The sequence below is a fragment of the Pseudomonas sp. 18173 genome (assembly GCF_050432945.1).
Taxonomy (GTDB): Bacteria; Pseudomonadota; Gammaproteobacteria; order Pseudomonadales; family Pseudomonadaceae; genus Aquipseudomonas.
The window spans coordinates 1-44648 of sequence record NZ_JBKFTN010000035.1 but is presented as its reverse complement, the minus strand read 5'-3'; the positions used below and the strand labels follow the sequence as shown (position 1 = coordinate 44648).

The following is a 44648-nucleotide window of genomic DNA, read 5'->3' as shown; positions in this document are numbered from 1 at the left end:
TTTCGGCAAATCGTCGACGATGTTCACATCCAGTGAACCGGTCGCGGTGGTGCCGTTGTCATCCACCAGGGTCACGGCGAACTGTTCAGGCAGGGTGTTGGCGCCGTTGGCGGTCGGGTGCGCTTCGTTGTCGTTAAGGGTGTAGCTGTAACTCACCACGCCGGTCGCCGCGTTGAAACCGGTGATGGTCAGCGTGCTGCCCAGCGGCGTGGTGACCGATTGCGGGAAGCCCGCCGCCACGCCTGCGGTGACCACGGCAATGCCGCCGACGGTCAGGCTGGTCACGCCATCCAGCGCAGTGACGGTGAAGGTGCCATTCTGGGTCAGCGCGGAGGCATCCGGTGCGCTGCCGTCGCCGAGGTTTTTCTCGAAGACGGTCAGCTCGCCGCCCGCAATGTTCAATCCGCCAATCGTGTCCGGGTCGTCGTTGTTGTGGATCTGCAGCACGAGGTTCGCCGTGCTGCTGTCGCCGTCGGCATCCGTCAGCGTATAGGTGAAGGTCTCCGTCGCACTGCCACCGCCGTGCAGCGCCTTGAAATCCGCATCGCTGGTGTTCAGCGTGTAGGTGTAGGTGCCATTGGCATTGAGCACCAGGGTGCCGTAGGTGCCGGTGAAGGTGCCAGCGGTGATCGGCCCGCTGTTTTCACCCACCGGCACCCGGTCGGCGCCTTGCACGTCATTGGTCAGCACGTTGCCGTTGAGGGTCAGCAGGGTTTCCGAGGCGGTGCCATTACCGTCGTCGATTGCCTTGGGCACGTCGTCGGTGATGTTGATATCCAGCGAACCGGTGACGGTGTCGCCATTGCTGTCGTTGGCCACCACGGTGAAGTGTTCGCCAAGACTATTGGCACCCTCGCCGCTTGCATGGGTTTCGGCGCCGTTGAGGGTGTAGCTGTAACTGACCACACCGGTGGCCGGGTTGTAGCCGGTGACGGTCAAGGTGCTGCCCAGCGGGGTGGTGATCGATTGCGGGAAACCCGCCGCCACGCCGCCGCTGATCACATTGATGCCGCCGATGCTGAGGCTGCTCAGCCCGTCGGCGGCATTGACGGTAAAGGTGCCGCTTTGAGTCAGCGCACCCGGGTTGCTCGCCGATCCGTCGGCCAGGTTGGCTTCATTGACGGTCAGCTCACCGTTCTGCACCGACAGGCCATCGAGGGTGACCGGATTGTTCGGCACCTGCGGAACCTCTGGCGTCACCACAGGGGCAGCGGCGGCTACAACGTTGTTGTCCGGATTGGCGTTCAGGCGTTCTTCGGGAAGTTCGGGAATGCCATTGAAACCGGCAGTGGGGAATCCAATGGTTGGCTCGACTCGCCCGCCCACTTCTTCGAGCAAGACGAAACTATGACCACTGCCCTGGATGCCACCCGGCACACCGGTAGTCGTGGCGGGTCCCGCAGCGGTGGCTTCTGCGGATTGGGTCGGGTCGTCACCCGCCGCAATGGCTTTTTGCAGCTGTTCGACATCCGTCAGCTGCGCTTCGCTCGGCGTCGCCGTTTCAGGTGAGTCCACGTGCGGAATCTGATTGGCGAGCAGTTGCGGTGTCATCTGCATGCTGCTGTCGCGCCCGAGGGTCAGCTCCTGGCCATTTTGCAGATGCACCGCCACCGCGCCTTCAGCGCCGGTGCTCAATTGGTCGCCGGCAAACAGCCGGTCCCCCTCGACCAAAGCACGCCGGGTGCCGTCGCTCGCAACCGCGAACACCTGACCGATGACCTTACTGACGATACCGATGAGCGTAGCCATGTGCACTTCCTCCGCTGCCAACCGCTGTCGGCACCTTGATTGTGCGAAGAACGTGCTCATGGCTCGAGCGGGTTGTCTGGCGGATCGTGTTCCAGGTACCGGTTTACTTGAGTAAGCCGTGGCCCTGGCAACGATCTCGCCCAGCCAGTCGCTCACGGCGCTGTTTACGGTTTTGGGAAAAACCCTCTGCAATCAACGGCATCGGATCCCTGTGCGCAACAACACTGCCAGTGAGCGATGCGTAACGATCCTGAATCACTCAAGTGACAAAAAACCGTCACCTTCGAATCGTTCGCGGCCCTCCCTTCCTGCACTTCTCCGCTCTATGTCGATAAGTGGATTGGAACTTTCCTCAAACCCCGACAAGCGCCCTAGAGCTCGAAAAACAAGGGTTTTCGCATTGAACAATGTGCTGGATTTGGCAGAGCGCATAAGTTTTTTTTGGCATAACCGTTATGAAAAAAATTTCTTAGCTACGCTCCAGAATGTTCTTAGCTCTTTTGTTAAAGATATGAAACAACTTTACCTATAAATGTCGTCAAATAATTGGCGACTGATAAGCACCATCAGGAATCAGGGAGATGTACATGCGCCTATTAACCCCCCTCTGCAGCGCGGTGCTTTTAGCCATGGCCTGCTCATCCCAGGCTCAGGCAATGACGCTGACCGAAGCGATCCAGAGCACCATCGCGACCCACCCGGAGCTGGCATCGCGGGTGGACAGCCGGCTGTCGGCGGATGAGGACGTGAAGGTCGCCAAAGGGGGCTTTTATCCATCGGTTGATCTGAACGCCGCCTACGGGCGCGGGTACAGCGATAACACCAATACCCGGGCGTTCGGCAATCACCACACCGAAACCCTCAACTACACCCAGTCGGAATTGCGCCTGCGGCAAATGCTCTTTGATGGCTTCAACACCGCCAATGAAGTCCAGCGCACCCAGGGCGTGGTCAATTCGCGAGCTTATTATGCTCAGGGTACGGCTCAGGACCTGGCCTTGCGCACCACCGAGGTTTACCTCGAAGTACTCAAGCGCCGTGAACTGGTGACACTGGCCACCAACAACCTGCAAGCGCACTTGCGGGTCAACGACCAGATCGGCCTGCGCACCCAGCGCGGTGTAGGCAGCAACGCCGATGCCGACCAGTCCACGGCTCGCCGGGCACTGGCGGAAAACAACCTCGACACCGCCCAGGTCGATCTGGCTGACGCCGAGTCGAACTTTTACGCCGTGGTGGGGCGTTTGCCCGATGAACTCGAAACCCCACCGTCGATTCGTGGCGAAGTCCCTGCCTCACTGCCCGAAGCCCAGCAGAGCATGGTGGAAAACAACCCTTATCTGAAATCCGCCCAGGCCGATGTGCAATCAGCCGAGAGCCAGTACGAAGTCGCCAAGTCGCCGTTTTACCCACGCCTGGACGCCGAGGCCGCCGTGGGTGCGAACAACAACGTGCAGGGTGATGAAGGCCACGACAACGAATGGCGGGTCGGTGTGGTGATGAACTACAACCTGTTCCGCGGCGGCAGCGACAAGGCGCGCCTGGCCTCCGATGCGCACAAGATCAACCAGGCCATGGACATCCGCAACAATGCCCTGCGCCAGCTCAACGAGAACATTCACCTGGCCTGGAACGCCATGGTCAATGCCAAGAAACAAACCCCGACCGCCCGTGAATACGCCGACACCAGCAAGCGCGTACGCATGGCCTACCAGGATCAGTTCGGCCTCGGCCAACGGACCCTGCTGGACCTGCTCGACAGTGAAAACGAACTCTACAACGCCAACCGTCGCTATACCGAAGTGCGCTACACCGAAGAGTTTTCGATGTACCGCGTGCTGGCGAACATGGGTCAGTTGTTGAGCAAACAACGCGTCGTACTGCCCGCCGACGCGATCGCCCAGTCCGAAGTGAAAAACGAAGCTCGTCTGCCTGAAATGAAGTAGCGCACGGGAGCGTTCAATGACCAGCATGGAACCCGGCAACACCGGTGTCGATCCGCGTCTGAGCTTCGATGACCCGCTTCTGGACGGTCTGTTGATCCTCTGCAAACTCCACGGCGCGACGGTCAGTCGCGCCAGCCTGAGTGCCGGGCTGCCCATGGCACACCAACGCCTGAGCCTGGACCTGCTGCCCCGTGCAGCGGCCCGGGCCGGTTTGCAGGCGCGCTTGCTGCGCCGCGAACTCAAAGACATCTCCGCGCTCAACCTGCCCGTGCTGTTGTTGCTCGACAACGGCCGCACGGCCGTCCTGCGCCGTTATGGCGAGGACGGCAAGGTGCTGATCCTGCCCAGCGAAGCGGACGGCGGCGAACAATGGCTCAGCCCTGAGGAGCTGGCCGAACACTACAGTGGCCAGGCGCTGTTCGCCCGTCCACGCCACGAACTCGAAGACTTGCGCTCGCCGCTGGTGCCTCGGGTGCAAGCCTGGTTTCGCGATACGCTGAAGCTGTCGAAATGGCTGTATAGCGACGCGATCCTGGCGAGCTTCCTGATCAACCTGCTGGGCCTGATGGTGCCGCTGTTCGTGATGCAGACCTACGACCGCGTGGTGCCGAACCAGGCTACTTCGACCCTGTGGGTGCTGGCGATCGGTCTATTGATCGGCACGGCTTTCGAACTGGTGCTGCGGGTCGTGCGCGCGCACTTGCTGGATACCGCCGGCAAGAAAACCGATGTGATCCTGTCGGCCACCCTGTTTGAACGTATCACCGGCATGGCAATGAAAGCGCGACCGGCGACCATCGGGGGATTCGCCCAAAGCATTCATGACTTCCAGGGCTTGCGGGAATTTCTCACCGCCGTGACCCTCACCAGCCTGATCGACCTGCCCTTCTGCCTGCTGATGCTGCTGGTGATCGGCCTGCTCGGAGGCTGGCTGGTGGTGATCCCGATCCTGGCGTTCCCCATCACCATCATCTTCGCCATGGTGATCCAGGTACGCCTGCGCGACACCGTCCAGAAAAGCCTCAGCCTGGGTGCCGAACGCCAGGCGTTGCTGATCGAAACCCTCAGCGGCCTGGAGACCCTCAAGGCCTGCAGCGCCGAAAGCGAGCGCCAGCACAAATGGGAGAGCACCCACGGCGCCCTCACCCGCCTCGACAGCCATGCGCGTAACCTCTCGGCCCTGGCCACCAACGGTACCTTGTTCATCCAGCAACTGTCCGGTATGGCAACCATCGTCGCCGGGGTCTACAGCATCATCGCCGGCAACCTCAGCGTCGGCGCCCTGGTGGCCAGCTACATGCTCGGCAGCCGGGTACTGGCGCCGCTGGGGCAAATCGCCGGCCTGATTACCCGCTACCAGCAAGCGCAACTGACCATGAAAAGCACCGACGCGCTGATGGGCCTGCCCCAGGAGCGCGACGCCAAACAGCGGCCGCTGGAGCGCACCCAACTGCAAGGCGCGCTGGATGTTGTCGGCGTGACCTTCCACTACAACGGCCAGAGCTCTCCCGCCCTGGCCAATGTCAGCTTCAGTGTGAAACCCGGTGAACGCATCGGCATCATTGGCCGCAGCGGCTCGGGCAAAAGCACCCTGGCGCGGCTGGTGATGGGGTTCTATGAACCGGATGAAGGCCAGTTGCTGCTCGATGGCCTGGACCTGCGGCAACTCGACGTCGCCGACCTGCGCCATCAAATCGGTTACGTCGCCCACGACCTGCCGCTGCTGGCCGGCAGCCTGCGCGACAACCTGACCCTTGGCGCACGCTATATCAGCGACTCACGCATGCTCGAAGTGGCGGAAATGACCGGTGTCACCGAACTGGCCCGGCAACACCCGCAAGGCTTCGACCGGCCTGTGGGTGAGCGTGGGCAACTGCTGTCCGGCGGCCAACGCCAGGCGGTATTGATGGCCCGGGCCATGCTGCTCGATCCGCCGATCATGCTGCTCGACGAGCCCACCAGCGCCATGGACAACAGCAGCGAAGACGTCCTGAGGCAAAAACTTCACGGCTGGGTCCAGGGCAAAACCATCCTGCTGGTGACCCACCGCACCTCGATGCTGAGCCTGGTGGATCGCCTGGTGGTGCTGGACAACGGACGGATCGTCGCCGACGGCCCGAAAGAAGCGGTCATCGATGCACTGCGCAAGGGCCGTGTCGGCTCTGCGGCCGTCTAGGAGTCGTCCATGTCTGCCGATCAAGGATCCCGTGGTTACTTCGACAGTTTCAACAAAAGTGCCGAAACCGAGTTCATGCCGGAAACCGCCGGCGCCTCGTTGCAGGACTCACCGCGCTGGTCGCGAATCACCGTGTGGCTGGCCGCTGCGCTGCTGATCAGCGCACTGGTCTGGGCCAGGTTCGCCGTATTGCAGGAAGTGACCATGGGCGAAGGCAAGGCGATTCCGTCGAGCAAGGTCCAGGTGATCCAGAACCTGGAGGGCGGCATCGTCACTGAAATTTTCGTTCGTGAAGGACAAATGGTGAACAAGGGCGACACCTTGTTGCGCCTGGATGACACGCGCTACCTGTCGAACAAGGGCGAAAGCGAAGCCGATCGTTATGCCTTGACCGCGCAGGTCGAACGGCTTTCCGCCGAAGCCGAAGGCCGGCCGTTCCAGCTGTCAGAAGAGGTGATCGCCAAGGCCCCGCAAGTGGCTGAAGACGAGCGCTCCCTGTACGAACAGCGGCAACGTCGACTGGCCAGCGAACAGCGCACCCTGAGCGAGCAACTTCGGCAAAAAACCCAGGAACTTGCAGAATTTCGCTCGAAACAGGGGCAGTTCAGTTCAAGCCTGGCGTTGTTGCAACAAGAGATGAACATGTCCACGCCACTGGTGGGCACCGGTGCAGTGTCACCAGTGGAAATCCTGCGCCTCAAACGCAGCGCGGTGGAGATTCGCGGCTCATTGAACGCTACCACCCTGGCGATTCCCCGGGCGGAATCGGCGATCAACGAGATCAAGAGCAAGATCGACGAGTCGGAACAGACCTTCCGTTCGGAAGCCGCCAAGGAGCTGAACGAGAAACGCACCGACCTGTCGAAAATCACAGCATCGAGTATCGCCATCGACGACCGTGTGACCCGCACCACCGTGGTCTCCCCGGTTCACGGCATCATCAAGGTGTTGAAGGTCAACACCATCGGCGGCGTGGTCCAGCCCGGCAGCGACATGGTGGAAATCGTACCGCTGGAAGACAACCTGTTGATCGAAGCCAAGGTACGGCCGCAGGACGTTGCATTCCTGCATCCGGGCCAGAAAGCCATGGTCAAGTTCAGTGCCTACGACTACACGATCTACGGCGGCCTGAGCGCCAAGCTTGAACTGATTGGTGCCGACACCATCACCGACGACAAGGGCAATAGCTTCTATCTGATTCAGGTGCGCACAGACAAAAACCATTTGGGCGGGGACGTGAAACCGCTGCTGATCATCCCGGGGATGGTGGCGACGGTGGACATTATTACCGGGGAGAAAACAGTGCTCGATTACTTGCTCAAGCCGGTACTTAAAGCCCGGACCGAGGCGATGCGGGAGCGGTAGAACTGGTTGAAAGTTTCTGTGACTGTTCTGCCGTCTTCGCGGGCAAGCCCGCTCCCACATTGATCACGCTGAACCTGTGGGAGCGGGCTTGCTCGCGAAGGGGCCGTCATTGACGACTCCTACTTCGGCCCATGGTTACGCTGAAAAACCTCCTCCCCCATCGCCGCAATCTGCCCCTCGATCAACGCCTCGAACGGCCTGAGCAGTGGCGCAAACGAAGTCGGAGCCTCAAGGGTTTCAAGCGCCTGCACAATCGCCTCTACCGTCGACAATGCGCCAGGCCCCGGTGCCTTGCGCAACCGATAACGGGATACACCGCCTTCAGCCAGCGTCACCCTCGGCAACGCCGCCAGCAGCGGGTTGAGGTGCAGCATCTTGCGCGCCTTGCGCCAGGTGCCGTCCGGGACGACCAGCAACAGCGGTTCGTCTGCCGCGGCACAGGCCTGCATCGGTTGCGCCTCTTCGCCGGGAAACAACAGGCGCGCCCGATACCCCGGCCGGCTCAACAAGGTCGGTAGATCATCGAACACTTCTCCCACGATCAACTCGGCATTGTTCAGGCCCAACGCCGCCAGCCGCGCCGTATTCAGTGCATGGTTCACTTCGCTCGGATGCTGCAGCAGCAACACCCGGGTGCGGCTGTCGAGGCTCGGGATCAATGGGCACAGGCAGTGGCTTTGCGGACGCAAACAGCGTGGGCATTGGATTCTGGACATCTTCTCAGGCCTGATTCAGTTGGGCTTTAAGCAAGTCGCGGAACGTCTGGATCAACGGCTCGCGACTACGGCCCCGACGCACGATCATCGAGAATGGCGCCTGATAACCGAAGGTCGCCGGCAGCAACACCCGCAAGTCCCCCTTGTCGGCCCAGGCCTGGGCGTAGTGCTCCGGCAGATAGCCGATGTAGGCGCCGGACAGCACCAGAATCAGCTGGGCCTCCATACTTTCCACCGTCGCGGCGCTGTGCTTGAAACCGTGACGCGCCAGCTCGGCCTGGCTCCAGTAGCCGCGACCGACCATGCGCTGCTGGGTGATGACCTGTTCGGGAATGCGCCGCTCGTTGAACAGCGGATGCCGCGTGCTGCAATACAACCAGTGCTGTTCACGGTACAGCGGCATGTACACCAGGCCGCTCATGCGTGTGGAAAACGCACCGATGGCCAGATCGAGACGGTTGTCTTGCACGCCGAGCTGCAATTCGTAGGGACTCATCACCGACAGGTGCAAGTGCACGGCCGGGTGTTCCTGGCTGTAGGCACCGATGGCTTCGGCAAACGGCAGGGCCTTGTCGCTGACGGTGGAGTCGATGACCCCAAGGTTCAAGGTCCCGCGCAACTCGCCCTTGAGGGCGGCGGCGTATTGCTCGAAGCCTTCGAGCTCGCCCAACAGGCGCAGGGTTTCCTGATGGAACAGTTCGCCCTTGCTGGTCAGGCTGAACCCGCCACGTCCGCGATGGCAGAGCACCAGGCCCAGGGCCGCTTCGAGCTGGCTCATGTAGGTGCTGATGGCCGACGTCGAGAGATTGAGTTCCTGCTGGGCGTTGGCGAAGCCCTGGTGTCGCACCACGCTGACGAAGATGCGCAATAGTTTCAGGTCGGGTAAAGCGTTGGCCATGGGAACTCCGATCGAAAGGAAGCGCAAAGCACTACCGTGGAAACACAATCCCTGTGGGAGCGGGCTTGCTCGCGAAAGCGGTGTATCCGTAGATACTGAGGCCGACTGACACTCCGCCTTCGCGAGCAAGCCCGCTCCCACAATGGTTGCAGTGCTCACCCCTTCGACTGCCAGGCATCAGGGGGTAGGCGAATAGAGTGAAGTCTATCGCTGTCCCAGCCATTAGTTTAGAAAAATCTGAACTAAGTATTTGCCCGTAGCGATTCTTCCCGGCCACTACATTTCGCAGAATCGGCGCTACAAGGTGCGCCCGTACTTCCGTGAACGGCGCAACCCAATAAATAAAACAACGACGATGAGGCCCTACCCGTGGACAAGATTCTTCACCAACCACTGGGCGGTAACGAAATGCCGCGCTTCGGCGGCATCGCCACCATGATGCGACTCCCCCACCTGGAAACTGCTGCCGGCCTGGACGCTGCCTTTGTAGGCGTGCCGCTGGACATCGGTACCTCCCTGCGCCCTGGCACCCGTTTCGGGCCTCGCGACATCCGCACCGAATCGGTGATGATCCGCCCTTACAACATGGCTACCGGCGCTGCACCGTTCGACTCGCTGTCGGTTGCCGACATCGGCGACGTGGCGATCAACACCTTCAACCTGCTGGACGCCGTTCGCATCATCGAAGAAGCCTACGACGACATCCTCGAGCACAACGTGATCCCCATGACCCTGGGCGGCGACCACACCATCACCCTGCCGATCCTGCGTGCCATCCATAAAAAGCACGGCAAGGTCGGCCTGGTGCACATCGACGCCCACGCCGATGTGAACGATCACATGTTCGGCGAGAAAATCGCCCACGGCACCACCTTCCGTCGCGCCGTTGAAGAAGGCCTTCTGGATCCGGACCGCGTCGTGCAGATTGGCCTGCGCGCCCAGGGCTACACCGCTGACGACTTCAACTGGAGCCGTAACCAGGGCTTCCGTGTGGTTCAGGCCGAAGAGTGCTGGCACAAATCGCTGGAGCCATTGATGGCTGAAGTCCGCGAGAAGGTCGGCGGCGGTCCTGTCTACCTGAGCTTCGACATCGACGGCATCGACCCGGCCTGGGCCCCTGGCACCGGCACCCCGGAAATCGGCGGCCTGACGACCATTCAGGCGATCGAGATCGTTCGTGGCTGCCAAGGCCTCGACCTGGTCGGCTGCGATCTGGTAGAAGTCTCGCCCGCTTACGACACCACCGGTAACACCTCGCTGCTGGCCGCCAACCTGCTGTACGAAATGCTCTGCGTACTGCCTGGCGTAGTCCACCGCTGAGGATGGACCATGAACGAACGTGATCAGGTATTGAAAGCCGCCGCCGATCTGGTGGCCGCCTTTGCCCGTAACGATCGCGAAGCCTACTTCGGCGCGTTCAGCGCCGATGCCAGCTTCGTCTTCTACACCCTCGAACAGCCCCTGCTGTCGCGCGACGCCTACCAGGCGATGTGGGACAGCTGGCGCGCCGAGGATGGCTTCGAGGTGCTCTCGTGCACCTCAAGCAACGCTTTCGTCAGCCTGCAGGGCGACGTGGCGATTTTCATCCATGACGTAGCCACCGAGCTGCGCATGCAAGGGGAGCAGCACTTTAGCCAGGAGCGCGAGACGATTGTTTTCAAGAAACAAGCGTCTGGCCCAGAACAACAAGGCCTATGGCTGGCCTGCCACGAACATTTGTCCGCGATGCCGGAAGGGCTGCCAACCCCTTAGCCAACACAGGTGACGCTCACGCACGATGAGCGCGCCTTTATGATCGGAGCTGATCATGAATAACAACAACAAAGACCAAAGCCTTACGCAAATTGAAACCCACGGGGTCGAACAGATCCCGGACAACGAACGCACCGCAGGCCCGACGGACTTGTTCCGGATGATCTTCGGTGGTTCCAACACCTTTGCAACCGCCGTGCTCGGCAGTTTCCCGGTGCTGTTCGGCCTGTCTTTCCAGGCGGGCGTCTGGGCGATTGTGCTGGGCGTGTTGCTGGGTTCGCTGATCCTCGCGCCAATGGGTCTGTTCGGCCCGATCAACGGCACGAACAACGCCGTGTCTTCCGGTGCGCACTTCGGCGTGCACGGTCGGATCGTCGGCTCGTTCCTGTCGCTGTTGACCGCCATCGCCTTCTTCTCGCTCTCGGTGTGGAGTTCGGGTGATGCACTGATCGGTGGCGCCAAGCGCCTGGTCGGCCTGCCGGAAACCGACCTGACCCTGGGCCTGGCCTACGGTCTGTTCGCGATCCTGGTGCTGACCGTGTGCATCTATGGCTTCCGCTTCCTGCTGTGGGTCAACAAGATCGCGGTGTGGAGTGCCAGCCTGCTGTTCCTGCTGGGCGTCTTCGCCTTCGCCGGTCCTTTCGATGCGAACTACGCCGGCACCGTCAACATGGGCCAACCCGGTTTCTGGGCGGCCTTCATCGGTGCCGCACTGGTGGCCATGAGCAACCCGATTTCCTTCGGTGCGTTCCTCGGCGACTGGTCGCGCTACATTCCGCGTGATACGTCCAAGCGTCGCATCATGGCGGCGGTGGTGCTTTCGCAGATCGCAACGTTCATCCCGTTCCTGTTCGGCCTGATCACCGCGACCATCGTGGCGGTCAAGGCACCGGACTACATCGCGGCCAACAACTATGTGGGCGGCCTGCTGGCGGTATCGCCGACCTGGTTCTTCCTGCCGGTTTGCCTGATCGCCGTGATCGGCGGCATGTCCACTGGCACCACTTCGCTCTACGGCACCGGCCTGGACATGTCCAGCGTGTTCCCACGGGTGCTGTCGCGGGTCAAGGCCACGCTGCTGATCGGTGTGATGTCGATTGCCTTCATCTTCATCGGACGTTTCGCGGCCAACCTGGTGCAGAGCGTGTCGACCTTCGCCGTGCTGATCATCACCTGCACCACCCCCTGGATGGTGATCATGATCATCGGCCTGCTGGCCCGTCGCGGCTTCTACTGCCCGGATGACCTGCAAGTGTTCACCCGTGGCGAAAAAGGTGGCCGCTACTGGTTCACCCACGGCTGGAACTGGCGTGGCATGGGGGCCTGGATCCCGAGTGCGGCGGTCGGCCTGTGCTTTGTGAACCTGCCGGGGCAGTTTGTCGGCCCCCTGGGCAACCTGGCCGATGGCATCGACATCAGCCTGCCAGTGACCCTGGGCCTGGCCTCGGTGGTGTACCTGGTCCTGCTCAAGATGTTCCCGGAAACCAGCGCGGTGTACGGCCCGAACCACCTTCGCAACAAGAGCACGGATTCGCTCGCCAAACCGGCGATGCGACAAGTCGCCTGATAAACGCACTACCCCTGTGGGAGCGGGCTTGCTCGCGAAAGCGATCGGTCAGTCACATTAACTTTGAATGTGCCGCCGTCTTCGCGAGCAAGCCCGCTCCCACAGGGACTGATTTTCAGCCTCACATAAAAAAGACAATCGGAGACACGCCATAATGGCTTTGGATTTATTCGTTGTACTCATCTATGCCGCCGCGATGCTGCTTCTCGGCTACTACGGCATGCGCAAGGCCAAGACCAACGAAGACTTTTTGGTCGCCGGTCGTAACCTCGGGCCAACCCTCTACATGGGCACCATGGCGGCCACCGTTCTCGGCGGCGCGTCCACCGTGGGCACCGTACGCTTGGGCTACGTGCACGGCATCTCCGGTTTCTGGCTGTGCGCCGCACTGGGCTGCGGGATCGTCGCGCTGAACCTGTTCCTCGCCAAGCCGCTGTTGAAACTGAAGATCTACACCGTTACCCAGGTGCTGGAAAAGCGCTACAACCCGATGGCCCGCTCCGCGAGCGCGGTGATCATGCTGGCCTACGCCTTGATGATCGGCGTGGTTTCGATCCTGGCGATCGGCACCGTGCTGCAAGTGCTGTTCGGCTTGCCATTCTGGATTTCGGTAGTGCTCGGCGGTGGCGTCGTGGTGATCTACTCGGCCATCGGTGGCATGTGGTCGCTGACCCTGACCGACATCGTCCAGTTCGTGATCAAGACCGTTGGCCTGATGTTCATCCTGTTGCCAATCTGCATGTACCGTGTCGGCGGCTGGGATCAGTTGGTGGCCAAACTGCCGGAGGCGAGCTTCAGTTTCACCACCATCGGCTGGGACACAATCATCACCTACTTCGTGATCTACTTCTTCGGCATCCTGATCGGTCAGGACATCTGGCAACGGGTGTTCACCGTCAAGACTGCCAAAGTGGCTCAGGTCGCAGGTACCGCCGCAGGCATCTACTGCATCATCTACGGTCTGGCCTGCGCCCTGATCGGCATGGCCGCTCACGTACTGATCCCGGATCTGGACAACGTCAACAACGCGTTCGCCGCCATCGTGAAACTGTCCCTGCCGGACGGTATCCGTGGCCTGGTGATCGCTGCCGCACTGGCGGCCATGATGTCCACCGCCAGCGCCGGCCTGTTGGCTGCCGCCACCACCCTGAGCGAAGACCTGCTGCCGAAACTGCGTGGCGGTAAAGAATCGAGCCTGGGCCTCAACCGCCTGGTGACCCTGTTGACCGGTCTGGTCGTACTGGGTATCGCATTGGTGGTGAACGACGTGATCAGCGCCCTGACCCTGGCCTACAACCTGTTGGTCGGCGGCATGCTGATCCCGTTGATGGGCGCGATCTTCTGGAAACGCGCCACCACCGCCGGCGCCATCGCCAGCATGGGCCTGGGCTTCGCCACTGCCCTGCTGTTCATGGTCAAGGACGGTCTGGACGCCAACACCCCGATCTACTACAGCCTGATTGCAAGTCTGGTGAGCTTCATTGTGGTGAGCCTGATGTCTCGCCGCCCGGTAGCAGTGGCCAGCGCGGCCTAAGCTGAACATAACGACTTGATGCTTTCTTCGACGGGTGTGGCGTCGGTTGCCACACCCGTTTTTTTTCGTCTGGAGAAAACTGCTTATGAAGATCGTCAGCCGCGATCAGTGGTTTGAAGTCAAACATCTCAGCGACGGCATCCGCTTGATCCACGAGCCGTACATCCGACCCTTCTACCGTTGCAACCTCTGGCACATCCAGGGCCGCGACAAGGACCTGCTGCTGGACAGCGGCTCGGGCCTGGTCAGCCTGCGCGAGCAACTGCCGTGGATCACCGAACGGCCGCTGGTGGCGGTGGCCAGCCACTGCCATTTCGATCACATTGCCGGCCATCACGAATTCGCTGAACGACTGGTGCACCCGGCCGAGGCGGACATTCTGGCCGCGCCGGACGGCGACAACGACTTGAGCAAGGCCTTTGTCGGCGACGACATGTTCGAAGCGCACCCGGATTGCCCGCTGTGCTACGCCGAATACCGGGTCAAGGCTGCACCGGCCACGGGTTTTGTCGAAGATGGAGATGTGCTGGACCTGGGCAACCGGGTGCTGCAGGTCGTGCACACGCCGGGGCACTCGCCAGGGGGCATCTGCCTGTACGAAGCCGCCACCGAAACCCTGTTCAGCGGCGACATCATCTACGACGGTCCGCTGATCGAAGACGCCTACCACTCCAACCTCGATGACTACGCCCGCAGCCTGCAACGCTTGCGCACGCTGGCGATCCGCACGGTGCATGGCGGACATTTCGGCAGTTTTTCCGGGGCGCACTTGCACAACATGATTGACGAATGGCAGCGCTCACACGGCTGAAGCCTGCTGTACTCAACGGCAGGAACTGCACCGGCACGGAGAGCAAGATCGATCTCCTCCTGGAAGTACGCTCATGAAAAAGGCTGCCGTTCGTGCTGTCGTGCATCGCTACATCAGCCGCCTGCTGGAAGGTCGGGATGACTTCGACGACAACGCCAGCCTGGCGCAGTTGGGATTGGACAAGGAAGATATCGAAGAACTGATCTTCCATCTGGAAGATGAGCTGGGTGTATCGGCCTTTACCGCCGAGGAAGACCGGATGCTGAAATCCGCCAGGACGGCGAATGACTTGAGCCGGTTTTTATTGGAGATCGGGCGGCATTGAGATGGGTTGCCAACGTATTTCCCAGTCAGCCAGGAAACTACTGCAAACAGGCTCTCCTGTGGCGAGGGGGCTTGCCCCCGCTGGGCCGCGAAGCAGCCCCAAATCCTTCAACCGGGTTGAATCAGGAACAGCACGCTTGCTGGCTTTACGACTGCTTCGCAGCCGAACGGGGGCAAGCCCCCTCGCCACAACAAGCCCCTCTCACCAGTATCCCGGTGCCGTTACCGGCGACGCGGCTGGCGTCGGCGTTGTTCGTCATCGGTACGAATAGGCACGGGTTGCAGAGGCGGCTCGATCAAACCGAGAGCGACGCCCAGGTCATGCAGCCAGCTTTGGATTTTCTCTTTCATGGTGCCCCCTTCAGGGTAGTGCCGAGCGGCCAAAATTCTGAAGCTCGTTCGCACTGATAATAGTCCGAAGTCCTACGCAATGCTCGTGCAAAGTCGCAATGAACTGTTACTGAATCCATCACAATCAGCCTGTGTTCAGGCAATTTCCTGCGCCTGCACCGGTGTCGGCGGAAAAACCACCTGTTGCTGCTCGATCCAGGCATTCAGGTTGGCCCCGACCATGCCCTTGCGCCACATCAGCCAGGTGGTTGCGCTCGCGAACGGCTCGGCCAGCGGATGCACCGCCACACTCTCACGGCCCGGCAAACTGGCGAGCATCGACTCCGACATCAGCGCCACACCGGAACCGGCAATCACACACGCCAGCATTCCCGGATAGGACTCGATCTCCATCGCCCGCCCCATGGCCGCATGGTCATGGGCGAACCAGGCTTCCAGGCGCATGCGGTAGGAGCAACCCTGGCGAAAGGTAAACACTGCGCGCCCTTCCACATCCAGGGCACTGCGCACCGGCGGATGATCGGCCTCGCTGATCAGCACCAGGCGCTCGTCGCACAAGGGCACGCCATCGAGCCCGGCCAGTTCCATGGGGCCATCCACCAGCGCGGCATCGAGCCGGCCGGTGAGCAGGCCTTCGAGCAGTTCGCCGCTGGGGCCGGATTGCACTTGCAGGTTCACGGCCGGATACAGGCGGTGATAGCGCGCCAATAGCCCCGGAAGGTGAATCGCCGCGGTGCTGTACATGGTGCCGAGCACGAAGTCGCCCGCCGGTTGACCGCCCTGCACTGCCGCGCTGGCTTCGTCGCGCAAGGCAAACAGCTTGGCGGTGTAGTCCAGCAAGACTTTTCCCGCAGGCGACAGCTGCAAACGCTGACGTTCGCGCAGGAAAAGCTCGACGCCCAACTGCTCTTCCAGCTGTTTGAGCCGGGTCGACAGGTTCGACGGTACTCGATGCAGCCGTTCGGCGGCTCGGGTGATGGACCCTTCTTCCGCCACCGCCTGGAAGATGCGCAATTGGCTGAACTCCACGACACTCTCCAAAACAGAACAAGTTACTCACTATTATTCATTTTTAAAGAAAGTCAATCAGTCCTAGCCTGACGGTCATTGATCCTCTGTACGGAATCCTGACCATGTCTCCCCTGATTCGCTTATCCGCCAGTTTCGTTGCCTTGATGATGGCCATGGGCATCGGCCGTTTTGCCCTGACACCGCAACTGCCGCACCTGCTCAGTGAAGGTCAGATCGACCTGACCGCCGCCGGGCTGATAGCTGCCGCCAACTACCTCGGTTATTTCATCGGTGCAGTCGACGCCATGTTTTCCCGGCATCCCGCGCAAGTGCGCCGACGCTTGCTCGGCGGATTGTGGCTCTGTGTATTGCTGACCCTGGCTTCGTTCTGGGCCAATGGTTTCTGGTCGCACCTGCTGCTGCGCTTCGGCACCGGTGTGGCCAGCGCCTGGGTGCTGGTGATGATCACCGCCCTGAGCCAGCCACTGGCGGCAGCGTCCGGTCGCCCTCGGCTCGGCGCCCTGGTTTTCGCCGGACCGGGCCTGGGGATTTTCCTGACCGGTTTGCTGGCCCTGGGCTCGAACCTGCTGGGCCAGACATCCGCCACCTTGTGGCTGGTGTACGCCGCTGTGGGCCTGGCGATGCTGCTGGGGATCCTGCCATTCCTGCCACAACCGACCGCCACCGCGACTGCCGCACCCGGCGCCAGCCCGTCACCCGCTCAAGGCGTCGGTCGCCTGGGCCTGGTCTATGGCTTGTACGGATTGGGCTACATCATCCCGGCGACCTTTCTGTCGCAAATGGCCAATGCGCAATTCCATGGCCAATGGCAGGCCGACCTGTTCTGGCCGTGCTTTGGCCTCGCGGCGGCAACCGGTGTGGTGCTGGTGAGTTTGCGCCGGCAAAAGCCCGGCGCCACGCGTCATTGGTTGATGGCGACGTTATGGCTGCAAGCTGCTGGCGTGTTCGCCTGCCTGCTGGGCAACGGGCCAGGCCTGGCGCTGGGTGTGATCCTGTGCGGCACGCCGTTCCTGGCCTGCATGCAACTGGTGATGCAACGCTCCCGGGAACTGGCCCCCCACGCGACCCAGCGCAATGCCGGCCTGCTGACAGCCTGCTTTGCCGTGGGCCAGCTCAGCGGGCCATTGCTGGCGGCGCTGAGCAGTCATTTCAGTGGCGGTTTGCAGCCGGCACTGGTGGTCGCCGGCTGCGGCTTGCTGGTCGCCGGCGGCCTGTTGCTCGCGCCGCTCAGTGCTGCCCGAGGGCTTGGCGCAGACGACGGCGCAGCCACTGCTCGGCACTGACAAAGGTGATGCCTGCCAATACCAGCACCGCACCGATGATGAAGTTCAGGCTCAGCGCCTCGCCCAGCAACACCACACCGAACGTGACGCCGAACAACGGCGTCATGAACGAAAACACCGCGAGGTTCGCTGCCAGGTAACGGCGCAGCAGCCAGAACCACACCAGGTAACTGAAGAACGACACGACCACGCCCTGGAACAGCACACTGGTGACTGCCACGGTGGTCAGGCTGACATGGGTGATCTGGCCGCTGAGCAGCGCGATCAGCAGCAAACCGAAGAAACCGACAATCAACTGATAGAACAGCGTCAGGGTCACCGGCGCTTCCGACAGCCGCGAGGCGCGCACCACCACGGTGGTCGCGCCCCATGCCGCGCCCGCCAGCACACCGAGGGCATCGCCCATCAACATTCGGTAATCAAGATTGTCCCAGGACACTCCACCGGCAAACGCGATGGCAATCCCGATAAAGGCCAATACGATCCCCAGCCATTGCAAGGGCCGCAAACGCTCACTCGGCAGCAACCAGTGCACACCCAATGCGGTGAAGATCGGCGCGGTATAGAGAAACACCGACATGTGCGCCGCCGTGGTCAGTTGCAGGCCTTCGGAAATGAAGAAGAACTCCAGGCCGAACAAGGCGCCGGCCAACAGGCCGCCGCGCCAGGTCGTACTCACCTGGTTCCAGCCACCCTTCCAGCAGATCAGCAACCCGACCAGCAACGCCGACATACCGGAACGCCCGGCCGCCTGCATCACCGGCGCGATATCGGCCGCCGCCCACTTGATCATCACCTGTTGAACGCCCCAGACCAGGCACAAGCCGACCATCACTTGCAGGGCAAACCCGTCGGCGCTGCGCCGGGTGGCGCTCACCGGAACACCTCGAACACACAATCCATGGCAAAGACTCGGCAGTCAAAACAAAGCCCCGGCCTTCTCACTGGAAAAGAAAACACCGGGGCGCAAAATCATGTTGTCGATTATTAACCAGAAGGCCAGAAAATGCCGCCTGTCAGAGACCTCTACTTCTCTGCCTGCGCCACTCTGGCTCTCTTTAGTGTCAGAACATCAACTGAGTTCGATGCGATCGGCATGAATGACGATCTGGCCATTCTTGTACAAGGCACCAATGGCCTTCTTGAAGTTGCCCTTGCTGACACCGAACAGGCTGCTGATCAACGCCGGATCGCTCTTGTCGCTGACCGCCAGGGAACCGTTGTTTTCGCGCAACTTGGCGAGGATCTTCGAGTTCAGGCTGGTGGCCGCTTCCTGACCGACCGGCTGCAGGCTCAGGCTGATCTTGCCGTCGGCGCGAACTTCCTTGATGAAGCCCTTTTCTTCTTTACCGGCGCGCATGAACTTGAAGATTTCGTTCTTGTGGATCAGGCCCCAATGCTTGTTGTTGATGATGGCCTTGAAGCCCATGTCCGTGGCTTCGGCCACCAGCAAATCCACTTCCTGGCCCGCTGTGTAGTTGGCCGGAGTCTTGTCCAGGTAGCGGTCCAGGCGCGCGGTCGCGGTGATGCGACGGGTGTGCTTGTCGAGGTAGACGTGCACTACCACATACTCGCCCGCCGTCATCTGGCGCTTCTCTTCGGAGAACGGCAGCAACAGGTCTTTGGGCAAACCCCAGTCCAGGAATACGCCGATGCTGTTGACTTCAACAACTTTCAAACTGGCGAATTCACCGACTTGAACTTTCGGTCTTTCAGTAGTTGCGATGAGTTTGTCATCGCTGTCCAGATAAATAAAAACGTTGAGCCAGTCTTCATCTTCGCTAGGAATATCTTTTGGAATATAACGATTAGGCAGAAGGATTTCGCCATCCGCGCCACCGTCCAGATATAAACCGAAGTTAGTGTGTTTAACCACTTGCAAACTGTTGTAACGCCCGACTAAAGCCATGTCCAATACCCTCATTGCGTGGGCGGCATTCTACCCGGTTTTGAGCGCGGCGTTCGGCACCCGGCCCGGTGGCACGCGAAAATCCTCTGGAGGCCCTGATTTTTCCGGGTTTTCATCGCAAACCTGGCCGCTCGTCCGACCGATCCGGGCATTTACGCCATGCCCGGCAAGCGCAACACGGTATTTTTTCCGGCAATGTTCTTAGTTAAAACAGCGGCTTAGACACCTATTTCGAATATCGGCCGATGATTAATTACCCCGACCTCAGGATTATTGCGAGGGGATATTTGCCAAGCAATTACCGGGTAATTCCTGTACGATGCCTGGCCAAGTTAATTTTCTACAGGTTAATGGCCGCCATGCGCGTAAAAGCATCCACCAGCAAAGCAAAGCCAGCTCCAGCCGTCGAAACCAGCGAATCGATCAACAGCCAGATCGCTGCGTTCCTCAAGTCCGGCGGTGAAATCCAGCAAATTGCCAAAGGCGTCAGCGGCCAGACATTCGGCCCGTCCAAGCAGATCACCCTGGGCAAAAAGTAATCCCCCCGCTTCACCTGGTCCCAAAGCGCTTTGAGCTTCGAAGCGCTTGGACTGGAACCCTCGTTTCTCCCCCGCGCGCCCCATCAAATCCTGTGAAAATCGACGAGCAACTGCAGTTGCCCGGCTGAACTGCCAGACTCCTCCCGGGTTCACATAAGAATCAGACCCCGAAGACTGGCTATCGCAAGGATTCGCCCATGTCCCGCTGGTTCAAACACATCGCCATCGTGCTGACCATCGCCCTCGCCCTCGGCGCGTGCAACCGCATAGGCCTGGCCTACCGCAACCTCGACGTGATCATCCCGTGGACGCTCAGCGACTACCTGGACATGAACGGTGAGCAAAAAAGCTGGCTGAACGAACGCCTGAAGGAACACCTGAGCTGGCACTGCACCACCCAATTGCCCGGCTACCTCGACTGGCTGAACCGCCTGCAAACCATGATCGCGACCAACCAGGTCACCGATGCCGCCTTGCAGGCCCGCGCCCGTGAAGCCGAACAGGCGATCTCCGAAACCGCGCGGGAAATCACCCCTTCTGCCATCGAGCTGCTGCAGGGGCTGGATGACAAGCAAGTCGCCGAGATGAATGAAGCCTTCGCCAAGGACCAGCGCAAGCACCAGGAGGAATACCTCAAGCCCTCCCTCGACCAGCAGATCAAGGAGCGTGGCGAACGCATGGAAAAGCGCCTGAGCGACTGGCTCGGGCCACTCAACAGCACCCAGCAACAGCGAGTCACCAGCTGGTCGAACGCCCTGGGCGACCAGAACACCCAGTGGATTGCCAACCGCGTGCATTGGCAGAAACAATTCAGCGCGGCAGTCGCGCAACGCCAGAGCCCGCAATTTCCACAACGAATCGAAACGCTACTGGTCAATCGTGAGCTTTTGTGGACCCCCGCCTATCGTCAGGCCTTTGCCAACACCGAGGCCCAGGCGCGCTCGCTGTTCGTGGACCTCATGGCTCAAAGCACGCCAAGCCAGCGCGAACGCCTGTTGAAGAAAATCGAGGGCGTGAGGAAGGACTTCAGCGATCTGAAGTGCTTGAAAGCGGTGAAACAAGGCTAAGTGCTGCACAAATCCCATGTGGGAGCGAGCCTGCCTCAATACCTGTAGCTGGCTCTTACTCACGACCGACCGGCGGTATGTCGAATTCCACACAAGCCAAACGACTAGGCTGTGTAGGTCACCTCCCAGCCCCACGCAGGAGAACACAGCATGAACATCCAGAATCACCCCGTCGTGTCGCGGGAAGAATGGCTCGTCGCCCGCAAACAGCACCTGGTCCGCGAGAAAGCCTTCACCAGGGAACGGGACAAACTCAGCGCCGAACGCCGCGCCCTGCCCTGGGTGAGAATCGACAAGGACTACCGCTTCCAGGGCCCCAACGGCGAGCTGAAACTGGCGGACCTGTTCGGCGGCCGCAGTCAGCTGGTCATCTACCACTTCATGTTCGCCGAGGGCTGGGACGAGGGCTGCCCCGGTTGCTCGTTCCTCAGCGACCACATCGACGGCGCCAACCAGCACCTGGCCCACCACGATATTGCAGTGGTGGCGGTTTCCCACGCACCGTACGCTGAATTCCAGGCGTTCAAGCGGCGCATGGGCTGGAAGTTCGACTGGGTGTCGTCAGCAGGATGCGATTTCAACTACGACTTTGGCGTCTGTGCCCGAGCCGAAGAAGTCGTCGCCGGAAAGGCTACGTACAACTACGAAAAAACCGACGGCTCCGAGGAAGAACTCCCCGGCCTCAGCGTGTTTTATCGCAACGAAGCCGGCGACGTCTTCCACACCTACTCCACCTACGCCCGGGGCCTGGACTTGCTGGTCGGCGCCTACAACTACCTCGACCTGACGCCCAAGGGCCGCAACGAAGACGAAATCATGGAGTGGGTGCGGCATCATGACAAATATGAGGAACAGGAGAAGTCGAGCTGCTGCCACGGCGGATAATCACCGGATACCGAATCGCGGCCTTCGCGAGCAGGCTCGCTCCCACATTGGGCTGGTGTTCACCACGGTCCCTCTGTGGGAGCGAGCCTGCTCGCGATGGCGGACCAACATCCGCTGCGAAGGTCGACTGATACACCAGAAATGCAGAAATGGGGACAGATCTATTTTATGAGTTCAACACCGAAACCAAAAAATAAACCCGCCACCTTTTTTACAGTGCCGCCATCTCCCTGCAACTCTTCGCAACACTGGATCCGCTACGCAGCCGTCATATGCACTCACATTGTAGGGTTCGCCGCGCTCAGGCCCGCCCGTTATTCTTTGCCGCTAATGCAGCTCTTTCATAACACGAGCCGAAATACATGAATAACTTCGCCCTTCGCGCGCTATGCCTGATGTTGATAAGCATGCCCGTCATTGCGCACGCCCATGAAACCGAGACACTCACCCTGATCACCTATGCCGACGGCACCCGTGGCATCAAGACCCCGATTGACCTCGGTCCGCCCGGCCCATCGCAGGGTGACTTGTTTGTGTTCGACCAGCCACTGATGAACGAGCAACGAAAAGATATCGGAAGCAATAGCGGATACTGCGTCAATACCCTCCCCGAAAAGCACAGCCAGTGCCAATGGACCCTGCTATTCACCGACGCGACAGGCAAAACGACCGCCAGTATCGTCGTCGCCGGACAGGAGCATGAATCCGGCCAGTCGATTGTCGCGGTAATTGGTGCTACAGGGGAATACGCCGGGTTTAGCGGTGAAATGAGTACGGAGCCCAATTCCGATGGCACCTTCACCCAAATCCTGCACCTCTCGCGCAGCGCCAGATAAGCAGGTGAAGGGATCAACCACATAGGTAACAAAACAGTTCAAGCACATGGGTAACAGTTTTTAACTGGCACCGGTCGATTCCGAGGATCTGACCATGCCGTGGCGAGAGCTGATCACTTCACAAATCCCGAGCATAAAAAAACCGGACATCTGTCCGGTTTTTTGGGTCACGACAACGACTTACTCAGCTGCCGGCGCTTCCGGCTTGCGGCGCTTGAGCGGCGCCATGCCGTCCTTGCTGACCAGGGAATCGCTCTTCGGCCGGTTGACGCTCTTGCGCTTGGTCGGGGTCTTGGCGGCGGTTTTCTTCTTGTCGCCCTTGGCGTCGGTCTTTTTCTTCTTGACGCCGACGGCCTTGCCCGAGGCCTTGACCTTTTTCGGTCCACCGTAGGTGCCTTTGACTTCCTTGATGGTACGACGCTCGAAGCTCTGCTTGAGGTAGCGCTCGATGCTCGACATCAGGTTCCAGTCGCCGTGGCAGATCAGCGAGATGGCCAGGCCATCGTTACCGGCGCGGCCGGTACGACCGATGCGGTGAACATACTCGTCGCCGCTGCGTGGCATGTCGAAGTTGATCACCAGGTCCAGGCCGTCGACGTCCAGGCCGCGAGCGGCGACGTCAGTGGCGACAAGGATTTTCACGCCGCCCTGCTTCAGGCGGTCGATCGCCAGTTTGCGATCCTTCTGGTCTTTCTCGCCGTGCAGCACGAACGCTTTGTATTCCTGCGCCACCAGGCGACCGTAGATGCGGTCGGCCATGGCCCGGGTGTTGGTGAAGACGATGGCCTTCTGATAGGTCTCGTTGGCCAGCAGCCAATTGACGATCTGTTCTTTGTGCTGGTTGTGGTCTGCGGTGATGATTTGCTGGCGAGTGGTGTCGTTGAGCTGGCTGACCGCGTTGAGCTGCAGGTGCTCAGGGTTGTTCAGGACCTTGGCGATCATTTCGCGCAGGCCGGAACCGCCCGTGGTGGCGGAGAACAGCATGGTCTGCTGACGATTCGGACATTCGTCCACCAGGCGCTGCACGTCTTCGGCAAAGCCCATGTCGAGCATGCGGTCGGCTTCGTCGAGCACCAGCACTTCGACTTCCTTGAGGTCGAGGTTGCCGGCGTTCAGTTGCTCGATCATCCGGCCCGGCGTACCGATCAGGATGTCCGGCACCTTGCGCAGCATCGCGGCCTGGACCTTGAAGTCTTCGCCGCCGGTGATCAGGCCGGACTTGATGAAGGTGAACTGCGAGAAGCGTTCAACTTCCTTCAAAGTCTGCTGGGCCAGTTCGCGGGTTGGCAGCAGGATCAGGGTCTTGATGCTGACGCGGATTTTCGCCGGGCCGATCAGACGGTTGAGGATAGGCAAGACGAATGCAGCGGTTTTGCCGCTACCGGTTTGCGCCGTCACCCGCAGGTCACGCCCCTGGAGCGCCAGCGGAATGGCCGCGGCTTGCACAGGCGTTGGCTCGACAAATTTCAGCTCGGCCACGGCTTTGAGCAGGCGTTCGTGCAGGGCGAATTGGGAAAACACGGGTGCTACCTCGAAGAAATGCAAAAAAACAGCTGCATAGGGTAACGGTTTCGAGCGCTCAGGCCGAGTTTCTTTATACAAATGGCGGTAAACAGTTGGTTTTTTGTTGCCTGATTTTTCTCCGAACGTAATACAAAGCGTCTTAAATGCTCTAATCGCTCCTCGCGCCTGACAGAAGAATCGTTTTAACCATGGATATCAAACAGCTCTGGATCAACGCCCTGGACCTTTGGGGCACTCTCGATCAGCACCCGCTCGTGCACTCCAGCCTGTCGCTGCTGTTGCTTCTGGCGCTGGCGCTGTTCCTCGGACGGGTGGCGCGCTACCTCATTTTGCACGCGACCAAAATGCTCGGTCGCCAGCCGGCCTTGCACTGGATCAATGATTTCCTGCAGAACAAGGTGTTCCATCGCCTGGCGCAGATCACGCCTTCGCTGGTGATCCAGTTCGGTCTGAATCTGGTGCCGGACCTGAGCAAAACCAGCCTGAAATTCCTCGGCAACGTCGCGCTGTCCTTCACCTTGCTGTTCCTGCTGCTGGCGGTCTGCGCCCTGCTCAATGCCCTGCTGGATATCTACGCGCGCACCGAGCACGCCCGCACCCGCTCGATCAAAGGCTATGTGCAACTGGCGAAAATGGTCTTGTACGTGTTTGGCGCGATCATCATCGTCGCCACGCTGATCGACCGCTCGCCACTGTTGCTGCTGTCGGGCCTGGGCGCCATGTCGGCGGTGATCCTGTTGGTCTACAAGGACACGCTGCTGTCGTTCGTCGCCAGCGTACAGTTGACCAGCAACGACATGCTGCGGGTCGGCGACTGGATCGAGATGCCTCAGGTGGGCGCCGACGGTGATGTGGTGGACATCACCCTGCACACGGTCAAGGTGCAGAACTTCGACAAGACGATCGTCTCGATTCCGACCTGGCGGCTGATGTCCGAGTCGTTCAAGAACTGGCGCGGCATGCAGGCTTCCGGCGGCCGCCGAATCAAGCGCAGCCTGTTCATCGACGCCAGTGGTGTACGTTTTCTGCGTGACGACGAAGAGCTGAAGCTGTCCCAGGTGCACCTGCTCACCGACTATATCACCCGCAAACAGGCCGAGCTCAAGGCCTGGAACGAAGCCCAGGGCAACGTCGCGGCCATGTCGGCCAACCGCCGGCGGATGACCAATATCGGCACGTTCCGCGCCTATGCGCTGGCCTACCTGAAGAGTCACCCGGGGATCCAGCCGAACATGACCTGCATGGTCCGCCAGATGCAGACCACGGCCCAGGGTATTCCGCTGGAAATCTACTGTTTTACCGGCACCACGGCGTGGGCCGATTACGAGCGGATCCAGGGGGATATTTTCGACTACCTGCTGGCGGTACTGCCAGAGTTCGGGCTGAACCTGTATCAGCAACCCAGCGGTACGGATTTGCGTGCGGGGATATTGCCGGCGGTGCTGGGGGCGAGCCATATCAGCGATATGAAAAAAACCTTGTGAGCCGCTGCAATCGTTACCCGGGAGCGCTTGATCAGCAAACGTAAGCGACTCCAGGGCCGTGCCGTTATACTCGACTCTTTTGGCAGATGCGTCAGACAATGCTCAATTCAATTCAATCGCTGCGCGCGCTTGCGGCATGGATAGTGGTCCTTTATCACTACATGCAACTCGTCTACAACTCTCAGCTGACCGACCCGGTGTCCGTTGCAATCCAGCGGTATGGGGACATTGGCGTAGATTTGTTCTTTGTCATCAGTGGTTTTGTCATTTACCTGTCCTCTACCGGTAAAGACATATCGCCATGGACATTCATCCGCCATCGTTTGGCCAGAATTGCACCGGCGTACTGGGCGTTCAGTCTCATCACGGCAGTCACATTGATGGTGTTACCGGGGCTGGTACCACTGACGGCATTTGAGCCTGTGTTCCTCCTGAAAAGCCTGATGTTCATTCCCGCACAAAATCCTTCGGGAATCGGTTTTTTCCCACTGATGACGGTTGGCTGGACACTCAATTACGAGATGGCGTTTTACGGCGTTTTTCTGGCCAGCCTGTTCTCGCCGGAAAAATTCAGAGTCCCCATTATCATCCTTGGCGTTTTCCTGCTGTACAAAGTGCTGCGGCACCTCGGCGGCAGCTTTGATTTCTACCACAACTCAATCGTGTATGAATTTACATTCGGGATAATCATCGCTTACGCCTATCAAAAGAAGTGGGTACAGCGTATCCCTTTGATTGCAGCATTGATGATGGTAGCGGTGGCCATCGGTGTAATCATTTATTACGGCCGGATCATTCACTCTCCCTGGAGATCAGGCCTGCCCTGCACCGCCATTTTGGTTGCAGCGATATCTCAAGAACGCTTTTTCTCCAGAGTTGAAATAATCAACAAACTGGGCGATTGGTCCTACTCAACTTATCTGTGTCATGTACTGGTCATTTCTTACATGATAAAAATCCAGCAGGTGTTGAACCTCGGCCCTGTTACTACGCTGGCGATCATTATCGGCCTTGTTACCGTGATATCGGGCTTGAGCTACAACCTCATAGAAAAACCGATATCCAGATGGGTCAAGGCATACGATAAACGCCCAAGCGCAGTGCCTACGGGCGCTGCAAATTAACGACACAACGCGGTCAGCCTGACAACACAAAACGAAAGTGGGAGCGAGTCTGCTCGCTCCCACCGGGACTGCTTGCGATTGAAAATGGGCGGCTTACCTGGCCTGGCGCTGCGGCGCCTTGTGCACCATGGTGTAGGCGTAATCCACGCCCATGCCGTACGCGCCGCTGTGTTCCAGCACCAGTTCCATGACCGCCTCGTAAGTGTCCTTGTGCGCCCAGTCACGCTGGTATTCGAGCAGCACCTGCTGCCAGGTCACCGGTACCGCGCCAGCCTGAATCATCCGTTGCACCGACATGTCGTGGGCTTCCTTGCTGGTGCCACCGGAAGCGTCGGTGACGATGTAGACCTCGTAGCCTTCAGCCAGGGCTTCCAATGCCGGGAACGTCAGGCAGACCTCAGTCCACAGCGCCGCGATGATCAGTTTTTTGCGCCCGGTGGCTTTCACCGCGTCAACCAGTGCCTTGTCTTCCCAGGAGTTCATCGAAGTGCGCTCGATCGGCTTTTGATCCGGGTGCACCGCCAACAATTCCGGCCAGATGTATCCGCTGAAACTTTCGGTTTCGACCGAAGTGTAGATAGTCGGCACGTTGAAGATCTTCGCCGCCTTGGCCAGGCCCACGGTGTTGTTCTTCAGGGTCTGACGGTCGATGGACTGAACGCCGAATGCCATTTGCGGCTGGTGGTCGATCAGGATCAGGGCGGAGTTGGTTGGGTTGAGCAGTTCACGAATAGACATGGCACGTTCCTTTTGATGTCGATATTTTCGAATGAGTTCAGGGTCAGTCGACCTTGCCGCCTGAGGCTTTGTTGTCGGCTTGGATGTCACTTTAGGGCTTAGCCATAAAAGGGACAATTACCTAAAATCGAGAATCATTGATTCCAAAATAGGGACAATATGGATCGCATCGAATGCATGCGTGCCTTCGTCGTCACGGTCGGCGAGAACGGCTTCGCCGCAGCTGCCAGGGCCATGGACGTGCCACGCTCGAAGGTCAGCAAACAGATTCAGGCGCTGGAAGAAGCCATCGGCGTGCAACTGCTGCAACGCACCACCCGCAGCCTGCACCTGACGGAAGCCGGGGCCGAGTATTTCGAAGCGGCACGAGAGGTGTTGGCGGCGCTGGACGAGGCCGAGCAACGCGCCCGTGACGGCATCGGCGAGTTGCGCGGTGTATTGCGGGTCAATGCGCCGATGTCGTTCGGTCTTCGGCGATTGGGACCGTTGATTCCGCTGTTTCATGAATTGCACCCGAACATCGAGCTGCAACTGGTGCTCAGCGACCAGCAAGTCGACCCGGTGCGGGGTGGGTTCGACGTAACCATCCGCATCGCCAGCATGCCGGACTCAACGATGATCGCCCGGCAACTGGCGCCTGCACCGCGCATCATGGTGGCATCTCCTGCTTATCTCGAGCGCGCGGGCATCCCGCAGACGCCGCAGGATCTGCGCGCCCATCAATGCCTGAACTACGGGTATCTGCAGAGCGGTGTCAGCCTGCAACTGTGCAATGGCAAGGAAACCCAGCGGGTGAACGTCACCGGCCCGTTGCACGCCAACAACGGCGACTTGCTCGCCCAGGCCGCCGAAGCCGGCATGGGCATCGCCCTGCTGCCTGACTTCATCGTCGAGGATGCATTGGCTGCAGGGCGACTGGTGCCGGTGCTGTGCGAATGGCAGGCCCCGGCGATCACCATCAACGCGGTGTATTCGTCGGCACGGCGGGTGCCGCAGAAGACCCGGGCGTTTATCGGGTTTCTGGTGGATCAATTGGCGCCCAAATGATTTTTTGGGCAACCCTTGAATCCCTGTGGGAGCGAGCCTGCTCGCGATGAGGGAGTGTCAGCAGGCATCGACTTGACTGATACACCGCTATCGCGAGCAGGCTCGCTCCCACAAAGGTATCTGTTCACCCAGAATTCAGTGGACAGACAGTGGCTTGCGTACACCCAACCGACTGATCCACACCGCCAGCAAAATCACCGAACCACCGAGCAACAACCGCCCCAGTTCTTCATGCTGGTTCCAGATCAGCAGATTGATCAGCAACCCCACCGGCACATGCAGGTTGTTCATCACAGCCAGGGTCCCGCCGTTGACCAGGCACGCGCCTTTGTTCCACCAGTAGAGCCCCAAAGCGGTCGAGACCAGGCCGAGGAACAGCAGCACGCCCCATTGCAGCGGCGCTTCGGGCAGGAAGTTCTGTTTGCCGAACAATAGGAACGCCGGCAATGCCACCGCCAGTGCACCGAGGTAGAAGAAGCCGAAACGGCGGTAATGCGGCAGATCGCTCGGATGGCGCGCGACCAGGTGTTTATAAAGCACCTGCCCGGCGGCGTAGGTGAAGTTGGCCAGTTGCAGCAACAGGAAACCCATGAAGAAGTCCGGGTTGATCCGGTCAAAGCGAATCACCGCCGCCCCTGCCACTGCCACCAGTGCCGCGACCAGGGCCCAGGGATTGAACCGACGATTCAGTGCATCCTCGATCAGGGTCACGTGCAGGGGCGTGAGGATGGTGAACAGCAGCACCTCCGGCACCGTCAGTACGCGAAAGCTCAAGTACAGGCAGACGTACGTCACACCGAACTGCAACGCGCCGATCAGCAGCATGCCACGCATGAACGCCGGTTCCACCGAGCGCCAGCGGGTCAGGGGCAGGAACACCAGCCCGGCCAGCAGCACGCGCACCAACACGGCGAAATAACTGTCGACATGACCGGCCAGGTATTCGCCGATCAAACTGAAGGAAAACGCCTGGATCAGCGTGACAACAAGTAGATAGCCCATGCTCGCCTCATTTCGAATGGCGGCGACGATAGCGGGTTTTGTCCCGTATCGCGACAGTAGCCATGACGCAAACCTCTGTGGGAGCGGGCTTGCTCGCGAAGGCGGCGGCACATCCAACATTAATGTGCCTGACAAGACGCCTTCGCGAGCAAGTCGGATCGCCGCGCCGCCGCTCCCACAGGGTTTTGTAGGAGTTGGTTAAATCGCAGGCAAAAAAAAGCCCGATCTCGCTAAAGCGTTCAATCGGGCCAGAGCACTCAGGAGCAGCAAGTGCGAAGGGAGGTTCGATGCGCGTACAGGCTTGAAGGGTTGCGCCAGGTCACTAGACCATCCAGCGATTATCTGGCGATTAAACGGTCAGGCCACTTGCGAAAGCCTGGCGTTGGCCTGGTTCAGGCCTTTCTCCTGGAAGTCACCGCCCAGGTTCATGCCTTCGGCGTGGATGAATGTCACGTCGTGGATGCCGATGAAGCCCATGACCTGACGCAGGTACGGTTCCTGGTGATCGGCGGTGCTGCCAGCATAGATGCCACCGCGAGCCGTCAACACAAAGGCGCGCTTGCCGCTGAGCAGGCCTTGCGGACCGGTTTCGGTGTACTTGAAGGTCACGCCGGCACGCAGTACATGGTCGAGCCAGGCTTTCAGGGTGCTGGGGATCGCAAAGTTGTACATGGGGGCGGCCATGACCAGCACGTCGGCGGCGAGCAATTCGTCTGTCAACTGGTTGGAGCGCTCCAGGGAGGCCTGTTCGATGTCGCTGCGCTGCTCGGCGGGTTTCATCCAGCCGCCCAGCAGGTTGATGTCCAGGTGCGGCACCGGCTCGACGGCCAGGTCACGGACGGTGATCTGGTCATTCGGGTGAGCGGCTTTCCACTGGCTGATGAACGTCTGGGTCAGTTGGCGGGAAACCGAGTCTTGCTGACGGGCACTGCTTTCGATGATCAGAACGCGGGACATGGGATGTAGCCTCCATCTGAGAATGCTGTAGGTCGATGGAGTGAAGGTTAAACAGAGTCATATCGATGAAAAAGCGCAAATAACTGCTATAACCCATCAATAAATTCGTTTATAAGCTCAACATACTCTGTGGGAGCGGGCTTGCTCGCGAAGCGGTGGGTCAACAAAAGTGATCTCGACTGACACGACGCCTTCGCGAGCAAGCCCGCTCCCACAGGGGATTGATTTCATTTCGGGGTGCAGCTCAGCTCGATGCGCAACTNCCCCCCCCCCCCCCCCCCCCCCCCCCCCCCCCCCCCCCCCCCCCCCCCCCCCCCCCCCCCCCCCGCTCCCACAGGGGATTGATTTCATTTCGGGGTGCAGCTCAGCTCGATGCGCAACTTGATGATGCTGCGGGTGAATTTGGCGGTGGCATTTTTGTGCTTGCCGGCCGGTACGTCGATCTTGCGGGTACGGGGTGCTTCCGGGCCATTGATGAAGACGGCCTTGCAGCTTGCATCGACGTCGCCGTAGTTGGCCACCTGGATGGAGCCGATGTCGTTATCCGTGTCGTAGGTCTGGTAATCGATCTTCATGCCGTTGAGGTCTTTTTTCACATCGATCGGGTAAGCCATCGCCGTCAGCGGCAGCAGCGCCAGCAGCACACAACAGAATTTTTTCATTCAACAGCCTCCAATAAGGGCTGCCAGCTTAGGACAAGAGGAGCTCAACATGAAAGCGCCCCGCGTGACCCTTGATCAATGGCGAACGTTGCAAGCCGTGGTCGATCACGGTGGTTTCGCCCAGGCCGCCGAAGCGCTGCATCGCTCGCAATCGTCAGTCAGCTATACCGTGGCACGCATGCAGGATCAGCTCGGCGTGCCCTTGCTGCGCATCGACGGACGCAAAGCCGTGCTGACCGAAGCCGGCGGCGTGCTATTGCGCCGCTCCCGGCAACTGGTGAAACAGGCCAGTCAACTCGAAGACCTCGCCCATCACATGGAGCAGGGTTGGGAAGCCGAAGTGCGCCTGGTGGTCGATGCCGCTTATCCGAGTGCCCGTCTCGTCCGCGCCTTGACCGCGTTCATGCCGCAAAGCCGCGGCTGCCGGGTGCGTCTGCGTGAGGAAGTGCTGTCGGGCGTGGAGGAGGTCCTGCTCGAAGGTGTGGCCGACCTGGCCATCACCGGGTTCAGTATTCCCGGTTACCTGGGCGCGGAATTGAGCGACGTCGAGTTCGTCGCGGTCGCCCACCCGGAGCATCCCCTGCACCGCCTCAACCGCGAACTGAGCTTCCAGGACCTGGAAAGCCAGATGCAAGTGGTGATCCGCGACTCGGGCCGCCAGCAACCACGGGACGTCGGCTGGCTCGGTGCCGAACAGCGCTGGACCGTCGGCAGCCTGGCCACCGCCGCAACCTTCGTCAGCAGCGGCCTGGGGTTTGCCTGGCTGCCCAGGCACATGATCGAACGAGAACTCAAGGAAGGTACGCTCAAGCTGCTACCGTTGGATCAGGGCGGCAGTCGTAACCCGAGTTTTTACCTGTACTCGAACAAGGACAAACCGCTCGGGCCGGCCACGCAGATTCTCATCGAACTGCTGCGTACGTTTGACACCGCGCCACTGGACGCACCGTTCGCCGCCCCCGAACAAGCCTGACACGGAGTGTATGCATGGCCTATTTCGAACACGAAGGTTGCAACCTGCACTATGAGGAATATGGTCACGGCACACCGCTGCTGCTGGTCCACGGCCTGGGCTCCAGCACGCTGGACTGGGAAAAACAGATCCCGGCACTGGCCACCCGCTACCGGGTGATCGTCCCGGATGTGCGCGGCCACGGCCGTTCGGACAAACCCCGGGAGCGCTACAGCATTGCCGGGTTCAGCGCCGACCTGGTTGCACTGATCGAGCACCTCGATCTCGGTCCGACCCACTATGTCGGCCTGTCCATGGGTGGCATGATCGGCTTCCAGCTGGGGGTGGATCAGCCGCCACTGCTCAAGAGCCTGTGCATCGTCAACAGCGCGCCCGAGGTCAAACTGCGCAGCCGCGATGACTATTGGCAGTGGTTCAAGCGCTGGAGCCTGATGCGCGTCCTCAGCCTGGGCACCATCGGCAAGGCGCTGGGCGACAAGTTGTTCCCGAAACCCGGGCAGGCCGACTTGCGACAAAAGATGGCCGAACGCTGGGCAAAAAACGACAAACATGCTTATCTCGCCAGCTTCGATGCCATTGTGGGCTGGGGGGTTCAGGAACGACTTTCGAAGGTCACCTGTCCAACCCTCATCGTCAGTGCCGACCATGACTACACACCGGTGGCGCTGAAGGAAAACTACGTAAAACTGCTGCCCGACGCGCGGCTGGTGGTGATCGCCGATTCACGCCACGCCACGCCGCTGGACCAGCCGGAACACTTCAACCAGACGCTGCTGGAGTTTCTGTCCGCAGTCGACACCACCACTCAGGATCACTGACCCATGCTGAAAAAAATCGCCCTCGCCGCAGGCTCCGTCCTGTTTGCCGCCAACCTGATGGCCGCGACGCCGGAAAAGGCCCCGCACGTGCTGCTGGAGACCACCAACGGCCAGATCGAAATCGAACTGGACCCGGTCAAGGCCCCGATCAGTACCAAGAACTTCCTTGCGTACGTCGACAGCGGCTTCTACAACAACACCATTTTCCACCGGGTGATCCCGGGGTTCATGGCCCAGGGCGGTGGTTTCACCACCTCGATGCAGCAGAAACCGACCAAGGATCCGATCAAGAACGAAGCCAGCAACGGCCTGCATAACGTGCGTGGCACGCTGTCGATGGCGCGCACTTCCGATCCGGACTCGGCCACCAGCCAGTTCTTCATCAACGTCAAGGACAACGACTTCCTCGATCCAGGCCGTGACGCCGGTTATGCCGTGTTCGCCAAAGTGGTCAAGGGCATGGATGTGGTCGACATCATTGTCAATTCGCCAACCACCGTTCGTGGCGGCATGAAGGATGTGCCCGCCGACCCAGTGCTCATCAAGTCGGCCAAGCGCATCGACTGAGACTAAGCTGGACAAGGATGTCCGAGCCGTTGCCGGCGTTTGCCGGCAACGCTCAAACCGTTAAAAGGAGAGCCCGCTCGCGGGCGAACGACCGATGCTTTATCGCCGCTTTGAAAAACTGATCGATGTTTTCCGTGAAGCACCGACGGCGTCTCCGCCGGACCGGGTCTTCCCTTTCTACACTTATTACCTCAAGCAGGTCTGGCCGAGCTTCGCCGCCCTGTTGATCGTCGGCCTGATTGGCGCATTGATCGAGGTGGCGCTGTTCAGCTACCTGAGCCGCATCATCGACCTGGCCCAAGGCACGCCGAACGCCAATCTGTTCCGCGAGCACGCCCTCGAACTGACCTGGATGGTGGTGGTCGCGCTGGTGCTGCGCCCCATATTCGTGGGCTTGCATGACCTGCTGGTGCACCAGACCCTGAGCCCCAGCATGACCAGCATGATCCGCTGGCAAAACCACAGCTACGTGCTCAAGCAGAGCCTGAACTTCTTCCAGAACGACTTCGCCGGGCGCATCGCCCAACGCATCATGCAAACCGGCAACTCACTGCGCGATTCCGCCGTGCAAGCCGTGGATGCGTTGTGGCATGTGCTGATCTACGCCATCAGTTCGCTGGTGCTGTTCGCCGAAGCCGACTGGCGCCTGATGATCCCGCTGCTGACGTGGATCTTCGCCTTCGTCGGTGCCCTCTACTTCTTCGTGCCACGGGTCAAGGATCGCTCGGTGGTGGCGTCTGATGCGCGCTCCAAACTCATGGGGCGGATTGTCGACGGCTACACCAACATCACCACCCTGAAGCTGTTCGCCCACACCAACTTCGAACAGCAATACGCCCGCGAAGCGATCAAGGAACAAACCGAAAAGGCGCAACTGGCTGGCCGTGTGGTCACCAGCATGGACGTGGTCATCACCAGCATGAACGGCTTGCTGATCGTCTGCACCACCGGCCTGGCCCTGTGGCTGTGGACGCAGTCGCTGATCAGCGTGGGGGCGATTGCCCTGGCCACCGGCCTGGTGATCCGTATCGTCAACATGTCCGGCTGGATCATGTGGGTGGTGACCGGAATCTTCGAGAACATCGGCATGGTGCAGGACGGTCTGCAGACCATCTCGCAACCGGTCAGCGTCACCGACCGCGACCAGGCCAAGCCTTTGGCGGTGGCCCGTGGCGAAGTGCGCTTCGAACAGGTGGATTTCCACTACGGCAAGCAAAGCGGGATCATCGGCGGCCTCAGCCTGACCATCAAGGCCGGTGAAAAAATCGGCCTGATCGGCCCGTCCGGTGCCGGCAAATCGACCCTGGTGAACCTGCTGCTGCGCCTGTACGACGTTGAAGGCGGCCGCATCCTGATCGACGGCCAGAATATCGCCCACGTCAGCCAGGAAAGCCTGCGCGAACGCATCGGCATGATCACCCAGGACACGTCGCTGCTGCACCGCTCGATCCGTGACAACCTGCTGTATGGCAAACCCGACGCCACCGACGCGCAACTCTGGGAAGCGGTGCACAAGGCCCGGGCTGACGGTTTCATTCCTTCGCTCTCGGACGCCGAAGGCCGCACCGGTTTCGACGCCCACGTCGGCGAGCGCGGAGTGAAACTCTCCGGCGGCCAACGCCAGCGCATCGCCATTGCCCGTGTGTTGCTCAAGGACGCGCCGATCCTGATCATGGACGAGGCCACGTCGGCACTGGATTCGGAAGTCGAAGCGGCGATCCAGGAAAGCCTCGAGACCCTGATGCAGGGCAAGACCGTGATCGCCATCGCCCACCGACTCTCGACCATCGCCCGGATGGACCGGCTGGTGGTGCTGGAAAACGGCAAGATCGCCGAAACCGGAACCCACGCCGAACTGCTGGCCCATGGCGGGTTGTATGCACGGTTGTGGCAACACCAGACCGGTGGATTTGTCGGGATCGATTGATCCTCGGGATGGCCACATAACCTGTAGGAGCGAGCTCGCTCGCGATGGTCGTCAACGATAATGCTGGGAACCTGACAGCCCGCGGCGTTCTCTGGTTCATCGCGAGCGAGCTCGCTCCTACAGGGATTGGCGTGACCAATAGTCCCCAAAAAACCGCCAGGACCCGCCAACCACGGGTCCTGGCGGTTTTTTATGCCTGCTGGAATTCTGAAAAAACCGTGCTGTACTCACTTCAACCTTCTGGAGGTGGTTCTGCAGTCCATCGGCTGGATGTACAAGGCAGCATAATCTCGAAAGGGCACTCTCCTATGTCTCTGTTAAAGCGTTCGGCGACCGAGTTGGTAGGTACGTTCTGGCTGGTGTTGGGTGGTTGCGGCAGTGCGGTATTGGCGGCGGCTTTTCCGCAGGTGGGAATCGGCCTGCTCGGGGTGTCCTTTGCATTTGGCCTGACCGTGCTGACCATGGCTTTCGCCATCGGCCATATTTCCGGCTGTCATCTCAACCCCGCGGTGTCCCTCGGCCTGGTGGTGGGCGGGCGGTTCCCGGCCAATGAATTACCGGCCTACGTCATTGCCCAGGTCATTGGCGGCGTGATTGCAGCCGCCCTGCTGTACTTCATTGCCAGCGGCAAACCCGGTTTCGAACTGGCGGGCGGCCTGGCGTCCAACGGCTACGGCGAACACTCGCCTGGCGGCTACTCGATGGCGGCAGGGTTTGTGACTGAACTGGTGATGACCGCGATGTTCATCCTGATCATCCTCGGCGCCACCGATAAACGTGCACCGGCCGGACTGGCACCGATTGCCATCGGCCTTGGCCTGACGCTCATCCACCTGATCTCGATCCCGGTCACCAACACCTCGGTCAACCCGGCGCGCAGCACCGGCCCGGCGCTGATCGTCGGCGGCTGGGCGATTCAACAACTGTGGATGTTCTGGGTCGCACCGCTACTCGGTGCGGTCGTCGGCGGTGTGCTTTATCGCTGGCTGGGCAAGGAAGACAACTGACACGCTGTACGGTGAAGATCAGCCTTGTCGATAAGGCAAGGCTGACTTCGCATCCTCTGCATAAGCCAACACCCCCAGCCGCTCCTGTTCCAGAAAGTCTTTCACCGCCGCTTTCAACCCCGGATGCCGCAGGTAGTGCCAGGAATGCGTAATGACTGGCTCGAATCCACGAATCAGTTTGTGCTCGCCCTGCGCCCCGGCATCGAAACGCTGGAAACCGTTGGCAATGGCATAGTCCATCCCCTGGTAGAAACAGGTCTCGAAATGCAGGCGATCGAACTCCGCCAGGCATCCCCAGTAACGCCCATAAAAGCTGTCGCCCCCCACCAGGCTGAACGCCATCGCCACCGGCCGTGAACCCTGTTTGGCCAGCACCACGCGAATCGACTCCGGCATGCGTTCGGCCAACAGGCTGAAAAACTCTCGCGTCAGGTACGGCGCCTGTCGGCGCACCGCATACGTATTGGCGTAGCAGGCATAGACGAAATCCCATTGCGCCTGGCTCAGCTCCCGCCCCTCCAGCCATTCGAACTCAAAACCCTGCCCCGCCACCTGCTCGCGCTCCTTGCGCATCTGTTTGCGCTTGCGCGAACTCAGCACGTCGAGGAAGTCCTGGAAATCCCGGTAGCCGCGATTCTGCCAGTGGTATTGACAGCCAACGCGCTGCAACCAGCCGGGCTGCTCGCTCAGTGCCGCGTCGGTGAACGGATCGGTGAAGTTGATGTGGGCGCTGGAAAGCTCTTCTATCTCAAGGTAGCCCGGCAGGCTGTTCAATAGTTCGAAGCCTTCTTCCACCGTGGCCGCCAACAGCCGTGGCCCGCTGACAGGACTGAACGGCACCGCGGTCAACAGTTTGGGATAGTAATCGATACCGGCGCGTGCACAGGCGTCGGCCCAGGCGTGATCGAACACGTATTCGCCGTAGGAATGCCACTTGCGATAACTGGGCAGCGCGGCGATCAAACGCTCACCTTCAATATGCAGCAAATGCTCGGGCTGCCAGCCGGAACGGGGGCCGACGCTGCCGCTGTCTTCCAGTGCGCTCAAAAAAGCATGACGCAGAAAAGGCTGACTTTGCGGAACCAGGGCGTCCCAGGTTTGCGGGGCGATTTCTGACAGTCTTTGCAGGCGTTGCAACGGCATCACCGTCCTCACTCTTGATGGCGTGAAAGCCCCGCGAGTATCGCCCATCGCTGCGCAATGCACACGGGCAAAACGACGACAGTGCTCTAACTCAATAGTTCACGACAACTTTGTATCGTCATCGACATGACATCACATTGCCACCGCTCTGTAATAAACCATCGCGATACTGGCGCCTGTTTTTAGAGCGCCGGGTTATACCCGGCCACTGTTTTCCGCCCCTTACGGTCGGTGTGCCCCGGATGGCTCTGTCATCCCCTCTCATCTTCGGAGATTGATATGCGTCTTGCTTCCACGAAAACTGCGGCGGCCTTGTGCGGTGGCCTGTTGCTGGCCATGAGTGTTCCGGCCAGTGCCGCAGTCGACGCCAAACTGCTCGACATGCTCAAGGCTAACGGCTCGATCACCAACGCGCAGTACAGTGAACTGCAAGCCGAGCTGGCCAGGGATCAGAAAGACCAGCAGATCGCCCGTCAGGCTCAGCAAGAGACCAACGAGCAAATCGCGGCCACCGCGAAGAAAACCGACGCACTGAGCACCTTCGACCAGAAGCTGGCATGGGCCGCCAAGACCCAGTTCAAGGGTGACGTTCGTTTCCGTGAAGAAACCGTGCACAACGACGGCGTGCCAAACAACAAGGACCAGGACCGTCAGCGCATTCGTGCCCGCCTGGGTGCCTACAGCGAAATCAACCCGCAAGTCGACACCGGTATCCGCATTGCCACCGGCAGCAACGACGACGCTCGCTCGACCAACCAGGACCTGAACAACTACTTCGACAAGAAGCAGATCTGGCTGGACCAGGGTTACATCGACTACCACCCTGACGCGATCAAGAACCTGCACCTGGTTGGCGGCAAGATGCCGCAACAATGGGTAAGCATGGGCGACATCATCTGGGATAGCGACATCAACCCTGAAGGCCTGGCCGTCACCTACAAGTACCCGCTGAGCGGCAGCACCGAGCTGTTCGGTAGCGCCGGCCACTACACCCTCAAGGACAACGTCGACGGTGAAGGCGTGCAGTTCAAGCACGACCTGCGTCTGTACGCGGGCCAGTTGGGCGCGCGCTTTGCCCTCACCGACAGCATGAAAATGACGTTGGGCGGCAGCATCTACTCCTACGACAATGACAAGGACAGTGCCTGCCCTACCTCCGGCACCGTTACCGCGCCATGCGCCCTGGCCGTCAACGGCAACAGCCCGGGCGAAACCTTCAAACTGTACGAAGGCTTCGGTCAACTGGACTTCACCAACCTGCCAGTACCGCTGTCGCTGTACGGTCAGTACGTCAACAACAAAGATGCCAGCAACGACCAGGACACTGGCTGGCTGGCCGGTGTGAAGTCCAAGATCTACGGCTTCAACCTGGACTACAACTACCGCGACGTGCAGCGTAACGCTGTGGTGGGTGCCTTCACCGACTCCGACTTCGCCAACGGTTTCACCGGTTCGCGCGGCAGCAAGCTGAAAGTGAGCTACGACCTGGACAAGAACTTCGCCCTGGGCGCGACTTACTTCATGGCGACCTCGGACCAGACCAACGCCAACATCAAGAAAACCGATTCGGACATCAACACCCTGCAACTGGATGCCGAAGCGAAGTTCTGATTCACCCCGCTACACGACTCGGGCAAGGAAGCCTGTGCCCTTTTTACAGCCTGGCGTTGATGTATCGGTCCCCATCATCCTCCGATGCATCAACGCGAGACTGTTTTCTCCCCCTCCCCATCGAATCAGCCTTATGTGGCGAGCGAGCTTGCTCGCGCCGGACTGCAAAGCGATCCCGGAACCAACCAGCGCGATTTGCAACTTCCCGGCAAAAAACTCCCTGCAAAAAATCGCAGCTTTCGGCAGTTCTTACGTTGACCGGATTCACCGCGATATCACGTTGAGACTCAGTCCCGGAGCTGCCGCTAGTTGCGATTTTTTGATCTTTGCTGGCCCGTAAATCTCTTAGGCCGTAATGGAGCACCCTCATGGCTATCCAGGCCCAAAACGTCGACATGACCGTTCCACCTGATTTTCCAGTAGCCGCTTTCCGGGCAGCGCCGCGTCGTACAGCGCGCGGTGATCGGTGTGTGAGGTGGGTAGGCTCATCTCCGAATGGGGCTGCGCGTTGTGGTGGTGCAGCCCGCGATTAGCCAAGTGTGCCTGCTCGGCATTGCGGTATTCGGTAGACACCGGGATGTGGTGAGGCACACCGTTGGCCATGACCAACCGGTAGCCCCGCGTGACGACCTGATGATCAATCAGCAGCTGCCCAGTCTTGTCCAATACGCCTCGTTGGAGCTCGGTGCCGTCGGCGTAGAGCGTGTAGGGCATGCCCGCCCAGCTTTGACGAGTGGCGTTGGGCGCTGCGATAGGCTGAATCTCAGCGTTTGTTTGGACAGGCTTACCGGGTAATCCGGATGGGTGGCGGTCATGCTGGCGGGACCGCTGTACTCGTAATGCGCCGACTTGGCCTTGTAATCCCCTGCCGTCCCCCCGACTCGGTGCAGCACTGATCCAGGGTGATGTTGCTGCCCCCGCCATTCAGAGTGATTTTCTTCTTCGCCGTGATGCGGATTTCGTCTTCAGTGCTGGTGATGTCCAGGCCATGCCGCGCCAGCAGTTCTAGCCTGTCGTTCTGCACCTGAATCTGCACCGCGCCCTGATTGGCGATCAGCTTGAGCCCCAGCTTGCGCACGAACAGGCTCAGGCCCTGGCCGACACCGATGAACAGGCGCTTGACCACGTTGAGGTCGGCTTCGCCGCCGGCGTTGAGCATCAGGTTGTGCTGCGCCGCCAGTTGCAGGTGCTGGCCGCTGGTCAATGCGATGCCTTGGGGGGGCGCTGAGAAATAGCACCGCGGCCTTGAGTTGCTCAAGCTCTTGCCGCAGCAGTTGGGCGTCACCACTCTATTAGTTCTTGAAACTTTGTTCGAAGCGCTCTCGCTGAGCACCATCCAAATTGAATGAGTTTTGATTGATAAGAGCGCGATAGTAATTTTTATTATTAAAGCCAGGCGGATCGCAGGCTAGAAGATTTTCAAAAGAAGACACGGGAGATTCTGAAAACTTCAGTGTGCCATCTACATATTTTTTTGCTTTAGGGGCTTCAGAGATTAAGTTAAACTCAGGATAAAGTACATTCTCCCACTTGCCATCCTTCGTAAATGCCCCGCCACAAAATTCACCAGTTTCTCTTGCGATAATGCAGCCGCTTCGCACTTCGACCAACTCACAATAGGCGACCTCGTGATTTACTGTCGACCCACTTAAAACCTCGACTTCGCCGGATTCGATCTGGCTCAGAAAAACAAAGTTGCCGCCTGCTGACAACACTGGCGGATCTATTCGTTCAAATGTCCCGCCTCTGCTGTTTTCTCCTCGGAGGGCTCGCACAACTTTGCCGCCGACTAATATTGTCAGGGTACGATATCGACCGCCAACGGGATCGCTATATTGAAAGCTCTCAGCGTGCGACGCCTCTTCTATTTCGACTTGTTTAGTAGATGCAAAAATGAAATTACTTGAACTGAGTGTGATGGTTAACAAAATTACAAGACGGCGCTTCACAATTTACTCCTCAGATTTTGATAGCGAAGATAAGCATCAGTCATGCGGCGTGATGAGCCATAAATTTCCAACAAAGCAGATTCGTTTTTTGCATGATCACTCCCCCAATTCGCTGGATTTTCACTCACGGCCGGATTCTTATTAAAGAAAACCGTAAGAGCAGTTCCGAAATCGCTAGAGACGTAACCGGGACGGTTAACGTGATGATCGAGGACAAGTGCCTTTCCAAAGTTAGAACATATATAGTTACTTATAGTGCGAGACTGATATCCAGCTGGCGAGATAGACATTGACATTCGAAGGCGACGCGCAAAATCCAAAACTTGCTTGACAACGTATTCATGCGCAATGATCGCATGGGCAAATGCCGCCAGGGGCTTAGATGTCAGTTTTTCCTTGCTTTGATATGCTGCCTGATCAAAACCATCACGAAGCAAAGCCTTCAATTCGCTTCCAGTGACTCCATCATAATAGAGATAGTTCTTTCCATTCTGTGTCTTTACTTCCCAACCGCAATCCATGAACAACGACTGATAAAGATCAGGATGTTCCTGCTTGAACTCATAAACCTGTTGCGATAATTCACCTGCACCTTGCAGATTGATCGTCTTCTGCATCGCACCAGCAGTCAATATCTCGCTATCGTATGACTGTAGAGCATCCAAATTTCCTTCGTTCTCAGACATCGCCACTAGAATAGTGCGCTCCGCAATCGTCACAGCCCCGTTTCTAACTAAGTTATCCCAGTCTTTGAAATCGGCTAGTTTTGTTTTGCCCCAGTAGACTGGTCCATACTGTTGTCCGTAGCGCGTGCTCAAAAATTTTGCACCAAAGCAACAACCACAAGGACACTCATCTTTCACCGGGAAATTTGCGGCTAGTCCAATCGGATGAAAATGAAACACCATCCCCTCTTTAGACAACCCCACTTTCCCCGCCACCTCCCCCCACCAACTCAACTGCTTGAGTCGCTGCTTCTCCGCCACCCAATTCAAAATCGGCGCCGAACTGGTATGCCCCAGCACCTCATCCAGGGCATCCCACTTGCTCTGCCGGTAGTTCCATTCGTTCTCGCTGAAGATCACCAACTGCGCCAGTGCCTGTGCCTTCGCGGGCATGCGCAATGCCGCTTGCAATTCGTCGGCGGTCATTTGGCCGTTGCGGTCTCGGTCGATGATTTCGTACAGGCGCGTCTGCATCCGCCCCTTGTCCCACTTTTCCGCGCGGGCACGCAGGCGGTCCTGCGACTCTTCCCCGAGCACGCCCGTGACGCTGAACAGATAGGACAGGCTCAACTGCGGCAGGGCGTAGTTGTAGAGAACGTCGTAACCGTCCCAGGACCAGGGACTGACCCACGGCGTGACACCCACTTCCTCACGCACCCAGCCGTCCAGCGGTTTGCCGTCCGTGTCATGGATCAGTCCCTCCAGGCGGTACCAGTTGTAGGTTTTTCCGCTGGCACCGTTGGGCACCCGGATTTTCCGCTCGGACGGCAAGCTGTCGAGCAGGCTTTTGGGCACCAGCAGGTCGGCATCACTGCGGGGGTTGTCGCGGCTCCAGATGGGCAAAAGGCTGGCGCTGATGTGATCTTGATGCGCTGCCACAGTCGTGCCCTTGGCGAGCTTCAGCCAGGTATTGTGTTTGTCCGGCAGACGCTGGGCCCAGGCACGGCTGGCGGCGAAGAAGGCTTCCACGTCATCATCGCTGAAGACCTCCAGATGCAGCTTTTGCTGTGGCGCGGTTTCGTCGCATTCCTGATACGGGCCGAGATGCCCGATCAGTTCGCCGGCCTTGATGGGGATGGGTTGATCGAGCACCACCACATTCCCGCCCGTATCGGCTGCTCGTTCGCCTTGCAATGAAGCGGCCAGCACGTATTGGCTGATGCTTTCCAGTTTGCGGAACTCGCCTTCACCACTGATGGTGACTTCCGTTCCCCACCTCAATTCGAACAATTTTTTATGTCTGAGATCGGGGGTGGGGCGAACACGAAGCTTGTCACCGTTAAAGCTGACGCGATACGTCGTGCCGCTGACATGGTCCAGAAAGCGGAAGGCAACATAGCCTTGCAAAGACCCATCGGAATCGAGGAGTAAGGCTGGGCCTCGGGTGTGTTCCAGTTTGCGGTATTTGCCTTCGCCACTGACCACCACCGGTGTGCCGGGCGGCAGCAGGTCGAGCATGTGACCGTCCTCAGCCGGTCGGGTGAGTGTTTCCAACCCTCTGGGCACCGAGGTGCCAGGACGAGAATTGGATACATCCTTCCTGACCCGTAGATTGCGTTCGGGCCAGAACGCGGGACGTTGTAGCGTTGGGTCTGCTTCGTAACGCGTCCAATCTTCCAGGTGCATGTACAGGCTGTAGAAGGTCAGGCCAGGCGGTTCATCGCTGCTGCCATCCATCTTCGGCGCTTGCAGGTGATGCCGGACCAGCACGAACCCCGAAGCAAACGGCGCTTCGAGGGTGCCCCCTGCTTCCGGATAGAAGGTGCTAAGTGGTGTGCGCTCGGGAACGCGGTAGGCCACGACCTCGCCGTCAGCCAGACAGCGCACCTGAGTCAGAGCATCGGGACCGGTGGTACCGGAATCGAAGTGCACGCCGCCATGCCACATGCCGTTGCGACCCAACGGGTAGTAACCGGCTTGGGCGTTGGCCAGTTGGGTCAATTGCTGCAACGGGTTGCCACGGTCGCCGAAGGGGTGACTCCAGTTCTTCAGCGGCGGCATTGAGGGTGCCGGTCGCGGAGGTGGCGAGAGTATGCGCATGCCGAGTGACGGTGTGGCGGGACTCGACTTCGTCTCCAGTGCAGGGGGTGGCAGCGCGGCGCGCCGGGCTCGCTCGCGTCGATAGCTGATCTCGTCCTTGATGACCTCAAAAATGTAGCCGAGCATGGTGATCCGTTCCTTGTGATGAAGCCGCCGTTGTACGAGGCGATGGCGTTCCGGATTAGCCGGAGATTTTGGTCAGACCCAGGCGCTTGGTCGCGTATTCGCTCAACGGCGGCATCACGGGTGTCTCCAGCACTTGCTTGGCCGGTCCGCTGTACTCGAAGTGCGCCGACTTGACCCTGTAGTCACCCGCCGTGCCCGACTCGATACCGCACTGTTCCAGGCTGAAGTAGCTGCCACCGCCATTGAGGAGGATTTTCTTCTTGGCCGTGATGCGGATTTCATCCTCGGTGCTGGTGATGTCCAGGCCATGCCGCGCCAGCAGTTCCAGCCTGTCGTTCTGCGCCTGGATCTGCACCGGCCCCTGATTGGCGATCAGCTTGAGCCCCAGCTTGCGTACGAACAGGCTCAGGCCCTGACCCACACCGATGAACAGGCGCTTGACCACGCTGATGTCGGCTTCGCCGCCGGCGTTGAGCATCAGGTT

41 protein-coding genes are annotated in these 44648 nt (G+C 59.7%); 23 read left to right on the top strand and 18 right to left on the bottom strand.

The genetic code is table 11. The annotated features are described in order from the left end of the window. The coding region (locus ACLD1X_RS27175; RefSeq protein WP_429373082.1) for a retention module-containing protein at nucleotides 1-1749 on the bottom strand (1749 nt) is incomplete at its 3' end. Nucleotides 1750-2336: 587 nt separating this feature from the next. Between ACLD1X_RS27175 and ACLD1X_RS27170 the strand changes: the two genes are divergently transcribed. The 3 genes from ACLD1X_RS27170 to ACLD1X_RS27160 are packed head-to-tail and all read left to right on the top strand — an operon-like array spanning nucleotide 2337 to nucleotide 7236. Further along, nucleotides 2337-3695: a TolC family outer membrane protein gene (locus ACLD1X_RS27170; RefSeq protein ID WP_429373080.1), complete on the top strand. Its 1359-nt coding sequence runs from the start codon at nucleotides 2337-2339 to the stop codon at nucleotides 3693-3695. 16 nt (nucleotides 3696-3711) lie between these two features. Then, entirely contained in the window at nucleotides 3712-5871 is a 2160-nt protein-coding gene (locus ACLD1X_RS27165) for a type I secretion system permease/ATPase (RefSeq protein ID WP_429373078.1), read from the top strand. Between the two features lie 9 nt (nucleotides 5872-5880). Then, a complete protein-coding gene (locus tag ACLD1X_RS27160) occupies nucleotides 5881-7236 on the top strand; it encodes an HlyD family type I secretion periplasmic adaptor subunit (RefSeq protein WP_429373076.1) in 1356 nt (451 codons plus the stop codon). Between the two features lie 119 nt (nucleotides 7237-7355). Here ACLD1X_RS27160 and ACLD1X_RS27155 read toward each other — a convergent pair whose 3' ends face one another. Further along, nucleotides 7356-7952: a tRNA-uridine aminocarboxypropyltransferase gene (locus ACLD1X_RS27155; protein WP_429373074.1), complete on the bottom strand. Its 597-nt coding sequence runs from the start codon at nucleotides 7950-7952 to the stop codon at nucleotides 7356-7358. Nucleotides 7953-7956: 4 nt separating this feature from the next. Next, nucleotides 7957-8850 (bottom strand): LysR family transcriptional regulator, encoded by an 894-nt coding sequence (locus ACLD1X_RS27150; RefSeq protein WP_007972518.1) that lies wholly within the window; start codon nucleotides 8848-8850, stop codon nucleotides 7957-7959. A 369-nt stretch (nucleotides 8851-9219) separates the two neighbouring features. Between ACLD1X_RS27150 and speB the strand changes: the two genes are divergently transcribed. The 6 genes from speB to ACLD1X_RS27120 all read left to right on the top strand — a co-directional run bounded on the left by speB (nucleotide 9220) and on the right by ACLD1X_RS27120 (nucleotide 14839). Beyond that, on the top strand, nucleotides 9220-10170 hold the full coding sequence (gene speB / locus ACLD1X_RS27145; protein ID WP_429373071.1) for an agmatinase: 951 nt from the start codon (nucleotides 9220-9222) through the stop codon (nucleotides 10168-10170). Between the two features lie 9 nt (nucleotides 10171-10179). After that, nucleotides 10180-10602 carry a YybH family protein gene (locus tag ACLD1X_RS27140; protein WP_429373069.1) on the top strand — a complete coding sequence of 141 codons (423 nt, stop codon included), beginning with the start codon at nucleotides 10180-10182 and terminating at the stop codon, nucleotides 10600-10602. 55 nt (nucleotides 10603-10657) lie between these two features. Next, a complete protein-coding gene (locus ACLD1X_RS27135; RefSeq protein WP_429373067.1) occupies nucleotides 10658-12169 on the top strand; it encodes a purine-cytosine permease family protein in 1512 nt (503 codons plus the stop codon). A gap of 154 nt (nucleotides 12170-12323) precedes the next feature. Then, nucleotides 12324-13703, top strand: coding sequence for a sodium:solute symporter (locus ACLD1X_RS27130; RefSeq protein ID WP_429373065.1), 1380 nt, complete (start codon nucleotides 12324-12326; stop codon nucleotides 13701-13703). An 85-nt stretch (nucleotides 13704-13788) separates the two neighbouring features. After that, the gene (locus ACLD1X_RS27125) at nucleotides 13789-14514 is read left to right on the top strand and encodes an MBL fold metallo-hydrolase (protein WP_429373063.1); all 726 of its coding nucleotides are present in this window, start codon (nucleotides 13789-13791) and stop codon (nucleotides 14512-14514) included. Between the two features lie 73 nt (nucleotides 14515-14587). Further along, on the top strand, nucleotides 14588-14839 hold the full coding sequence (locus ACLD1X_RS27120; RefSeq protein WP_429373061.1) for an acyl carrier protein: 252 nt from the start codon (nucleotides 14588-14590) through the stop codon (nucleotides 14837-14839). Nucleotides 14840-15060: 221 nt separating this feature from the next. Here the strand turns inward: ACLD1X_RS27120 and ACLD1X_RS27115 are convergent, their stop codons facing one another. Continuing rightward, entirely contained in the window at nucleotides 15061-15189 is a 129-nt protein-coding gene (locus tag ACLD1X_RS27115) for a PA1414 family protein (protein ID WP_429373059.1), read from the bottom strand. A 135-nt stretch (nucleotides 15190-15324) separates the two neighbouring features. Further along, the gene (ptrR, locus tag ACLD1X_RS27110; RefSeq protein ID WP_429373057.1) at nucleotides 15325-16218 is read right to left on the bottom strand and encodes a putrescine utilization regulator PtrR; all 894 of its coding nucleotides are present in this window, start codon (nucleotides 16216-16218) and stop codon (nucleotides 15325-15327) included. 104 nt (nucleotides 16219-16322) lie between these two features. Between ptrR and ACLD1X_RS27105 the strand changes: the two genes are divergently transcribed. Beyond that, nucleotides 16323-17504: an MFS transporter gene (locus ACLD1X_RS27105; RefSeq protein WP_429373055.1), complete on the top strand. Its 1182-nt coding sequence runs from the start codon at nucleotides 16323-16325 to the stop codon at nucleotides 17502-17504. Here the strand turns inward: ACLD1X_RS27105 and ACLD1X_RS27100 are convergent. Together ACLD1X_RS27100 and ACLD1X_RS27095 are read right to left on the bottom strand one after the other, a co-directional pair. Beyond that, nucleotides 17449-18381 (bottom strand): DMT family transporter, encoded by a 933-nt coding sequence (locus ACLD1X_RS27100; protein WP_429373053.1) that lies wholly within the window; start codon nucleotides 18379-18381, stop codon nucleotides 17449-17451. The genes ACLD1X_RS27105 and ACLD1X_RS27100 overlap by 56 nt on opposite strands. A 195-nt stretch (nucleotides 18382-18576) precedes the next feature. Further along, entirely contained in the window at nucleotides 18577-19413 is an 837-nt protein-coding gene (locus ACLD1X_RS27095; RefSeq protein ID WP_429373051.1) for a CvfB family protein, read from the bottom strand. A gap of 350 nt (nucleotides 19414-19763) precedes the next feature. Here ACLD1X_RS27095 and ACLD1X_RS27090 point away from each other — a divergent pair, with 350 nt between their 5' ends. From ACLD1X_RS27090 to ACLD1X_RS27075, 4 genes are all read left to right on the top strand, one after another. Next, nucleotides 19764-19952 (top strand): hypothetical protein, encoded by a 189-nt coding sequence (locus tag ACLD1X_RS27090; RefSeq protein ID WP_015096330.1) that lies wholly within the window; start codon nucleotides 19764-19766, stop codon nucleotides 19950-19952. Nucleotides 19953-20149: 197 nt separating this feature from the next. After that, a complete protein-coding gene (locus tag ACLD1X_RS27085; RefSeq protein WP_429373049.1) occupies nucleotides 20150-21019 on the top strand; it encodes a DUF6279 family lipoprotein in 870 nt (289 codons plus the stop codon). Nucleotides 21020-21169: 150 nt separating this feature from the next. After that, a complete protein-coding gene (locus tag ACLD1X_RS27080; RefSeq protein WP_429373047.1) occupies nucleotides 21170-21904 on the top strand; it encodes a DUF899 domain-containing protein in 735 nt (244 codons plus the stop codon). A 362-nt stretch (nucleotides 21905-22266) separates the two neighbouring features. Next, on the top strand, nucleotides 22267-22740 hold the full coding sequence (locus tag ACLD1X_RS27075) for a hypothetical protein (protein WP_429373045.1): 474 nt from the start codon (nucleotides 22267-22269) through the stop codon (nucleotides 22738-22740). Between the two features lie 180 nt (nucleotides 22741-22920). Here the strand turns inward: ACLD1X_RS27075 and ACLD1X_RS27070 are convergent, their stop codons facing one another. After that, nucleotides 22921-24261: a DEAD/DEAH box helicase gene (locus ACLD1X_RS27070; protein WP_007984884.1), complete on the bottom strand. Its 1341-nt coding sequence runs from the start codon at nucleotides 24259-24261 to the stop codon at nucleotides 22921-22923. 191 nt (nucleotides 24262-24452) lie between these two features. Between ACLD1X_RS27070 and ACLD1X_RS27065 the strand changes: the two genes are divergently transcribed. Continuing rightward, entirely contained in the window at nucleotides 24453-25748 is a 1296-nt protein-coding gene (locus ACLD1X_RS27065; RefSeq protein WP_429373042.1) for a mechanosensitive ion channel family protein, read from the top strand. A gap of 98 nt (nucleotides 25749-25846) precedes the next feature. Further along, the gene (locus tag ACLD1X_RS27060; RefSeq protein WP_429373040.1) at nucleotides 25847-26872 is read left to right on the top strand and encodes an acyltransferase family protein; all 1026 of its coding nucleotides are present in this window, start codon (nucleotides 25847-25849) and stop codon (nucleotides 26870-26872) included. Between the two features lie 93 nt (nucleotides 26873-26965). Here the strand turns inward: ACLD1X_RS27060 and ACLD1X_RS27055 are convergent, their stop codons facing one another. Continuing rightward, a complete protein-coding gene (locus ACLD1X_RS27055; protein WP_111280369.1) occupies nucleotides 26966-27610 on the bottom strand; it encodes a hydrolase in 645 nt (214 codons plus the stop codon). A gap of 159 nt (nucleotides 27611-27769) precedes the next feature. Here ACLD1X_RS27055 and ACLD1X_RS27050 point away from each other — a divergent pair, with 159 nt between their 5' ends. Further along, the gene (locus ACLD1X_RS27050; RefSeq protein WP_429373038.1) at nucleotides 27770-28657 is read left to right on the top strand and encodes a LysR substrate-binding domain-containing protein; all 888 of its coding nucleotides are present in this window, start codon (nucleotides 27770-27772) and stop codon (nucleotides 28655-28657) included. A 135-nt stretch (nucleotides 28658-28792) separates the two neighbouring features. On the opposite strand, the gene ACLD1X_RS27045 is transcribed toward ACLD1X_RS27050, so the two are convergent. The 3 genes from ACLD1X_RS27045 to ACLD1X_RS27035 all read right to left on the bottom strand — a co-directional run bounded on the left by ACLD1X_RS27045 (nucleotide 28793) and on the right by ACLD1X_RS27035 (nucleotide 31278). Beyond that, the gene (locus ACLD1X_RS27045) at nucleotides 28793-29659 is read right to left on the bottom strand and encodes a carboxylate/amino acid/amine transporter (protein WP_429373036.1); all 867 of its coding nucleotides are present in this window, start codon (nucleotides 29657-29659) and stop codon (nucleotides 28793-28795) included. A 357-nt stretch (nucleotides 29660-30016) separates the two neighbouring features. Further along, a complete protein-coding gene (locus ACLD1X_RS27040) occupies nucleotides 30017-30616 on the bottom strand; it encodes an FMN-dependent NADH-azoreductase (RefSeq protein WP_429373034.1) in 600 nt (199 codons plus the stop codon). Between the two features lie 347 nt (nucleotides 30617-30963). After that, nucleotides 30964-31278 carry a 3-phosphoglycerate kinase gene (locus ACLD1X_RS27035; RefSeq protein ID WP_429373032.1) on the bottom strand — a complete coding sequence of 105 codons (315 nt, stop codon included), beginning with the start codon at nucleotides 31276-31278 and terminating at the stop codon, nucleotides 30964-30966. 49 nt (nucleotides 31279-31327) lie between these two features. On the opposite strand from ACLD1X_RS27035, the gene ACLD1X_RS27030 reads away from it, so the two are divergent. From ACLD1X_RS27030 to aqpZ, 5 genes are all read left to right on the top strand, one after another. Then, nucleotides 31328-32251 (top strand): LysR family transcriptional regulator, encoded by a 924-nt coding sequence (locus ACLD1X_RS27030; RefSeq protein WP_008018223.1) that lies wholly within the window; start codon nucleotides 31328-31330, stop codon nucleotides 32249-32251. Nucleotides 32252-32265: 14 nt separating this feature from the next. Beyond that, nucleotides 32266-33069 carry an alpha/beta fold hydrolase gene (locus ACLD1X_RS27025; RefSeq protein ID WP_429373030.1) on the top strand — a complete coding sequence of 268 codons (804 nt, stop codon included), beginning with the start codon at nucleotides 32266-32268 and terminating at the stop codon, nucleotides 33067-33069. Between the two features lie 3 nt (nucleotides 33070-33072). Further along, nucleotides 33073-33636 carry a peptidylprolyl isomerase gene (locus ACLD1X_RS27020; protein ID WP_429373028.1) on the top strand — a complete coding sequence of 188 codons (564 nt, stop codon included), beginning with the start codon at nucleotides 33073-33075 and terminating at the stop codon, nucleotides 33634-33636. 94 nt (nucleotides 33637-33730) lie between these two features. Beyond that, nucleotides 33731-35563, top strand: coding sequence for an ABC transporter ATP-binding protein (locus ACLD1X_RS27015; protein ID WP_429373026.1), 1833 nt, complete (start codon nucleotides 33731-33733; stop codon nucleotides 35561-35563). A gap of 308 nt (nucleotides 35564-35871) precedes the next feature. Beyond that, entirely contained in the window at nucleotides 35872-36570 is a 699-nt protein-coding gene (gene aqpZ, locus ACLD1X_RS27010) for an aquaporin Z (RefSeq protein ID WP_429373024.1), read from the top strand. A gap of 18 nt (nucleotides 36571-36588) precedes the next feature. Here aqpZ and ACLD1X_RS27005 read toward each other — a convergent pair whose 3' ends face one another. Beyond that, nucleotides 36589-37713 carry a GNAT family N-acetyltransferase gene (locus ACLD1X_RS27005; protein ID WP_429373022.1) on the bottom strand — a complete coding sequence of 375 codons (1125 nt, stop codon included), beginning with the start codon at nucleotides 37711-37713 and terminating at the stop codon, nucleotides 36589-36591. A gap of 279 nt (nucleotides 37714-37992) precedes the next feature. Here ACLD1X_RS27005 and ACLD1X_RS27000 point away from each other — a divergent pair, with 279 nt between their 5' ends. Next, nucleotides 37993-39324, top strand: a complete 1332-nt coding sequence (locus tag ACLD1X_RS27000; RefSeq protein WP_429373020.1) for a putative porin — start codon at nucleotides 37993-37995, stop codon at nucleotides 39322-39324. 372 nt (nucleotides 39325-39696) lie between these two features. On the opposite strand, the gene ACLD1X_RS26995 is transcribed toward ACLD1X_RS27000, so the two are convergent. The 5 genes from ACLD1X_RS26995 to ACLD1X_RS26975 form a co-directional block, all read right to left on the bottom strand. Then, nucleotides 39697-40038, bottom strand: coding sequence for a hypothetical protein (locus tag ACLD1X_RS26995; RefSeq protein WP_429373018.1), 342 nt, complete (start codon nucleotides 40036-40038; stop codon nucleotides 39697-39699). Nucleotides 40039-40135: 97 nt separating this feature from the next. After that, complete coding sequence (locus tag ACLD1X_RS26990) at nucleotides 40136-40528, bottom strand: DUF2345 domain-containing protein (protein WP_429373016.1); 393 nt, start codon at nucleotides 40526-40528, stop codon at nucleotides 40136-40138. A gap of 88 nt (nucleotides 40529-40616) precedes the next feature. Continuing rightward, nucleotides 40617-41273: a hypothetical protein gene (locus tag ACLD1X_RS26985; protein WP_429373014.1), complete on the bottom strand. Its 657-nt coding sequence runs from the start codon at nucleotides 41271-41273 to the stop codon at nucleotides 40617-40619. Next, nucleotides 41270-44164, bottom strand: coding sequence for a hypothetical protein (locus ACLD1X_RS26980; RefSeq protein WP_429373012.1), 2895 nt, complete (start codon nucleotides 44162-44164; stop codon nucleotides 41270-41272). The genes ACLD1X_RS26985 and ACLD1X_RS26980 overlap by 4 nt, the downstream gene beginning before the upstream one ends. A 55-nt stretch (nucleotides 44165-44219) precedes the next feature. Next, a partial coding sequence (locus tag ACLD1X_RS26975) for a DUF2345 domain-containing protein (RefSeq protein ID WP_429373010.1) occupies nucleotides 44220-44648 on the bottom strand: 429 nt, incomplete at its 5' end.

Bases quoted from the DNA above. Each gene is read 5' to 3' on its own strand.
- ACLD1X_RS27160 (WP_429373076.1), top strand. From the start codon at position 5,881: ATGTCTGCCGATCAAGGATCCCGTGGTTACTTCGACAGTTTCAACAAA.
- ACLD1X_RS27040 (WP_429373034.1), bottom strand. From the start codon at position 30,616: ATGTCCCGCGTTCTGATCATCGAAAGCAGTGCCCGTCAGCAAGACTCG.
- ACLD1X_RS27080 (WP_429373047.1), top strand. From the start codon at position 21,170: ATGAACATCCAGAATCACCCCGTCGTGTCGCGGGAAGAATGGCTCGTC.
- ACLD1X_RS27035 (WP_429373032.1), bottom strand. From the start codon at position 31,278: ATGAAAAAATTCTGTTGTGTGCTGCTGGCGCTGCTGCCGCTGACGGCG.
- ACLD1X_RS27150 (WP_007972518.1), bottom strand. From the start codon at position 8,850: ATGGCCAACGCTTTACCCGACCTGAAACTATTGCGCATCTTCGTCAGC.
- ACLD1X_RS27025 (WP_429373030.1), top strand. From the start codon at position 32,266: ATGGCCTATTTCGAACACGAAGGTTGCAACCTGCACTATGAGGAATAT.
- ACLD1X_RS26980 (WP_429373012.1), bottom strand. From the start codon at position 44,164: ATGCTCGGCTACATTTTTGAGGTCATCAAGGACGAGATCAGCTATCGA.
- ACLD1X_RS27130 (WP_429373065.1), top strand. From the start codon at position 12,324: ATGGCTTTGGATTTATTCGTTGTACTCATCTATGCCGCCGCGATGCTG.
- ACLD1X_RS27015 (WP_429373026.1), top strand. From the start codon at position 33,731: ATGCTTTATCGCCGCTTTGAAAAACTGATCGATGTTTTCCGTGAAGCA.
- ACLD1X_RS27155 (WP_429373074.1), bottom strand. From the start codon at position 7,952: ATGTCCAGAATCCAATGCCCACGCTGTTTGCGTCCGCAAAGCCACTGC.
- ACLD1X_RS27115 (WP_429373059.1), bottom strand. From the start codon at position 15,189: ATGAAAGAGAAAATCCAAAGCTGGCTGCATGACCTGGGCGTCGCTCTC.
- ACLD1X_RS27050 (WP_429373038.1), top strand. From the start codon at position 27,770: ATGGATCGCATCGAATGCATGCGTGCCTTCGTCGTCACGGTCGGCGAG.
- ACLD1X_RS27170 (WP_429373080.1), top strand. From the start codon at position 2,337: ATGCGCCTATTAACCCCCCTCTGCAGCGCGGTGCTTTTAGCCATGGCC.
- ACLD1X_RS27140 (WP_429373069.1), top strand. From the start codon at position 10,180: ATGAACGAACGTGATCAGGTATTGAAAGCCGCCGCCGATCTGGTGGCC.
- ACLD1X_RS27060 (WP_429373040.1), top strand. From the start codon at position 25,847: ATGCTCAATTCAATTCAATCGCTGCGCGCGCTTGCGGCATGGATAGTG.
- ACLD1X_RS27120 (WP_429373061.1), top strand. From the start codon at position 14,588: ATGAAAAAGGCTGCCGTTCGTGCTGTCGTGCATCGCTACATCAGCCGC.
- ACLD1X_RS27095 (WP_429373051.1), bottom strand. From the start codon at position 19,413: ATGGCTTTAGTCGGGCGTTACAACAGTTTGCAAGTGGTTAAACACACT.
- ACLD1X_RS27020 (WP_429373028.1), top strand. From the start codon at position 33,073: ATGCTGAAAAAAATCGCCCTCGCCGCAGGCTCCGTCCTGTTTGCCGCC.
- ACLD1X_RS27005 (WP_429373022.1), bottom strand. From the start codon at position 37,713: ATGCCGTTGCAACGCCTGCAAAGACTGTCAGAAATCGCCCCGCAAACC.
- ACLD1X_RS27000 (WP_429373020.1), top strand. From the start codon at position 37,993: ATGCGTCTTGCTTCCACGAAAACTGCGGCGGCCTTGTGCGGTGGCCTG.
- ACLD1X_RS27030 (WP_008018223.1), top strand. From the start codon at position 31,328: ATGAAAGCGCCCCGCGTGACCCTTGATCAATGGCGAACGTTGCAAGCC.
- ACLD1X_RS27085 (WP_429373049.1), top strand. From the start codon at position 20,150: ATGTCCCGCTGGTTCAAACACATCGCCATCGTGCTGACCATCGCCCTC.
- ACLD1X_RS27065 (WP_429373042.1), top strand. From the start codon at position 24,453: ATGGATATCAAACAGCTCTGGATCAACGCCCTGGACCTTTGGGGCACT.
- ACLD1X_RS27165 (WP_429373078.1), top strand. From the start codon at position 3,712: ATGACCAGCATGGAACCCGGCAACACCGGTGTCGATCCGCGTCTGAGC.
- ACLD1X_RS27125 (WP_429373063.1), top strand. From the start codon at position 13,789: ATGAAGATCGTCAGCCGCGATCAGTGGTTTGAAGTCAAACATCTCAGC.
- ACLD1X_RS27090 (WP_015096330.1), top strand. From the start codon at position 19,764: ATGGCCGCCATGCGCGTAAAAGCATCCACCAGCAAAGCAAAGCCAGCT.
- ACLD1X_RS27075 (WP_429373045.1), top strand. From the start codon at position 22,267: ATGAATAACTTCGCCCTTCGCGCGCTATGCCTGATGTTGATAAGCATG.
- aqpZ (WP_429373024.1), top strand. From the start codon at position 35,872: ATGTCTCTGTTAAAGCGTTCGGCGACCGAGTTGGTAGGTACGTTCTGG.
- ACLD1X_RS27045 (WP_429373036.1), bottom strand. From the start codon at position 29,659: ATGGGCTATCTACTTGTTGTCACGCTGATCCAGGCGTTTTCCTTCAGT.
- ACLD1X_RS27105 (WP_429373055.1), top strand. From the start codon at position 16,323: ATGTCTCCCCTGATTCGCTTATCCGCCAGTTTCGTTGCCTTGATGATG.
- ACLD1X_RS27055 (WP_111280369.1), bottom strand. From the start codon at position 27,610: ATGTCTATTCGTGAACTGCTCAACCCAACCAACTCCGCCCTGATCCTG.
- ACLD1X_RS27135 (WP_429373067.1), top strand. From the start codon at position 10,658: ATGAATAACAACAACAAAGACCAAAGCCTTACGCAAATTGAAACCCAC.
- ACLD1X_RS26995 (WP_429373018.1), bottom strand. From the start codon at position 40,038: ATGCCCTACACGCTCTACGCCGACGGCACCGAGCTCCAACGAGGCGTA.